At 37.7% G+C, this 57,671-nt stretch carries 52 protein-coding genes and 1 pseudogene (1 of these 53 cut by a window edge); 31 read left to right on the forward strand and 22 right to left on the reverse strand.

The annotated features are described in order from the left end of the window. Nucleotides 1-1,349, reverse strand: a pseudogene (locus B3I52_RS00725) (hypothetical protein); the annotation flags it as partial. Between the two features lie 218 nt (nucleotides 1,350-1,567). On the opposite strand from B3I52_RS00725, the gene B3I52_RS00730 reads away from it, so the two are divergent. The 7 genes from B3I52_RS00730 (at nucleotide 1,568) to B3I52_RS00760 (ending at nucleotide 7,705) form a co-directional block, all read left to right on the forward strand. Continuing rightward, nucleotides 1,568-2,413 carry a transketolase gene (locus B3I52_RS00730; RefSeq protein WP_293297391.1) on the forward strand — a complete coding sequence of 282 codons (846 nt, stop codon included), beginning with the start codon at nucleotides 1,568-1,570 and terminating at the stop codon, nucleotides 2,411-2,413. Nucleotides 2,414-2,520: 107 nt separating this feature from the next. After that, a complete protein-coding gene (locus B3I52_RS00735; protein WP_293297392.1) occupies nucleotides 2,521-3,480 on the forward strand; it encodes a transketolase family protein in 960 nt (319 codons plus the stop codon). Nucleotides 3,481-3,485: 5 nt separating this feature from the next. Then, the gene (locus B3I52_RS00740; protein ID WP_293297395.1) at nucleotides 3,486-4,043 is read left to right on the forward strand and encodes an RNA polymerase sigma factor; all 558 of its coding nucleotides are present in this window, start codon (nucleotides 3,486-3,488) and stop codon (nucleotides 4,041-4,043) included. A gap of 34 nt (nucleotides 4,044-4,077) precedes the next feature. Continuing rightward, complete coding sequence (locus B3I52_RS00745) at nucleotides 4,078-4,692, forward strand: hypothetical protein (protein ID WP_293297397.1); 615 nt, start codon at nucleotides 4,078-4,080, stop codon at nucleotides 4,690-4,692. A gap of 4 nt (nucleotides 4,693-4,696) precedes the next feature. Beyond that, nucleotides 4,697-5,158 (forward strand): periplasmic heavy metal sensor, encoded by a 462-nt coding sequence (locus B3I52_RS00750; protein WP_293297399.1) that lies wholly within the window; start codon nucleotides 4,697-4,699, stop codon nucleotides 5,156-5,158. Between the two features lie 952 nt (nucleotides 5,159-6,110). Next, on the forward strand, nucleotides 6,111-7,310 hold the full coding sequence (locus B3I52_RS00755) for an aspartate aminotransferase family protein (RefSeq protein ID WP_293297548.1): 1,200 nt from the start codon (nucleotides 6,111-6,113) through the stop codon (nucleotides 7,308-7,310). Between the two features lie 113 nt (nucleotides 7,311-7,423). Beyond that, nucleotides 7,424-7,705: a GNAT family N-acetyltransferase gene (locus B3I52_RS00760; RefSeq protein WP_293297402.1), complete on the forward strand. Its 282-nt coding sequence runs from the start codon at nucleotides 7,424-7,426 to the stop codon at nucleotides 7,703-7,705. On the opposite strand, the gene B3I52_RS00765 is transcribed toward B3I52_RS00760, so the two are convergent. Then, entirely contained in the window at nucleotides 7,702-8,622 is a 921-nt protein-coding gene (locus tag B3I52_RS00765; protein ID WP_414691864.1) for a DUF58 domain-containing protein, read from the reverse strand. The two genes, B3I52_RS00760 and B3I52_RS00765, sit on opposite strands and share 4 nt — an antisense overlap. 57 nt (nucleotides 8,623-8,679) lie before the next feature. Between B3I52_RS00765 and B3I52_RS00770 the strand changes: the two genes are divergently transcribed. The 9 genes from B3I52_RS00770 (at nucleotide 8,680) to B3I52_RS00810 (ending at nucleotide 17,451) form a co-directional block, all read left to right on the forward strand. Further along, the gene (locus B3I52_RS00770) at nucleotides 8,680-9,615 is read left to right on the forward strand and encodes a DUF3078 domain-containing protein (protein ID WP_293297407.1); all 936 of its coding nucleotides are present in this window, start codon (nucleotides 8,680-8,682) and stop codon (nucleotides 9,613-9,615) included. Nucleotides 9,616-9,941: 326 nt separating this feature from the next. Further along, a complete protein-coding gene (locus tag B3I52_RS00775; protein WP_293297410.1) occupies nucleotides 9,942-10,544 on the forward strand; it encodes a TetR/AcrR family transcriptional regulator in 603 nt (200 codons plus the stop codon). 51 nt (nucleotides 10,545-10,595) lie between these two features. Beyond that, nucleotides 10,596-11,855 carry a TolC family protein gene (locus B3I52_RS00780; RefSeq protein WP_293297413.1) on the forward strand — a complete coding sequence of 420 codons (1,260 nt, stop codon included), beginning with the start codon at nucleotides 10,596-10,598 and terminating at the stop codon, nucleotides 11,853-11,855. Nucleotides 11,856-11,932: 77 nt separating this feature from the next. Next, entirely contained in the window at nucleotides 11,933-12,871 is a 939-nt protein-coding gene (locus B3I52_RS00785) for an HlyD family secretion protein (protein ID WP_293297416.1), read from the forward strand. Between the two features lie 102 nt (nucleotides 12,872-12,973). Continuing rightward, on the forward strand, nucleotides 12,974-13,330 hold the full coding sequence (locus B3I52_RS00790; protein ID WP_293297418.1) for a four helix bundle protein: 357 nt from the start codon (nucleotides 12,974-12,976) through the stop codon (nucleotides 13,328-13,330). A 30-nt stretch (nucleotides 13,331-13,360) separates the two neighbouring features. Next, nucleotides 13,361-14,311, forward strand: a complete 951-nt coding sequence (locus tag B3I52_RS00795; RefSeq protein ID WP_293297421.1) for an ABC transporter ATP-binding protein — start codon at nucleotides 13,361-13,363, stop codon at nucleotides 14,309-14,311. A 24-nt stretch (nucleotides 14,312-14,335) separates the two neighbouring features. Continuing rightward, nucleotides 14,336-15,142, forward strand: a complete 807-nt coding sequence (locus tag B3I52_RS00800) for an ABC transporter ATP-binding protein (RefSeq protein WP_293297424.1) — start codon at nucleotides 14,336-14,338, stop codon at nucleotides 15,140-15,142. Between the two features lie 2 nt (nucleotides 15,143-15,144). Continuing rightward, on the forward strand, nucleotides 15,145-16,251 hold the full coding sequence (locus tag B3I52_RS00805; protein WP_293297427.1) for an ABC transporter permease: 1,107 nt from the start codon (nucleotides 15,145-15,147) through the stop codon (nucleotides 16,249-16,251). A 78-nt stretch (nucleotides 16,252-16,329) separates the two neighbouring features. Then, nucleotides 16,330-17,451 (forward strand): ABC transporter permease, encoded by a 1,122-nt coding sequence (locus B3I52_RS00810; protein ID WP_293297430.1) that lies wholly within the window; start codon nucleotides 16,330-16,332, stop codon nucleotides 17,449-17,451. Nucleotides 17,452-17,635: 184 nt separating this feature from the next. On the opposite strand, the gene trxA is transcribed toward B3I52_RS00810, so the two are convergent. Continuing rightward, the gene (trxA, locus tag B3I52_RS00815) at nucleotides 17,636-17,953 is read right to left on the reverse strand and encodes a thioredoxin (RefSeq protein ID WP_267759542.1); all 318 of its coding nucleotides are present in this window, start codon (nucleotides 17,951-17,953) and stop codon (nucleotides 17,636-17,638) included. A 132-nt stretch (nucleotides 17,954-18,085) separates the two neighbouring features. Beyond that, a complete protein-coding gene (dnaE, locus tag B3I52_RS00820; protein ID WP_293297433.1) occupies nucleotides 18,086-22,516 on the reverse strand; it encodes a DNA polymerase III subunit alpha in 4,431 nt (1,476 codons plus the stop codon). A 184-nt stretch (nucleotides 22,517-22,700) separates the two neighbouring features. Here dnaE and B3I52_RS00825 point away from each other — a divergent pair, with 184 nt between their 5' ends. Further along, nucleotides 22,701-24,464, forward strand: a complete 1,764-nt coding sequence (locus B3I52_RS00825; protein WP_293297436.1) for a sensor histidine kinase — start codon at nucleotides 22,701-22,703, stop codon at nucleotides 24,462-24,464. Nucleotides 24,465-24,572: 108 nt separating this feature from the next. Here B3I52_RS00825 and B3I52_RS00830 read toward each other — a convergent pair whose 3' ends face one another. Then, nucleotides 24,573-24,872, reverse strand: a complete 300-nt coding sequence (locus B3I52_RS00830) for a hypothetical protein (RefSeq protein ID WP_293297440.1) — start codon at nucleotides 24,870-24,872, stop codon at nucleotides 24,573-24,575. A gap of 125 nt (nucleotides 24,873-24,997) precedes the next feature. Here B3I52_RS00830 and B3I52_RS00835 point away from each other — a divergent pair, with 125 nt between their 5' ends. Beyond that, nucleotides 24,998-26,134 carry a tetratricopeptide repeat protein gene (locus tag B3I52_RS00835; RefSeq protein ID WP_293297442.1) on the forward strand — a complete coding sequence of 379 codons (1,137 nt, stop codon included), beginning with the start codon at nucleotides 24,998-25,000 and terminating at the stop codon, nucleotides 26,132-26,134. A gap of 38 nt (nucleotides 26,135-26,172) precedes the next feature. Here the strand turns inward: B3I52_RS00835 and B3I52_RS00840 are convergent, their stop codons facing one another. From B3I52_RS00840 to accC, 3 genes are all read right to left on the reverse strand, one after another. After that, nucleotides 26,173-26,634: a DUF4268 domain-containing protein gene (locus B3I52_RS00840; protein ID WP_293297445.1), complete on the reverse strand. Its 462-nt coding sequence runs from the start codon at nucleotides 26,632-26,634 to the stop codon at nucleotides 26,173-26,175. Nucleotides 26,635-26,850: 216 nt separating this feature from the next. Next, entirely contained in the window at nucleotides 26,851-27,438 is a 588-nt protein-coding gene (locus B3I52_RS00845; protein ID WP_293297447.1) for a riboflavin synthase, read from the reverse strand. Between the two features lie 74 nt (nucleotides 27,439-27,512). Then, entirely contained in the window at nucleotides 27,513-29,000 is a 1,488-nt protein-coding gene (gene accC, locus B3I52_RS00850) for an acetyl-CoA carboxylase biotin carboxylase subunit (RefSeq protein WP_293297449.1), read from the reverse strand. Nucleotides 29,001-29,205: 205 nt separating this feature from the next. Between accC and B3I52_RS00855 the strand changes: the two genes are divergently transcribed. Then, the gene (locus tag B3I52_RS00855) at nucleotides 29,206-29,742 is read left to right on the forward strand and encodes a C40 family peptidase (protein ID WP_293297451.1); all 537 of its coding nucleotides are present in this window, start codon (nucleotides 29,206-29,208) and stop codon (nucleotides 29,740-29,742) included. Between the two features lie 202 nt (nucleotides 29,743-29,944). On the opposite strand, the gene B3I52_RS00860 is transcribed toward B3I52_RS00855, so the two are convergent. From B3I52_RS00860 to B3I52_RS00885, 6 genes are all read right to left on the reverse strand, one after another. After that, nucleotides 29,945-30,832 (reverse strand): flavin reductase family protein, encoded by an 888-nt coding sequence (locus B3I52_RS00860; RefSeq protein ID WP_293297454.1) that lies wholly within the window; start codon nucleotides 30,830-30,832, stop codon nucleotides 29,945-29,947. Nucleotides 30,833-30,881: 49 nt separating this feature from the next. Beyond that, the gene (locus B3I52_RS00865; RefSeq protein ID WP_293297457.1) at nucleotides 30,882-31,280 is read right to left on the reverse strand and encodes a four helix bundle protein; all 399 of its coding nucleotides are present in this window, start codon (nucleotides 31,278-31,280) and stop codon (nucleotides 30,882-30,884) included. A 51-nt stretch (nucleotides 31,281-31,331) separates the two neighbouring features. Continuing rightward, complete coding sequence (locus B3I52_RS00870) at nucleotides 31,332-32,330, reverse strand: fumarylacetoacetate hydrolase family protein (RefSeq protein ID WP_293297458.1); 999 nt, start codon at nucleotides 32,328-32,330, stop codon at nucleotides 31,332-31,334. Nucleotides 32,331-32,537: 207 nt separating this feature from the next. Beyond that, nucleotides 32,538-35,066, reverse strand: a complete 2,529-nt coding sequence (locus B3I52_RS00875) for an ATP-dependent Clp protease ATP-binding subunit (protein WP_293297460.1) — start codon at nucleotides 35,064-35,066, stop codon at nucleotides 32,538-32,540. A gap of 663 nt (nucleotides 35,067-35,729) precedes the next feature. Beyond that, nucleotides 35,730-36,353, reverse strand: a complete 624-nt coding sequence (locus B3I52_RS00880) for a Uma2 family endonuclease (protein WP_293297463.1) — start codon at nucleotides 36,351-36,353, stop codon at nucleotides 35,730-35,732. 29 nt (nucleotides 36,354-36,382) lie between these two features. After that, nucleotides 36,383-38,338 carry a heavy metal translocating P-type ATPase gene (locus B3I52_RS00885; protein WP_293297465.1) on the reverse strand — a complete coding sequence of 652 codons (1,956 nt, stop codon included), beginning with the start codon at nucleotides 38,336-38,338 and terminating at the stop codon, nucleotides 36,383-36,385. Between the two features lie 281 nt (nucleotides 38,339-38,619). Here B3I52_RS00885 and B3I52_RS00890 point away from each other — a divergent pair, with 281 nt between their 5' ends. Next, entirely contained in the window at nucleotides 38,620-40,656 is a 2,037-nt protein-coding gene (locus B3I52_RS00890; RefSeq protein ID WP_293297468.1) for a M13 family metallopeptidase, read from the forward strand. A gap of 107 nt (nucleotides 40,657-40,763) precedes the next feature. Here B3I52_RS00890 and B3I52_RS00895 read toward each other — a convergent pair whose 3' ends face one another. Further along, a complete protein-coding gene (locus B3I52_RS00895; RefSeq protein ID WP_293297471.1) occupies nucleotides 40,764-41,099 on the reverse strand; it encodes an MmcQ/YjbR family DNA-binding protein in 336 nt (111 codons plus the stop codon). Nucleotides 41,100-41,238: 139 nt separating this feature from the next. Between B3I52_RS00895 and mnmD the strand changes: the two genes are divergently transcribed. The 4 genes from mnmD to mazG all read left to right on the forward strand — a co-directional run bounded on the left by mnmD (nucleotide 41,239) and on the right by mazG (nucleotide 44,356). Further along, a complete protein-coding gene (mnmD, locus tag B3I52_RS00900; RefSeq protein WP_293297473.1) occupies nucleotides 41,239-42,069 on the forward strand; it encodes a tRNA (5-methylaminomethyl-2-thiouridine)(34)-methyltransferase MnmD in 831 nt (276 codons plus the stop codon). A 61-nt stretch (nucleotides 42,070-42,130) separates the two neighbouring features. Then, entirely contained in the window at nucleotides 42,131-43,243 is a 1,113-nt protein-coding gene (locus B3I52_RS00905) for an AI-2E family transporter (RefSeq protein ID WP_293297476.1), read from the forward strand. Then, complete coding sequence (locus B3I52_RS00910; protein WP_293297479.1) at nucleotides 43,236-43,547, forward strand: hypothetical protein; 312 nt, start codon at nucleotides 43,236-43,238, stop codon at nucleotides 43,545-43,547. The genes B3I52_RS00905 and B3I52_RS00910 overlap by 8 nt, the downstream gene beginning before the upstream one ends. 2 nt (nucleotides 43,548-43,549) lie before the next feature. Further along, nucleotides 43,550-44,356, forward strand: coding sequence for a nucleoside triphosphate pyrophosphohydrolase (gene mazG / locus B3I52_RS00915; protein WP_293297482.1), 807 nt, complete (start codon nucleotides 43,550-43,552; stop codon nucleotides 44,354-44,356). Nucleotides 44,357-44,439: 83 nt separating this feature from the next. Here the strand turns inward: mazG and B3I52_RS00920 are convergent, their stop codons facing one another. The 4 genes from B3I52_RS00920 to B3I52_RS00935 form a co-directional block, all read right to left on the reverse strand. After that, nucleotides 44,440-45,195, reverse strand: a complete 756-nt coding sequence (locus B3I52_RS00920; protein ID WP_293297485.1) for a head GIN domain-containing protein — start codon at nucleotides 45,193-45,195, stop codon at nucleotides 44,440-44,442. A 72-nt stretch (nucleotides 45,196-45,267) separates the two neighbouring features. Next, the gene (locus B3I52_RS00925; protein ID WP_293297486.1) at nucleotides 45,268-46,923 is read right to left on the reverse strand and encodes a M1 family metallopeptidase; all 1,656 of its coding nucleotides are present in this window, start codon (nucleotides 46,921-46,923) and stop codon (nucleotides 45,268-45,270) included. Nucleotides 46,924-46,988: 65 nt separating this feature from the next. Continuing rightward, nucleotides 46,989-48,863: a CocE/NonD family hydrolase gene (locus tag B3I52_RS00930; RefSeq protein WP_293297489.1), complete on the reverse strand. Its 1,875-nt coding sequence runs from the start codon at nucleotides 48,861-48,863 to the stop codon at nucleotides 46,989-46,991. 194 nt (nucleotides 48,864-49,057) lie between these two features. Next, nucleotides 49,058-49,228, reverse strand: coding sequence for a hypothetical protein (locus tag B3I52_RS00935; protein WP_293297492.1), 171 nt, complete (start codon nucleotides 49,226-49,228; stop codon nucleotides 49,058-49,060). A gap of 382 nt (nucleotides 49,229-49,610) precedes the next feature. On the opposite strand from B3I52_RS00935, the gene B3I52_RS00940 reads away from it, so the two are divergent. Next, nucleotides 49,611-50,069, forward strand: a complete 459-nt coding sequence (locus B3I52_RS00940) for a hypothetical protein (protein ID WP_293297495.1) — start codon at nucleotides 49,611-49,613, stop codon at nucleotides 50,067-50,069. A gap of 87 nt (nucleotides 50,070-50,156) precedes the next feature. After that, nucleotides 50,157-50,618 carry a hypothetical protein gene (locus tag B3I52_RS00945; protein ID WP_293297498.1) on the forward strand — a complete coding sequence of 154 codons (462 nt, stop codon included), beginning with the start codon at nucleotides 50,157-50,159 and terminating at the stop codon, nucleotides 50,616-50,618. A gap of 196 nt (nucleotides 50,619-50,814) precedes the next feature. Here B3I52_RS00945 and B3I52_RS00950 read toward each other — a convergent pair whose 3' ends face one another. Beyond that, nucleotides 50,815-51,246 (reverse strand): type II toxin-antitoxin system VapC family toxin, encoded by a 432-nt coding sequence (locus B3I52_RS00950; protein WP_293297501.1) that lies wholly within the window; start codon nucleotides 51,244-51,246, stop codon nucleotides 50,815-50,817. After that, nucleotides 51,236-51,490 (reverse strand): DUF6364 family protein, encoded by a 255-nt coding sequence (locus B3I52_RS00955; protein WP_293297504.1) that lies wholly within the window; start codon nucleotides 51,488-51,490, stop codon nucleotides 51,236-51,238. Before B3I52_RS00955 ends, B3I52_RS00950 begins: the two co-directional genes overlap by 11 nt. A gap of 428 nt (nucleotides 51,491-51,918) precedes the next feature. Between B3I52_RS00955 and lpdA the strand changes: the two genes are divergently transcribed. Beyond that, the gene (gene lpdA, locus B3I52_RS00960; RefSeq protein ID WP_293297507.1) at nucleotides 51,919-53,325 is read left to right on the forward strand and encodes a dihydrolipoyl dehydrogenase; all 1,407 of its coding nucleotides are present in this window, start codon (nucleotides 51,919-51,921) and stop codon (nucleotides 53,323-53,325) included. A gap of 173 nt (nucleotides 53,326-53,498) precedes the next feature. After that, nucleotides 53,499-53,855: an iron chaperone gene (locus B3I52_RS00965; RefSeq protein WP_293297510.1), complete on the forward strand. Its 357-nt coding sequence runs from the start codon at nucleotides 53,499-53,501 to the stop codon at nucleotides 53,853-53,855. An 846-nt stretch (nucleotides 53,856-54,701) separates the two neighbouring features. Here the strand turns inward: B3I52_RS00965 and B3I52_RS00970 are convergent. After that, nucleotides 54,702-55,103 carry an RNA-binding S4 domain-containing protein gene (locus B3I52_RS00970; protein WP_293297551.1) on the reverse strand — a complete coding sequence of 134 codons (402 nt, stop codon included), beginning with the start codon at nucleotides 55,101-55,103 and terminating at the stop codon, nucleotides 54,702-54,704. 95 nt (nucleotides 55,104-55,198) lie between these two features. Here B3I52_RS00970 and B3I52_RS00975 point away from each other — a divergent pair, with 95 nt between their 5' ends. From B3I52_RS00975 to B3I52_RS00985, 3 genes are all read left to right on the forward strand, one after another. Further along, nucleotides 55,199-56,017, forward strand: a complete 819-nt coding sequence (locus tag B3I52_RS00975) for a 2,3,4,5-tetrahydropyridine-2,6-dicarboxylate N-succinyltransferase (protein ID WP_293297513.1) — start codon at nucleotides 55,199-55,201, stop codon at nucleotides 56,015-56,017. 70 nt (nucleotides 56,018-56,087) lie between these two features. Then, complete coding sequence (locus B3I52_RS00980; protein ID WP_293297515.1) at nucleotides 56,088-56,651, forward strand: L-threonylcarbamoyladenylate synthase; 564 nt, start codon at nucleotides 56,088-56,090, stop codon at nucleotides 56,649-56,651. Nucleotides 56,652-56,780: 129 nt separating this feature from the next. Further along, nucleotides 56,781-57,671, forward strand: partial view of a CCA tRNA nucleotidyltransferase gene (locus B3I52_RS00985; RefSeq protein WP_293297517.1) — the 5' portion only. 546 nt of this gene lie beyond the right edge of the window; only the first 891 of its 1,437 coding nucleotides appear in the window; the start codon lies at nucleotides 56,781-56,783; its stop codon lies beyond the right edge, outside the window.

The following is a 57,671-nucleotide window of genomic DNA, read 5'->3' on the forward strand; positions in this document are numbered from 1 at the left end:
CTTCCTTGTGATCCTGTTGCGCCTGTATCGCCCTTGTCGCCTTTATCGCCCTTATCGCCTTTAGCCCCGGTTAAACCAATAGGGCCAACACCTCCTTGTAATCCTGTTGCTCCTGTATCACCCTTGTCGCCTTTATCTCCCTTATCGCCTTTGGCTCCGGTTAAACCCGTTGCGCCTACCGGGCCTTGCGCCCCAGTAGCTCCAGTTAAACCTGTTGGTCCTAACGGACCAATTGATCCCTGTGGCCCCATAGGTCCAACTGCCCCCACATCTCCTTTATCGCCTTTGCTGCCAGTCAATCCAATTGGACCTTGTGCTCCTGTATCTCCTTTAATGCCTTGGGGGCCTGCTATACCCGTTGTTAAGTTAGCAATCGAAATCCAAGTGCCATCGGCCTGCCTTTTATAAACATCTCCATTAGTATTGTTTAAATAAAGGTCGCCTTCTTTTACACCGCTTGGTTCATTAGCTACACTAGGAGGACTAAGCGTGCCATTATACCATTGCGCACCTGCCGGCCCAATAGGCCCAACTATACCCGTAGTTAAATTAGCCACCTCCTGCCATGTATTGCCAATTCTAATAAACACCTTCCCATTAGCATTATTAAGGTAATAGTCACCATCTTTTGCACCTGTAGGCTCAGATGCCAACACAGGAGGATTAAGATTGCCATTAGACCAAACCGATCCATTTATACCAGCCAAACCTTTATCACCTTTATCGCCCTGATCACCTTTATCACCTTTATCTCCCTTGAGTCCATCAGTACCCTTATCACCTTTAGGCCCTTGCGGCCCTGTAGCTCCATTAATTCCATTTACTCCATTTGCACCAGCATCACCCTTGTCACCTTTATCCCCTTTATCGCCATTTACACCTTGGTCACCTTTAGCTCCAGCATCTCCTTTAGCTCCGGCATCACCCTTATCTCCTTTATCGCCCTTGTCGCCTTTATCTCCTTTATCGCCATTTACACCTTGATCACCTTTAGCCCCAGCATCCCCTTTAACACCGGCATCACCCTTATCACCTTTATCTCCCTTGTCGCCTTTAAGCCCTGTACCTACCGACAGTTCTTCCCATTTATCTGTACTCCATACGTTGAATTTATTGGTTGAAGTATTATAGATTAACAACCCATTAATAGCGACATTAATAGCCCCGCTAGCCTGGAGCGTTTCTCGTTGAACCGCTGTAAGTCGAGGAATTAACAAGCCCTTTTTCGTGGAGTAGATATCCAAAACCGATTTCGAATTAGGTGTGCTCGTGCCAATACCTACCGCACCAGTTTGGGCAGCAGCAGCAAAAGAAAAAAACAAGAATGTTAATAAGGTAAAAATTCTCATGAGCAAGGCGTTTAGTTTGTTGATTTTTGGGTAATTATCTACTCAAAATAAAAGTATATTTTCGAATATACCAAACTTATCAACATTTATTTTATGTAAAAAAAGTGAAATGTGGAAAACTACAAAGACAACATTGACCATTCTTTTACAAATAAAACCGTTATTATACTGCTCAAACGGATATTTAGACTAACTTTGTTAGATAACAATTTTTTTTGATGAAACATACAATCAGCGAACTAGAAGATATTGCTTCTCAAGTAAGAAGAGATATTTTAAGAATGGTACACGCAGTGCAATCTGGACACCCCGGTGCTTCTTTGGGCTGCGCAGATTTTTTTACAGCGTTATACTTCGAAGTATTAAACCATAATACTTCATTTAACATGGACGGTAAGGATGAAGATCTTTTCTTTTTATCAAACGGCCATATTTCTCCAGTTTGGTATAGCGTATTAGCCAGATCTGGTTATTTTAACGTTAGCGAACTGGCCACTTTTAGAAAATTAGATTCGAGATTACAAGGACACCCCACCACACATGAAGGCTTGCCGGGCGTACGCGTTGCCTCTGGTTCTTTAGGCCAGGGCCTTTCTGTAGCCATTGGCGCAGCACTTGCAAAGAAAATTAACGGCGATAAGTCTTTAGTATATGCACTTTTGGGCGATGGGGAATTACAAGAAGGTCAAAATTGGGAGGCATTTATGTTTGCTCCTCACAATAAAGTAGATAACATTATTGCAAGTATAGACTACAACGGCCAACAAATTGATGGACCTACCGAACAAGTACTTTCGTTAGAAAACCTGCACGCCAAATTTGAGGCCTTTGGATGGCATGTAATTACTTCTAATGGCAATAACATGGAAGAAATTGTAAAAACATTGCAATACGCAAAGTCTTTAACCGGAAAGGGAAAACCTATTTTAAATTTAATGAGTACACAAATGGGTTACGGTGTAGATTTTATGGTGGGCACGCATAAATGGCATGGTTCTGCTCCAAATGATGCCCAATTGGAAAGCGCATTAGGGCAAATTAAAGAAACTATAGGAGATTACTAGCCCTTTTGCTCCCTTAAGAGGAAGTTGAGGAAATTTAAAACAAAAGGGTTTGAGCACGAAAACCTGCAAAGCAAGCTTAAACACCCATAATTTAAAATAAGTACATCGTGAAAAAATATACATATACAGAAAAAAAAGATACTCGTTCCGGATTTGGAGCTGGCCTGCATGAAGCAGGAAAAAGAAACGAAAATGTTGTTGCACTATGTGCCGATTTAGTAGGCTCTTTAAAAATGGATGCTTTTATTAAAGATTTTCCAGATCGTTTTGTGCAAGTAGGAATTGCAGAAGCTAATATGATGGGCATTGCGGCCGGATTAACTATTGGCGGAAAAATACCTTTTACCGGAACATTTGCTAATTTCTCTACCGGCAGAGTTTACGATCAAATTCGCCAATCAATTGCCTACTCGGGTAAAAACGTAAAAATTTGCGCATCACATGCGGGTTTAACCTTAGGTGAAGACGGAGCCACACACCAAATTTTAGAAGATATAGGCTTAATGAAAATGTTGCCGGGAATGGTAGTAATTAATCCTTGCGATTACAACCAAACCAAAGCAGCAACCTTGGCCATTATGGACTATGAAGGCCCAGTGTATTTACGTTTTGGCCGTCCGGTAATTCCAGTATTTACGCCAGAAGACCAAAAATTTGAAATTGGCAAAGCCTGGATGGTAAACGAAGGTACAGACGTAACCATAGTTGCAACCGGCCACATGGTTTGGAGAGCTATCCAAGCTGGCGAAGAACTAGAAAAGCTAGGCATTAATGCCGAAATTATAAACATCCATACCATTAAACCTTTAGACGAGGAAGCCATCTTAAAGTCGGTAAAGAAAACAGGATGTATTGTAACTTGCGAAGAGCATAATAAATTTGGCGGTTTAGGAGAAAGTGTTGCACGCTTTTTAACAACTACTTATTTGGTACCGCAAGAGTTTGTAGCTGTTGATGATAGTTTTGGCGAAAGCGCAACTCCAGATCAGTTAATGACAAAATATAAGCTAGATCCATCCGACATTGTAGCTGCTGCACAAAAAGCAATGTCGAGAAAAGCAAAGTAAAATTCATGAAGCAAGTTGAAGACGCAGAGATTATTTCTAAATTTAACGAGGAAAAAACTCGAAATATAGGCTTCAACTTGCTTTTACAAAAGTATCAGCAAAAAATTTATTGGCATATACGCCGTTTGGTTATAGACCACGATGATGCCGATGACCTTGTGCAAGAAACCTTTGTTAAGGTTTGGAAAAACCTCCATAATTTCCGTAACGATTCGCAACTTTACACCTGGATTTATAGAATTGCTACCAACGAATCCATCACCTTCCTTAACAAGAAGAAAAACCGGAACAATATTTCATTAGATGAAGTAAACTCCGAGTTAGCAGAAACCCTAGCTTCATCAGCCCACTTTGATGGCGATAAAATTCAGCGCAAACTACAAGAAGCTATACTTACCCTGCCCGAAAAGCAACGTATCATCTTTAACATGAAGTATTTTGATGACATGAAATATGAAGAAATTTCAGCGGTTTTAGGAACCACCGTAGGTGCGCTAAAAGCCTCGTTTCATATTGCCGTAAAAAAAATAGAAGCAATATTAATAAATGAAGATTTGCATTAAACCTTTTGCTTTAAAAAACATCAATAAATAACAAATGAGTAAAATGGCCGAAAATATGGAATGGGAAAACGAAGCGCCACATTTAGCTAAACTGAAAAAATCTAATTCTTTTACAGTTCCTACAAATTATTTTGAGGAGCTTGGAGAAAGAATTAATCAGTCTGTATTTATAAGTTCGCTGCAAAAAAACGAGCATTTAGGCTTCCATACTCCTGCAAATTATTTTGAAACACTTGAAGAAAAAATTACTAGCAGAGTTGCATTAGAACAGCTACACAATAAAAAAACACAAGGGTTTACTGTACCTGCTGGTTATTTTAACAACTTGCAGCAACGCATAGCAACAAAAACAATAGGAACCCAAAAAACAATTAAACTTTGGCAACAACCCCTATTAAAATATGCAATTGCTGCTTCTTTTGTTGTTATGGCTACAACAGCTTGGTTTACCAGCCAACGCCACAACGAAAAACAGCTTCGCAAAACAGAACTGGCCAAAGAACAACTATTGTATGATATTGACGAAAGCGTCATTCTGGAGTACATACAGGAAAATCAGAATGTTAAAACAGTGAACATGACCGATGGAGAAATGGAACACTATATTTTAGAAAATTTTTCTACCAATGAACTACCTAATAATTTATAAGTGTATGAAAAACCTTATTTTTACCCTATTGCTAGCTGTTGTTCCCTTCCTAGCTATAGCGCAAGGCCCACATGGGGGAAATGGCGAAAAAATGGAAGCTAGAAAAGTAGCTTGGTTAACCACCAAATTAGATCTCTCTGCCGAAGACGCTAAAATTTTCTGGCCAATTTATAATGATTACGTAAGAGACCTATCTGCCCTAAGAAAAGAACGTTCTCAAAAAATGATCAGCTTTAGAAAATTGAAGGAGATTGAAGATTTGGACGATGAGGAAATTCAAACCTTAATTTTAAATGATTTTAACTTTAGACAACGCGACCTAAACATAGAACGCAGGTATTACAACAAGTTTAAATCTAATTTACCAATTAAAACCGTAGGCAAATTTTATAGGGCCCAAGAAGCTTTTAAAAAAGAAATCTTACAACAATACAGGGCTGCAAGACCCACGCCGCCTACAAATTAACTAGGTCTGTAAATCTAAAAAAAAGCAAAGCACCTAGCTTCTTTTATTTCTTTATTAAAATGTCTGTAATACATCGAATATTATTTCAATAAATGTTGTTCCTTGGTATTTTAACACCAAGGCTTTTGTAAGAGTCTTCGAATAACACAAACTTAAAGTTAACAGTTATTTAACTGGTTTACAACTACTTTACCTTTACTAAACCTGATATAAATTCAAGCTAACAAAAGGTAGAATACTTAACTGAGCTTAAACAGTTTTTACAACACTTCAATTATACCATCAAGCTTTCTTCACATTATACCTTGTAAAGGTTATGGTTGCATAAAAGCAACCGTAGCGCATTATTGATTTAGTTAGTTCTCCTCCCCCTTGCCCCCTCCAAAGGGGGACACATGGCGTATAACTACACGATTTGCATATCCCCCTCTTGGAGGGGGGGCAGAGGGAGGATTTAAATTTCATGTACAAACACCTGTATATCAATTATTTATTATCCTATTGATAATACACTACGCGTAAAAGTAATTAGTTACAACGGGTTTTAGACGGAGTTACAACGGACTTTAGTCGGACTTATGACAATTCTGTCCGACTAAAGTTCGACTAAAATCCGAAAATAATATCTCTTAAACTAGAATATAACATGACTATGATTGCCAGTATAAATATTTTATATTTCCTTAGCATTACTGAACTACTTTTAGAAGCTGTTTAAAAATGATATTAATATTTTACAGGTTGGGTTTGGTGGTGACAACAAATTATAGCTATGGGCTGTAGGCAGGTGTCATCACCCGCCTATGTATTTATTCTTATTGAAATTTAAACAGCTTCTTATTACCACCTTATTTGCCATCACTTTAGTTTAAGGAAAAAGCAGAAGATTCTTTTCTTTTAGATTTGACGCTATTTTCAAAAAAATACTAGTTAAATGCACTACTTTTACACTATGCTTACCCAACGACAACTCTTTTTAAAACATAACGCCCAAACATCAGACAGTCCATTATTACTCGAATTTGTGAGAGCAAAAGGTGTAAATATCTATGATACCGAAGGCAAAGAATATATGGATTTAATTGCTGGTATTGGTGTGAGTAATGTGGGACATTGCCATCCAAATGTAGTGGCAGCAGTACAAAAACAAACCGAAACCTATATGCACTTAATGGTTTACGGCGAATTTGTACAAAGTCCGCAGGTAAATTTTGCTACCGCTTTAGCTTCGGTTTTACCAACAAGCCTTAATAGCACTTATTTTGTAAACTCTGGTGCCGAGGCTGTAGAAGGTGCCATGAAATTAGCCAAACGATACACTGGCAGAAAAGGCTTTGTAGCTTGTAAAAATGCTTATCACGGCAGTACACAGGGCGCAGAAAGTTTAATGGACAGCGATTATTATTCAAAAGGTTATGGCCCGTTTTTACCTCACGTAAACTTTATTAACCATAACAACATTGATGATTTAGCAAAAATTACTACCGAAACCGCTGCAGTTTTTATTGAGCCTATACAGGGCGAAGCGGGCATAAGAGTTGCCCACCAGTCCTACATGGAAGCTTTAAGAGCTAAATGCAATGAGACAGGGACACTTTTGGTTTTTGACGAAATACAATCGGGTTTTGGCCGAACCGGAAAAATGTTTGCTTTTGAACATTATAACGTAGTACCCGATGTGCTATTACTAGCAAAAGGCATTGGTGGGGGTATGCCTATTGGTGCTTTCATTAGCTCGGTAGAAATCATGTCGGTATTGTCTTACAATCCAATTTTAGGGCATATGACTACCTTTGGCGGGCATCCGGTGTGTTGCGCTGCCGGTTTGGCCACATTAAACACTTTATTAGACGAAAAAATAGTAGCTCAGGTAGAAACAAAAGGGCAACTTTTCAAACAGCTCTTACAACATCCATCTATTACAGAAATTAGAGGAAAAGGCTTGATGCTTGCCATAGGTTTCGATAGTTTTGAAACTAACAAAGCAATTATTGATGCTTGCCTACAAGACGGTATTATTACCGATTGGTTTTTACATTGTAGCGATGCCATGCGCATTGCTCCCCCGCTTACCATTACAGCCGAAGAAATTAAAAAAGCTTGTGCGATTATCCTTAAAAATATTGAAGCGATAACTAAAACTGTTAATTAAACAGATGCTGAAATAAATTAGGCATGACGGAGCGGTGTTTAGCGTCACCTCCGATGCTCGGCGCAAGCGCTGAATTTATTTCAGGATCTACTTTAGGATAAAATTTAAAGAACATGAACATCATTCAAGAAAACGAAGAAAGAAAAGGCTTTTTTAAAGCAGTAGAAGACAACAAAGAAGCTGGCTTAATGACTTACACTTGGGCCGGACCAAGCAAATTTATTATAGACCATACCGAAGTAAACCCCGATTTTAAGGGCAAAGGCGTTGGCCTACAATTGGTGATGAAAGCAGTGGCCTATGCCAGAGCTCATCAATTAAAAATTATGCCGCTGTGCCCCTTTGCGAAATCGGTTTTTGATAAAACCCCTGATATTGCAGACGTACTGTTTTAAGACATTTTTTGTCTTTTGATCAAGTATGCTTCTAAAATTTGGTTAAAACCGACGTTAATGTCTGCATCAACCATGTCAATTTTATATTGCGCACATTTTAGGGCTAATTTTTTCCTATAATCGGTCATTTGTTCTAAATAAGCGGCTTTTACTTTAGTAGCATGAGTTTTTAATACTGCACCCGTTTCCATATCTACAAATTCGTAAGGCCTGTTTTCAAAATTAAAATCAAGCTCCTTGGCTTTATCTACCACATTAAAAACAACTACTTCGTGTTTATTAAATTTTAAATGTTGTAGCGCAGAGAATAGCTGATCTATCCTATCGGTACTATTTGCCGTTTGCAACATATCGCTAAAAATAACCACCAACGAGCGCTTGTGAATTAAATCGGCTATTTGGTGCAAGGCGGCAGACAAATCTGTTGGTACATTTAAGGAAGAAGCAGCCAACATTTCCTCTAGCTTGCTAAATAAAAACTTTTGGTGTACACTGGTAGATTTTGCGGGTGTGTTTAGTTTCAGCTCATCGGTAAACAAGCTTAGACCAAAAGCATCTCGTTGTCTCTTTAACAAATAAATTAATGCCGCTGTACTTTGTACCGAGAAAGTAAGCTTATTGTAGCTACCGTTAGGAAAATACATCGACGAAGAAACATCAATCACAAACTGGCAGCGCAAATTGGTTTCTTCTTCGTAACGTTTACTAAATAACTTATCCGTTTTGGCAAAAAGCTTCCAATCAATACTTTTTACACTATCGCCATTATTATAGAGCCTATGCTCGGCAAACTCTACCGAAAACCCATGAAACGGACTTTTGTGCAAGCCCGTTATAAAACCTTCTACCACCTGCTTTGCCAATAGTTCTAAACTGCTTTCAAATCTAATCTCGTCGGGTTTTTGTGGCATTTGCATACCCTAAAGCTAATGAAAAGATTTTTATTAGCTTTGCCATTTCTAAAAAAACATCATATGAAGAGAAGTCTATTATTAATGATCGCCGCTTTAATTAGTGGTACTGCTACTGCACAAACCGTAAAAGGCGGCAAAGTAAATACCGAAAGCGCCAAATTAGCCAACAAATTAGATACCGCTCAAAAACAAGAAGGCTGGACCGTTAGAGGAACCAACACTTTGCTACTTAACCAGGCTGCTTTTTCTAACTGGATAGCTGGGGGTATTAACGCTATTGCGCTAACAGCACGTGCCGATTACGAGTTTAACTTAAAAAAAGGTAAAAATCTTTGGGAAAACCGCATTTTAGGTGGTTATGGGCTACGATCTGAAGAAGGAAGCAGAGCTACTAAAGTAGAAGACATCATAGATTTCACTTCTAAATATGGTTATCAATTAGGTAAAAGCAATTGGTATAGTGCCGCAGCTTTAAACCTTAAAACCCAATTTGCCAAAGGCTACGATTATGGCAAGCCTGCACAAAGCTACATCTCCAACCTATTTTCTCCTGGTTATGTAACCTTAGGGCTGGGTATCGATTATATCCCGAACGATAACTTTAACTTAAGCATACACCCTTTAACCTCAAGGTTTACCATTATTGCCGATAAAGCAGTGTTTGATCCAGACCAAGATGGTATTTTAACAGATGCTTACGGTGCAAAACCAACCGAAAGCTTGGTTTATCAATTAGGAGCCTATATTGGTGGCCGCTATAAAGTAAAACTAATGGAAAACATTTTATTAGATAATCGCTTCGGTATTTTTACCAATTATTTAGAAAAACCACAAAATATGGTGCTTTCTTACTCGGCAATTTTAGACATGAAAGTAAACAAATTTATTTCTACCCAAATTACTGCCGATTTATTTTACGATGACAATCAAATTGGCAAACTACAGTTAAAAGAAACCTTAGGCGTTGGGCTTACCTACAAATTCGGGAGGTATTAATCCAAGCAAAACACTTAACAAATCCTTTTCATTTTTTTGGAAAGGATTTGTTGTTTAAAAGCAGTTAAATTACTAAAATTTGTATTAGTCAGACTTGTCCTAAAATTATTCGGGATATCCGCTCATACGCCTTAAGTGCAAGGCCTATATCTTGGCCTTTGCCACACTTCTTTTGTTAATACGTTCATATTATGGCGGTTAATCAGGATGTCCATCTCCCACCCTCTTTCTCAAACCCAACAAAATCTTTAATCAAATGATTAAAATTTTTGTATAAACTAAAAACATTCTATAAATTTATCTCCGAAAACATTTTTTAAACCAAAATGACAAAGCAGAAAGAAACGAAAGCATTAGACACTACAACAGAAGAAAAAATAAAAGAAGCAGCCCGCAATGTGTTTACGCAAAAAGGATATGCAGCTACAAGAACCAGAGACATTGCCGAAGAAGCAGGAATAAACTTGGCTTTATTAAATTACTATTTCCGAAGCAAAGAAAAATTGTTCCAGCAGATTATGGTAGAAAAATTGCAACAGTTATTTGGTGTAATTATTCCTATCGTGAATAACGATGCGCTTACTTTAGAGAAAAAAATGGAACTTCTTGCAGAAAATTACATCAACCTCCTGGTTAAAAACCCTGAATTACCCTTATTCATTCTCAGCGAAATCAGAACTAATCCCGATAGCCTTAAAAACAAAATCCATATACAGGAATTTTTAGAAAATTCATCCATTATCCGTCAGTTTAGTGAGAAAAGACCAGATGTTGAACCGATACATTTTATTGCTTCCCTACTGGGAATGACACTCTTTCCATTCATTGCCAAACCAATATTATTTCCCAACAACACCAACTTCGACGCCCTTATGGAAGAAAGAAAAAAATTGGTTGCTGTATGGGCAAAAGCCATGTTAGAAGCGTAATATTTTCTACCCAAAGGTTAATCAAACGATTAAAACAAAATGACAAATAAAATGATTAAGCACATACTTTTAACTATTAGTTGTTGGTTAATTGCTATTGGCTATGTAAGCGGCCAATCATTAACCCTTAACAACTGCTATACATTGGCAAAACAAAATTTTCCATTGATAAAGCAATACGAACTGATAGAGAAATCTAAAGAATATTCTATCGAAAATGCCAACAAAGGTTATTTACCACAGTTCAACATTGCAGGGCAGGCAACCTATCAATCGGCAGTAACGCACTTACCCATTTCGTTGCCAAATATTAATATCCCTACCATTAGCAAAGACCAATATAGGCTTTATAGCGAAGTATCGCAACCTATTACCGATCTGTTTGTGGTAAAAGACAATAAAAATTTGATTGAAACAAATGCACAGGTGGAAACGCAGAAAGTAGAAGTAGAACTCTATAAGCTGAGAGAGCGAATAAACCAACTCTATTTCGGTATATTATTAATTGATGAGCAAATACAACAAACAACTTTGCTCAAAAAAGATATTGAAAGCGGAATGGAGAAAACAAACGTTGCCATTAAAAACGGTACAGCAATAACAAGCAACCTAAATATCCTGAAAGCCGAATTATTAAAAGCCAATCAGCGAACTATTGAACTGAAAGCCATACGAAATGGCTATGCAGAAATGTTAGCGTACTTTATTGGCCAAACAATTGGTGGGAATACCATTTTAACGAAACCGACACCGCAAGTTGTTTCTAATACCATCAATCGCCCAGAATTGAAATTGTACGACTTGCAGAAAAAAACGTTTGACTTGCAAAACAAGTTGATTACTGCTAAAAATCTTCCACGTTTCAGCTTGTTTTTTCAAGGTGGCTTGGGCAGGCCTGCGTTAAATATGTTAAGTAACGATTTTAAGGGATACTACATTGGTGGTTTACGGTTGAATTGGAATTTGACAGGCTTTTACACCTATAATAATGAAAAGAAAAATCTTTCGATCAATCAAAATTCCTTAGACATTCAGCGAGAAACATTTTTATTCAATACCAATCTAAATTTACGCCAACAGAACGCTGAAATAATAAAAGTGCAAGAACTAATTGTAACCGACAGCGACATTATTTCACTTCGTAAAAGTGTGAAAAACACCACTAAAATTCAATTGGAAAACGGAACAGCTACCACCAACGATTATCTTATTGCTGTAAATGCCGAAGACCAAGCACGACAAAGTTTGATTTTACACGAGATACAGCTCTTAATGGCTCAGTACAACTATCAAACAACAACAGGAAATTGAAAATTGAGAGTGGAAAATTTAAACATACTAAAAATGAAAAATACAAAAATATTTAGCAACAGAAAATTCAAAAAGCAATGAATAAACAACAAACGAATAGAAAAGGGAATGCTCAATTCGCAGCTTTCAGTTCTTCATTCAAAATAATTGCTATCGCTATTATTTTGTCTGCTTGCAACAACAAAGTTTCATTCGATGCTTCGGGAACGTTTGAGGCAGAAGAAACCATTATATCATCAGAAGCCACAGGAACAATAAAACAGTTTGATGTGGAAGAAGGGCAAACATTAGCAGCAGGACAAGCAATTGGCTACATAGACAGCTTGCAGTTGTATTTGAAGAGAAAACAGCTTCTGGCACAAATGAAGGCCACTACAAGTAGAAAGCCAAATGTACCGGCACAGTTAGCGGCGCTGCAATCGCAACTTGCTACTGCACAAAAAGAAAAAATACGCATTACCAATTTAGTAAATGGAGATGCCGCACCACGCAAACAATTAGACGACGTTAATGCACAAATTGATGTAATAAAAAAACAAATTGAAGCACAAAAATCGTCATTAGATATTTCTACCGAGAGCATTGGTAAAGACGTGTTGCCTCTGCAAGTTCAGATTGAGCAACTGAACGACCAATTGGACAAATGCAAAATTATAAATCCCATAAACGGAACGGTACTTGCAAAATATGCCGAAACAAACGAAATGACAGTAACAGGGAAACCTCTTTATAAAATTGCCGATTTATCAAATATCATTTTGCGAGTTTACGTTACCGGCAACCAGCTGCCACAAATAAAACTGAACCAAAACGTAAAAGTACTTACCGATGACGGGAAAGGCGGTTACAAAGAAGCAACAGGAAAAATAATGTGGATCAACGACAAATCGGAGTTTACGCCTAAAACCATTCAAACAAAAAATGAAAGAGCCAATTTAGTTTATGCCATTAAAGTATATGTAAAAAATGACGGTACTTACAAAATCGGTATGTATGGCGAAATTTTGTTTAATTGACAATGGATAGTTGACAATGGACAATTAAAAAAGTATGGAACAAAATAATAAACAAACAAGTCATTCTCAACTGTCACTTGTCAACTGTCAATTAATATAAGTATGGAAAATATAGTTGCCGTTAAATCGTATGCCTTTGCAATTAGAATAGTGAAGTTGTACAAACTTCTATTACAGGAGAAAAAAGAATTTGTGCTTTCCAAACAAATGTTAAGAAGCGGAACAGCTATCGGAGCATTAATCCGTGAGGCAGAACACGCTCAATCAAAAGCAGATTTTCTGAATAAAATGAATGTTGCTTTGAAAGAAGCTAACGAAACGGAATATTGGTTGATACTGATGAAAGATACGGAATACTTGAATGAAGCAGAATTTCAATCAATCAAAAAAGATTGTTCAGAAATACTCAAACTTTTAATCAGTATTGTTAAAAGCACAAAGACTACGCTAAAAAAATAATTATCCATTGTCAACCGTCCATTGTCAATTATGAAAGACGTTGTATTAAATAACATTGTAAAAACCTACAACAAAGGCAAAGTAAAAGCAGTAAACGATGTTTCCTTTACCGTAAACAAAGGCGAATTGTTTGGTTTAATTGGCCCTGATGGAGCAGGGAAAACAAGCATTTTCCGCATACTCACTACTTTGCTTTTACCCGATAGCGGTACGGCTTCTGTAAAGGGTTTTGATGTAATTAAAGACTATAAAAACATTCGCAGCAGCGTAGGCTATATGCCCGGAAAATTTTCTTTGTACCAGGATTTAACGGTCGAAGAAAATCTAAACTTTTTCGCTTCTGTTTTTAACACCACAATACAAGATAACTACGATTTAATTAAAGACATTTATGTACAGATCGAACCGTTCAAAGACCGCAGAGCAGGAAAATTGTCGGGAGGGATGAAACAGAAATTGGCTTTGTGCTGTGCTTTAATTCATCGCCCTACGGTATTATTTTTAGACGAGCCAACCACCGGCGTGGACACCGTTTCAAGAAAAGAATTTTGGGAAATGCTGAAAAGCTTAAAACAACAAGGTATTACCATTTTGGTTTCTACACCTTATATGGACGAGGCCACACTTTGCGAACGCATTGCACTAATGCAAAACGGAGAAATTATGTCTATTGATACACCTAAAAATATCATCAACCAATTTCCTGAGAACCTCTTTGCAATAAAGGCAAACGATATGGGCAAACTGTTACAAGACTTACGGAAAAACCACGAAATAAAAACCTGCAATGCCTTTGGCGAATTTCATCATATTACAATAAATAGTGGAGAACCGATAATTGAGAATAGAAAATTTAAAATAAGCAACATAGAGAAGATGTTGATTGAAAGCGGGCATAAAGAACTGGTAATTAAAGAAATTACCCCAACTATTGAAGATTGTTTTATTCGTTTAATGGACCAATCAATTGACAATGGATAATTGAGAATGGACAATTAAAAAAGTATGGAACAAAATAATAACCAAGCAAACAAGTCATTGTCAACTGTCAATTGTCAATTGTCAATTGAAAAAGAAGTCGTCATAAAAACAGACAAACTCACCAAGCGTTTCGGCGATTTCATCGCTACCAACGAAATAACCTTTGAAGTGTATGCAGGTGAGATCTTCGGCTTTCTCGGTGCAAACGGCGCAGGAAAAACAACTGCAATGAAAATGCTTTGTGGGCTTTCAATACCTTCATCTGGAAACGCTACCATTGCAGGTTTCGACATTTACAAACAAACCGAAGAAATAAAAAAAAATATCGGCTATATGAGCCAGAAGTTTTCACTGTACGAAGATTTAACCGTATTGGAAAACATACAATTTTTTGGAGGTATTTATGGCTTAACGGATAAGCAACTTAAAGTAAAAAGCAACGAATTGATTGAAACATTGGGTATGCAAAACGAAGCTAAAAAATTAGTTTCTTCGTTGCCATTAGGCTGGAAACAAAAATTAGCTTTTTCTGTTGCCATACTGCACGAACCTAAAATTGTTTTTTTGGATGAGCCCACAGGTGGCGTTGACCCTATTGTTCGCAGGCAGTTCTGGGATTTAATTTATGCAGCAGCCGACAGGGGCATTACCATTTTTGTAACTACACATTACATGGACGAGGCCGAATACTGCCATCGGATTTCGATGATGGTGGACGGAGTAATAAAAGCATTGGACACACCAAGCAATTTAAAAAAACAATTTTCTGCTTCATCCATGGATGATGTGTTTTTTGAATTGGCCAGAGGAGCGAAAAGAAAATCAGACTAAAAATGAAACAGTTTTTATCATTTGTAAGAAAAGAATTTTATCACGTTTTTCGCGATAAGAAAACGCTGTTAATGCTATTTGGTTTGCCTATTGTGCAAATTGTTTTATTTGGTTTTGCACTTACCAACGAAATCAAAAATGCCAAAATCGTAATTTGCGATTACGCCAAAGACGAGGCTACGCAGCAAATCATCAACAAAATAGAAGCAAGTCAAAATTTTGATATTCAAGAAACACTGCTCAGCCATCAACAAATTGAAGAAGCATTTAAAGCAGGAAACATCAAATTAGCAATTATTTTCCCTGCTAATTTCAATAAGGATTTGTCACATCTCCATCAGGCACAAATACAAATTATTGCCGATGCTTCAGACCCCAACACCGCTAATACATTAACAAATTATGCCTCTGCAATTATTATGGATTATCAGCAGGGCTTGATGAAAAATAACGTCGTTCCGTTTCGCATTGTTCCCGAAATACGAATGTTGTACAATCCCGAACTGAAAGGCGCCACCAATTTTGTGCCGGGCGTTATGGCATTGGTGCTAATGTTGGTCTGTGTAATGATGACTTCCGTTTCTATTGTTCGTGAAAAAGAAAACGGCACCATGGAAGTGCTGTTGGTATCTCCCTTTAACCCCTTTTTAGTTATTATAGCAAAAGCAATTCCGTATTTATTGTTATCCATTATAAACCTTGCCGTTATTCTTATTCTGAGTGTAACACTTTTGGATATGCCAATTAACGGCAGTATTTTACTACTGTTTGCAGAAAGTATTTTACTAATTATTACAGCCCTTTCTTTAGGTTTACTTATTTCGAACGTCACACAATCGCAACAAGCAGCAATGCTTATTTCGATGATGGGAATGTTAGTGCCCACCTTGTTGTTTACAGGCTTTATGTTTCCGATAGAAAACATGCCTGTTCCCTTGCAAGTAATTAGCAATATCGTTCCCGCAAAATGGTATTATATCATGGTAAAATCAATCATGATAAAAGGTTTGGGCTTTGCAGCGATATGGAAAGAAACACTTATTCTGCTTGCAACAACTTGCTTATTGTTGTTTATCAGTTTAAAAACTTTTAAAAATAGACTTGGTTAGCGTAGAGAATGGAGAGTGGAGAGTGAAGAATGGAAAATTAATTATCAACTCTCAATTATCAATTATCAACTAAAAAAAATGAGAACGCTTAAATTTTTACTACAAAAAGAGTTCAAACAAATCTTTCGGAACAAAGCGTTGTTGCCGTTGATTTTTGTTGTGCCGATAGTGCAATTGCTCATACTTCCGTTGGCGGCAGATTACGAAGTGAAGAACATCAACATTTCAATCGTTGACCACGACCATAGCGCATTTTCACGCCATCTTATTTCTAAAATTACCGCTTCGGGATATTTCCGTTTGGCTGATTATAGTCCATCATTCAACACCGCTTTCAAACAAATCGAGCAAGATCAATCAGATTTAATTTTAGAAATTCCGCAAGGATTCGAAAAAAACTTGGTTCGTGAAAACGAGCAAAAATTATTTATTGCAGTTAATGCAATTAATGGTGTAAAAGCGGGTTTGGGTGGCGCATATCTAAATCAAATAATAACCGCATACAACGCCGACATTCGTCTGCAATGGTTTCAGCCCGATAAATTTAATACTGCACCTGTTATAACTGTAGCATCTTCAAATTGGTTCAATCCGTTCATGAACTATCGTTTTTTTATGGTGCCGGGCATACTAGTAATATTAGTTACAATGGTGGGCTCGTATATGTGTGCATTAAATATTGTAAAAGAAAAGGAAGTGGGAACAATAGAACAAATTAACGTTACACCGATAAAAAAATATCAGTTTATTTTGGGCAAACTCATTCCGTTTTGGGCAATCGGAATGTTTGTGTTTAGCGTGGGTTTGTTTGTTGTGGCAAGATTAGTTTATGGCATTGTTCCGGTTGGCAATTTGTTTTTATTGTATGGCTATTTATCCATTTATTTAGTTGCTTTATTGGGCTTAGGTTTACTCATTTCTACCTTTGCCGAAACACAGCAGCAAGCAATGTCGGTAGCCTTTTTCTTTATTATGATTTTTATGTTGATGAGCGGTTTGTTTACCTCGCTCGACGGAATGCCGCAATGGGCTTACTTCATAGCAAAGTGTATTCCTGTAACTTACTTTATTGAGGTGGTACGAATGATCATATTAAAAGGTAGCGGTTTTGCCGACATCAAATATCATTTTGTTATCATGATTGGATTTGCAGCTTTATTGAACGGCTTGGCAATTTGGAATTATAAAAAGACGAGTTAATAAAAACAGATAAGCACGAACAATAAAAACGTTTTTTAATTACGAAGATATTCCTTTTGTTGGCAGCAATTATCGCTAGTTTCTTCTATTGGTTGCTAACAGTTTAAAGCCACTTCATAAAAAAATCCCGATGCGCTAAAACACATCAGGATTAATATATGATTGAAATAAGTAAAACCTACTTTTACAATTGGCTATCTAACTTGCCTGCCAATACTGATTTTGGCACTGCACCAATTTGTTTATCTACTACTTCGCCACCTTTAAAGTACAACAAAGCCGGAATATTACGGATACCGAACTGCATCGAAATTTGAGGGTTGTTGTCAACGTTTACTTTACCCACTAAAGCTTTACCTTCGTATTCTTTAGCAATTTCTTCTACTACTGGACCAACCATACGACAAGGGCCACACCATTCTGCCCAAAAATCTACTAAAACAGGTTTATCCGATTTTAATACTAATTCTTCGAAATTAGCATCTGTTATTTCTAAAGCCATATCTAAATTTTTTATGTTACAAATATATTATCAATTGTCATACCATCAAAAGTATCTTGTCAATTTGACACACTTTTGTTCATTGGTTCATTAGCCATTTGTTTATTGGTTACTGCAATTTTATTCTTCTCCCTAATTAAGTTTATAATCTACAAAGTTTATTTCTTTTATCTTTTTTAAAAACTCATTATTCGGATTTATTTTCTTGTTTTTAGAAGGTAATTCCAATTTCAAGCCTTTTTCTATATCATACACTTCGAAATTGAGTTTACAGTTTTGCGCTTCTGTACTTTCTTTGTTTTCTTCTAAAATTTCTTGTATTTGCTGCATAAAATCATCGTTTACAATTTCTATTGGAAATTGAAGTGTTAATGATTTAGTTAATTTATCACGAAGCCCCGAAAGCAAATCCATTGAAGTGATTTTAAATTCCCAATCGCCTTCTTTACCAAAGCGCAGGCCCAGCTTACCACGTATTTGCAAGAAATAACCTTCGGTTAAAAACTGTTTAAATTTCAAGAAATCGTCTCCAAACAAGGCTATTTCACAGCTATCGTCATAATCTTCGAATGTAAAAATACCAAAGGGCTTACCCGTTTTGGTAATACGCTGCGAAGCCACAGCTACCAAACCTCCAACTACCAACTCTCTGTTTTTCAACATTTCAAAATCTGACAAAACTTCGTCATTGGTATCGCCAGTTCTAATTTTGTTAATGGTAGTGAGGTGTCTCACTTGATAAGGGCAATATCTTTCTAATTCAAAGCGATAATCATCTAATGGATGTCCTGAAAGGAAAATTCCGATGGCATCTTTTTCATATTTCAACCTATCGATTAAGCCCCATTCTGGTGCTGTTGCAAAAGCAGGTTCTAAAATTAAATCGGCCTTAGAACCTCCAAAAAGCGACGATTGCGAAGAGTTTTGGTTATTCTGGAAATCGTTGGCGTACTTAATCAGCTTTTCTATACCGTTTAATTTATCGTTGGCACCAATAAAAAAATACTGCGCCCTATGGTAGCCAAACGCATCGAAAGCGCCACCATATACAAAACTCTCGTAAGCTTTTTTATTTACAATACGGGTATTAGAACGTTTCGCAAACTCAAAAACAGACGGGTAAGGGCCATTTTGTACTCTTTCTTCAATAATACTTTCAACGGCTTTCTCTCCTACTCCTTTTACCGCCGATAAACCGAAACGAACTTCGCCCTTGGCATTTACCGAAAACTTCATATCAGATTCGTTTATATCTGGCCCCAGTACAGGCACGCCCATATTTCGGCATTCTTCCATAAAAAAGGCTACCTGCTTAATATCGCTCATGTTGTTAGAAAGTACCGCAGCCATATACTCTGCCGGATAGTGCGCCTTTAAATACGCGGTTTGATAAGCAATCCAAGCGTAACAAGTTGAGTGCGATTTGTTGAAGGCATAGGATGCGAATGCTTCCCAGTCTTTCCAAATTTTTTCTAAAGTTGCAGCAGCATGTCCTTTTTCTGATGCCTGTTTTACAAATTTAGGCTTCATTTTATCCAGTACATCTTTCTGCTTTTTACCCATTGCCTTACGCAAAATATCGGCCTCGCCTTTGGTAAAACCAGCCAACTTTTGCGATAAAAGCATTACCTGCTCTTGGTAAACGGTAATTCCGTAAGTTTCCTTTAAGTACTCTTCACAAGCATCTAAATCGTAGGTAATGGGTTCTGTTCCGTGCTTACGGCGAACAAAACTAGGGATATACTCCATCGGCCCTGGCCTATACAACGCATTCATGGCAATTAAATCGCCAAATACCGTAGGTTTTAGTTCCTTCATGTATTTCTGCATCCCCGGACTTTCGTATTGAAAAATACCAACGGTTTCGCCACGCTGGAAAAGCTCGTAGGTCTTTACATCATCTATCGGGAAATTATCTGGATCTAGATCTATGTTATGGCGCTTTTTAACCAGTTTTACGGTATCCTTAATTAAGGTGAGCGTTTTTAAGCCCAAAAAGTCCATCTTTAACAAACCAGCACTTTCTACCACCGAGTTATCAAACTGGGTAACGTACAAATCACTGTCTTTTGCCGTGGCTACGGGTACAAAATTGGTAATATCATCTGGTGTAATAATTACCCCACAGGCGTGGATACCCGTGTTACGCACCGAACCTTCCAATACAATTGCTTGTTGTAAGGTTTCGGCCGCTAAATCTTTTCCCGAAGCTAGATCCTTTAACAAGTTTACATTTTCGTACTCATCTGGACGTAAAGCTTCTTTTAAGGCTTTTTCTTCTAAATTGAAGATTTTCGCCAGCTTCATGTTAGGCACCAATTTGGCAACTTTATCTGCCTCGAAAAGTGGTAAATCTAATACCCTAGCCGTATCTCTAATAGAAGATTTTGCCGCCATGGTACCATAGGTGATAATTTGCGCCACCTGGCTAGAACCATATTTATTGATAACATAATCCATTACACGGCCACGCCCCTCGTCATCAAAGTCGATATCGATATCGGGCATAGAAACACGGTCTGGATTAAGGAAACGCTCAAAAAGGAGGTCGTATTTAATGGGGTCGATATTGGTAATACCCAAACAGTATGCTACCGCAGAACCCGCAGCAGAACCACGACCCGGGCCAACAGAAACGTCTCTTCGCCTAGCTTCGGCAATAAAATCTTGTACAATTAAGAAATAACCGGGGTAGCCTGTTTTTTCGATGGTTTGCAACTCAAAGTCTAAACGCTCGGTAATGTCTGGCGTGAGTTCGCCGTAGCGTTTCTCGGCCCCAACATAGGTTAAATGACGAAGAAATTTATTCTCTCCTCTTTTGCCTCCATCTGTTTCGTCTTCGGCTACTGCAAACTCTTCGGGAATATCAAATTTTGGCAAGAGCACTTCTCTGGCCAGTTTGTAAATCTCTATTTTATCAATAATTTCCTGAATATTGATAATCGCATCTGGCACATCGGCAAAGAGGGTTTTCATCTCCTCTGCAGATTTGAAATAATATTCGTGGTTAGGCATACCATACCTAAAGCCTCTACCACGACCAATTGGCGTAGCAAGCTTCTCGGCATCCTTCACGCACAATAAAATATCGTGGGCGTGAGCATCCTTCTTGTTTACATAATAAGTATTGTTGGTGGCCACCATTTTAACCTGATGTTCTGCTGCCATTTTAACCAACACTTCGTTTACACGGTCTTCATTTTCCTGACCGTGGCGCATCAGCTCTATGTAGAAATCATCGCCAAATTGTTCTTTCCACCAAAGTAAAGCCTCCTCTGCCTGCTTTTCGCCAATATTTAAGATTTTACTAGGAACTTCGCCATACATATTACCCGTTAAAACAATCAGGTTGTCTTTGTATTGCTCTACTACATTTCTATCTATCCTTGGCACGTAATAAAAGCCTTTGGTATAAGCTATTGACGACATTTTAGCCAGGTTGTGATAGCCTTGCTTGTTCTTCGCTAAGAAAACAACCTGATAACCATCGTCTTTTCTGGTTTTATCAGTATGATTATCGCACACAAAAAACTCTACACCTATAATTGGTTTAATAATTTGTGCCGTGGGTGTTTCGCCTTTTTCTACAGCTTCTTTGTTTTTGGCTTCGGCGCCTTTGTTATGGTTAAGTACGTTGTTCACAAAGTGAAAAGCCCCCATCATGTTGGCATGGTCGGTTATGGCTACCGCAGGCATACCATTCTCTACCGCAGCTTTTACCAACGCAGGTACACTAATGGTACTTTGTAATACCGAAAACTGCGTATGGTTATGCAAATGAACAAAAGTAGCATCGGTTAAGGCAGCTTTGTTGTCTGCTAAAGTTTGCTTAGAAACACCACTTGTATCTGCACCTTTTCTCTTTCTAATTTCATCCGAAGCGGCCTTTAAATTAATATGTTTTAAGCCAACAGGCTCAATTGGGAACGGGTTAGCTTCTTTGAAACGCAGAAAATAATCGGTATCAACCTGAAGTTCCTCTTTGGTGAAAACCTGCTTTTTAATCAGTTCCAAGAAACAACGCGTAGTTGCTTCCACATCGGCAGTGGCGTTGTGCGCTTCGCCAAATGGCGTTCCAAATAAGTATTGGTGCAGTTCTGTAAGGGTGGGCAGTTTAAACTTACCGCCCCTACCTCCCGGAATTTTCAATAAATCTGCCGTAACTTCTGTACAGGTATCCAATACTGGCATATTAGCCAACGAACTTTCTACACCAAAACGGTGAAGTTCACAGCCCATAATATTGATATCGAACTTGATGTTCTGCCCAACTACAAACTTGGCTTTACCCAACGCTTCGTTAAACTTCACCAATACCTCTGCTAAAGCAATACCTTGCTCTTCGGCCAAATCTGTAGAAATACCATGAATACGCTCTGCATCATAAGGTATATTAAAACCTTCGGGCTTTACTAAATAATCTTGATGCTCTACCAAATTACCCAACTCATCATGCAGTTGCCAAGCAATCTGGATACAACGTGGCCAGTTATCCGTATCGGTAATTGGCGCATTGAAATTACGTGGCAAACCTGTGGTTTCAGTATCAAAAATTAAGTACATAGCTGAGAAAATGAGAATATCAAAATTAGTGAAAAGTAGCCCCTCTTTAGTCACCAAATTATCAACATCTACGAAGTATTGTTAATGAAGCTTTTTGTTGGGCTACGCACTTTCTTTTATTGTAAGTTCTATAAATAAATTTGCTTACTTTTATTCCAAAATGCTCTAACACCAATTAACCGATATGAGTTTTACATTAAATAGCTACGCACTAGTTCTCCTTTTTTTTGGAACGTTAACAGCTATAATGGCAATTTATATCTTTAAAAGAGGCACAACAGTAGTGCGTTGGTTTGGCTTAATGATGGGATCTAACGCCATCTGGTCTATTGCTTACGGACTAGAACTTGCCAGTGGCACACTCCATCAGGCTTTGTTCTTTATCAACATTGAATACGTTGGCATTGCTACATTGCCTTTAAATTGGTTTCTGTTTTGTCTTAGCTTTTGCAATAAGGAATGTTGGTACAAAAAGCCGCACAACCTGGCTATTATACTTATTGTACCTATTACTACCATACTAATGGTTTGGACCAACCCTTTGCACCACCTGCACTACAAAGAGGTAAGCATGGTTAACTATACGTCGTTTCCTGTGTTAAAAATACATCCTGGAATTTGGTACCGCATCTTTACAATATATTTTTATTCGCTTTTAGCTTGTGGTTGCTACCTCATTTTTAATAAGTTTAAAAGCTCAGATCCTATTTACAAAAAACAGAATTACAGCATAATTATCGCAGCAGTTATTCCGTGGATAGGCAACCTGTGCTATCTTTTAGGACTTAGACCTTTAGGATTTATCGACATCACTCCTTTTACGTTTATACTAACAAGTTTTTTAATTTTTCTGGGCATTTACCGTTTTAGGCTGTTCGATATTGTTCCCATTGCCCGCGAAAAAGTATTGGATTTAATGAGCGATGGTTTTTTAGTGGTCGATGAAAAACATCGGGTTATCGACTATAATTCTGCGCTACATCAATTTACTGATTTACCTGCAAGGCAAAAGGTTATAGGCACAGCGATCCAAGACATCTTCCCCCACCAACCAGCGCTGATAAAGAAAATTGAAGCGGCTACCAACTGTAAGATAGAGCTACAAGCTACCGTTAGAGATAAAACCATTTATTTTGAAGTGGAGATATTGATACAGCAAGAGAACAAATTAAACAGTGCTTTTACAATTATTAAGCTTCAAGATTTAACTGTAGCTAAAAAAGATGCTTTAATGGCAAAAGAACAGGCATTAGAACTAGAGAAGGTAAGCCAGTTAAAAGATCGCATTTTCTCTATCATTGCCCACGATTTAAGGGGTCCCATGGTAAATCTTTCGGAAGTATTGAAAATGTTTTCTTACAACCAAATTAGCGACGAGGAGTTTAAAGCACTTTCTCCGGTATTGAGCAAAGACATTGTTTATACTACCGACCTGCTCGAAAACATCTTGCATTGGTCTAGGAGCCAATTAAAAGGCTTTGGCATTAAAAAAGAATTTTTCAATGTGAGAAACATTATCCTGAACGAAATTAATTACCACATATCTTCTGCATCGCTCAAAAAAGTAAAAATATTGCACGATGTTTTTCCTAATGAAATAGCCTACGCAGATTTGTTAATGTTTCAAATTGTTATTAGAAACTTATTAAACAATGCCATTAAATTCTGTAATGAAGGTTGCGAAATTTTAATTACCGCAGCTTATCAATCTAATGGGATGCTTAAAGTCTGCATTAAGGACACTGGTATTGGCATTTCGAAGACTATCTTGGAAAAGCTATTTAAAGAGGAAAATATTTCGTCTAGAGGAACCAAAAACGAAAAAGGCACAGGTTTAGGGCTAATGATCTGTAAAGATTTTATGAGCAGAAATGGTGGCAATATTGAAGTAAGTAGCGAACTGGGCGTAGGCACCACTTTTTGTGTTACAGTTCCTACACACGGTTAACAAAAAAGCTACTTTGTTATAGGTAACAAAGCGAAGAACATTACCACAGTAAATCGTCTTCCCCCTGCACAAACAAAATAGCTCCCCTCTCTTTATCAAGTTTGCATATTATTTACCAACAGCTCCATTAATGGCTTGTTGCTCTTTTAATTCATCAACATTGTTTTTGTTGTCAAATTTTTCTGTTTTGTTGGCAAAATAATCTAAGATACCTACAATGGCCTCTAAGTTATCTGCCACTCTTTGGTGCATATCGGGCAAATCTTGCTCCAATTTTTTATCGCCAAGTTCAATATTATCTACTTCAATTTTTCCTATTTTTTGGATAATAGCCTGTTGCGAATGCTGCAAATCTTCGAGCTCTCTCACTATCTTCTCCATTAATTCGAATTTTTTTAACGTTTCCATAAAACTGCTTTTGTTAATTGATAAACTTATCTTTACAACCATTTCTACAGAGGTTTTGTTTGCTTTCAATAATTTTTATTTAGAAAACATTTGGACTTCTTAAAAACAACTAATAATTTAGTTGAATGAAAAAACTATCGTTCCTTTTGCTTTTTACATTGATAAGTTCTATTTGTTTTGCACAAGATGCCTTAGACAAAGAGAAACTTTTAGAGCTTTACCAAACCCAACGGTATGCAGAGGCGGCCAATTACCTAAGCACCCTTTATCCGGCAGAAACAAATGATATTAAAGTGCTAACACAAATTGCTTATTGTAATATGATGGCCGGTAAACTGGCAGATGCAGAAAAGAATTACCATAAAATTAACGAACTTCAACCACAGCAAATTCCGGTGCTGTTTAGCTTGGCAAATATTAATTCGAGGAGAGGAAATACGAAAACCGCAACCGAATACCTGCAACAGATTATAAAGTTAGATAGCAATAACTTTAATGCTTTTAAACGTTTGGCAGATTATACCGATAGCACCGCCCTAAAACAGCAGTACCTACAACGGGCAAATAAGCTAAACGCTACCGAGGCCGATGTAGCTTTTGACCTAGCTAGGGTTTACCGCAATAGCAAACAAAACCAAGCAGCTTACGATGTACTTAAAATTGCCATTGCGGCCGATACAAGTAACCTTATTTTACAACAAGCCTTGCTACCAGTGGCCAACTTACTTAGCAAATATAACGAAGTGGCAGTAGCAGGCGAAAAGCTCATGAAAAATGGCACTGACGCCAACGTAGTACGCGATGTAGCTAAGGCTTATTTCTTTCTGAAAAATTACAAAAAAGCAATTTCGCTGTACCAAATGCTAGAACAAATGTCGATGCAAAACGAAGGGACACTTTACTATACTTCCTTATGTTACCGCGAATTAAAAAATTACGAAATGGCGGCAGCTTATGCCAAACGAACCATAGAAGAGGGAATTTCGCCCAACACATCGGCCTATTATAATATGTTAGGTGGCATTTACGATGAAAAGCAACAGCTTACCGCTGCAATTACTGCCTACAAAAAAGGGTTAAGCTATGATAGTAATAAAAACATCCAGTATCGTTTAGGGCTGTTGTACGATTTAAAATTAAAGCAAAGTAAAACTGCACTAAGCTACTACAACCAGTTTTTAAAGAATAAGGAGTTAAACGAAGAAGACAAACCCCAAATAGCTTATATAAAAACACGGATGGAAGAGTTTAAGAAAAAGTAGTTTTGTTAGCATCAGCTTGAATTTATTATAACCCAGCCTTACTTCAAATCTTCGAAAATAGGCTTCACGTCGGTCCAAAATTCATCTAGGGCTATAATGCGTGGTTTTAGAAACGTAATGATACTTGGCCACTGCTGTTGATTGTAAACACTTACATTGGGCAATGCACATGCTATTCTTGCTACCTGTTTATCGTAGTTGTTAGTAACTGACGACTGCCATTCCCATTGTTCGGCTAGCGTGCTTTCTAACAGTAGTCTAAATTCTCTAAATTGCTCGAAAAACAATTCTCTAATGCCTGCATCTGGATGCGCTATTTCGATGGCGATGCTGGCATGCTTCTTCTCGGCATCCATACGGAAGAAAATATTTTTAACGCCAGTTTTATAATTTATCCAATTTACGGGCAAACCTTCGGCTCCGACAATGGGTTTCATGTATTGTCCAAAGCTAACCCAAAACTGTTGCCGTAACCTTGCGGCTTCTTCTTTGCTAAACATGGTGAAGTAAAAAGTTAAAATTTTAGAAAGCAGTACCCAAAAAGCGGCTCATAGCAGCACTGTTTTTGTTTAATTAAACCCGATTGTAGTGAATGCCGATTTAAGCATCTGTTTTTATTTTTTAAAAGGTATGCTTGCTTGTTGCACAGGTTTTATCGGCAGCAACGAAAAGCGGGGCAACATTTGCCAAACGCTACCGACGTACTTTTCCATAAATTAATGTTTAGCCATTAAACGTGCTACGTATTTCCCAATAATATCGAACTCTAAATTAACGGTATCGCCAACTTTCACATCCTGCAAATTAGTGTGTTCATGCGTGTAGGGAATAATAAAAACAGAGAACTCATCGTGAGCCGAATTTACCACAGTTAGACTAATACCATTTACGCAGGCCGAGCCTTTTTCTACGGTTACGTTACCTGTTGAGGCATCGTACTTAAACCTATACTCCCAGCTTCCGGCTAGCTCGTTTACTAAAATACAGGTGGCCGTTTGGTCCACGTGCCCTTGCACAATGTGGCCATCTAAACGAGCATTCATTTGCATGCAACGCTCTAAATTTACTTTTGCTCCTAGGGTTAAATACCCTAGGTTGGTTTTCTGCAAAGTTTCGTTAATAGCGGTTACGGTATGGGTATTTTCACCAAGTTTAACTACGGTTAAACAAACGCCATTATGGGCTACACTTTGGTCTATTTTTAGTTCGTTACTAATATTTGATGCGATGGTAAAATGAATATTATCGCCTTCTTTATGTATATTTTGGACAGTGCCTAAAGTTTCTATTATTCCTGTAAACATGTGTTAAGTTAAAAGGCAAAAATAAAAAGTTAAAAATTTTGTTTGCGTACCGTTTTTGAGTTTTAACTTTTGCCCTAGTATTCTCGTCTATTTTGCGTCCAATTGCTTTTTTGTACAGTTGCAGCGGCTGATGGTGGCGCTATTTTTTTTTGATTTTGCAACAACATTACCGCCGCTATTGCCGCTATCATGGCTTCTTGTTCATTTTCACTTTTAAGGCTTTCTGGTGTAAAATATTTACCTACAAAATGGGTATCGAACTTGCCCGAAACAAAGGCCTGATGCTGCATTACAAATTTACCAAAGTTCAAAGTAGTTTGTATGCCCGTAATGTCATATTCTTCTATGGCCCTAATCATTCGGTCTATTGCCTCGGTTCGATCTTTGCCATAGGTAATGAGTTTGGCTATCATCGGGTCGTAATAAATCGGTATTTCCATGCCTTGCTCAAAGCCATCATCTACACGTACGCCGTAACCTTTTGGGGTTTGATAAGTTTGCAGCGTGCCTATATCTGGCAAAAAGTTATTCAACGGATCTTCTGCATAAACTCGTAATTCCATAGCATGACCGTTGATTTTCAAGTCTGCCTGTTTAAAGCTTAAAGTTTCGCCGCGGGCAATTTTGATTTGCTCTTTCACCAAATCTAGGCCGGTAATCATTTCGGTAACCGGGTGTTCTACCTGCAAACGTGTATTCATTTCTAGGAAGAAGAAATCTAGATTTTCGTCTAAAATAAATTCTACTGTACCAGCGCCCACATAGTTTACCGAACGAGCTACATCTACCGCACATTTGCCCATTTTCTCGCGAATTTCTGGGGTAAGTACGGATGACGGTGCTTCTTCTACCACTTTCTGGTGGCGGCGTTGGATAGAACACTCCCGCTCAAAAAGATGTACGATATTTCCGTGCGTATCTCCTAATATTTGTATTTCGATGTGGCGAGGAGAGGTAACATAACGTTCGATAAAAACAGCTCCATCGCCGAAAGCCGAAGTAGCTTCGCTTACCGCCAATTGCATCTGTTCTTCAAAATCTGCCACTTTTTCTACAATGCGCATTCCTTTACCACCACCACCTGCCGCAGCTTTAATTAAAATAGGAAAACCTACTTCTACTGCACGAGTTTTAGCTTCCTCTACGTTGGTAATGGCCTCTTCCGTTCCGGGAACCATAGGGATATTGTATTTCAATGCCGCAGCCTTGGCCGAGAGCTTATTGCCCATAATTTCCATGGCCTGTGGCGTTGGGCCTATTAAAATTAACCCCGCATTTTTTACTTCTTGCGCAAAAGCCGGGTTTTCTGACAAAAAGCCGTACCCGGGGTGGATAGCTTCGGCCCCTGTTAATTTACAAGCTTCGATAATTTTACTACCAACCAAATAAGATTGATTAGATGTTGCAGGGCCAATACAGATGGCTTCATCTGCATAGCGAACGTGTAGGGCGTTCCTATCTGCCTCAGAAAATACGGCTACAGTTTTTATGCCCATTTCTTTTGCAGAACGCATAATTCGAAGTGCTATTTCTCCCCTATTGGCTATCAGTATTTTATTCATCTACTTAGTTAATTAAGCTGAAACGTCACAAGATGATTATTTTTTTTCATTGTTGATTAGAAAAAAAGTAAAAAGATGAAAAGTAATTAGCTTCTAAACAATCGGTTTTAACTAGGCATAGTTTATACCAAAAAAGCTTATACAAGTTTCAAGTTTTCCACATTTCATACAACCTTTTGCTTTTTTAAGTATGTTTGAAACAAACATGAAGAAAGTACTTTTAATCATCTTGTTAATTGGTGGCTTTGCTTTTAACAGCATGGCACAAGATAATGTGTCTTTAACGATGCAATATCAAAAGATGATGGAAAAAGTAATTAACCACCTTCCAGAAGTGGCCAATTCTACATCAACCAAAATCATGAGCTTTGCTGAATCTTTATTGGGTACTAGGTATCGTTATGCTTCTAGTAACCCTAAAGTTGGTTTCGATTGCTCTGGTTTTGTAAGCTACGTTTATAAGCAGTTTGGTTTTAGTGGCGCTCGTTCGTCTGCAGATTTTGCCAACAAAGGCAAAGCAGTAAAACTTGCCGAGGCTAAAGTAGGCGATGTATTAGTATTTACCGGCTCTAACGCTAAGGTAAGAAGACCAGGACATGTGGGGATTATTTACTCTATCGATGAAGATGGCAAAATCAAGTTTATTCACTCTTCTTCTGGCAAAGCCAAGGGCGTAACCATTACTAACTTAGAAGGTTACTACAAAAACCGTTTCTTAAAAGCGGTTACCGTAATGGAGTAATATAGTGGTTAGGTATTACGGGGTTAGTTTCCTGTTGATTTACACTGATTTTCTTCGCAGATTTAAAGTCGATTAGGCTCTACTATAACACGCATTCTGTCTTGCTAACTTTCCAGACTTCTGGCATAATTTTTCGGACTTTACTGACTAAAAGCTTTCCGACTACTTTACAACTTACGGGCTTTACTGACTTTCGAGTTAACTAAAGCATCAACACTTTTAACGCCTCTCTAACCTTGCCATAGGCAATTAGCGCTTTCGCAAACTCGTGAAGTTCTCTTTCTCGATTGGTTTCGTCGCCAATGGTTGCATCTAAAATATCTTTCACATTGGCATTACCTTGTATACTGGCAATTTCTTCTTCAGTTGGCAGTTGTTCTTCATTACCCAGCAAACCCAAATCATTGCCCGTAAGCACTTTAGAGCGACGTACCGAAATTGGCAAAGCATCTACCCCTATTCCCAATGTGGTTAAAGGTTTCGGAACGGTAAACAAACTTTCTGGCGTTACCCTACTGTACCAATTTCCGCCCAAACGAGCTACCAAATCAATTTTATGCTGATCAATTTTTCCATCTGCATCTAAAATTTCTTCGTTAACATGGATAACTTTAATTTCTGCCAAAACTAAATTACCGGCACCGTGCTGGTCGCCCAAAGGGATAATTTTATTTACTACACACTCTAAAGCCACTGGCGCTTCGGCAACCCTTGGAGGCTTTACCAAATGCGATTTCTCCATTGTAAAGCCTGCTTTTTCAAATTCATTAACACCTTTGCCATACTCTGTGCTCGACAAGCTGGTTTGCTGTACCATTGCATAATTTACAATGTTGATGACACACTCGCCAACTTCCCTTACATTCTCTAAAGTATGTTTAGTGGTGTTATCTCGTACCCTACGTGCTGGAGAGAAAATGCAGATCGGCGGATTAGTACTGAACAGGTTAAAAAAGCTAAAAGGGCTGAGATTAACGTTTCCCTCGGCATCTATAGTAGAAGCTAGGCATATTGGACGCGGTGCAATGGCGTATTGCAAATAGTTTTGCAATTGCATTGGAGAAAGGTCTTCGCATTTTAGTGTTAGCATGGTTTTGGGTTGAAAGGTTGAAAAATTGAAAGGTTGAAAGGTTGGAAAGTTATTTGTTCTTGGCATTTAGTTTCTTTTGTGCTTCAAAGTTCTTCAAATAACTGATGAAGCTTTTAGCTTTTGCAGAAAAATCAATACTCTTTGAATACAAAATATCAAAATCCGCTTGATTTAATTTACCACATTCTTTCAGAATAATAAGCTTATTCCTTAACTCTCCAGATGAGCCTTTCGCATACACTAAAAATCTTACAAAATCTGGATTATTGTTATACTCAAAGCCTTCGGCTACATTGTCAGACAATGACATCGCAGCTCTTCTAATTTGGTCTTTTAACCCAAAATCAGATTTTATAGGCTCTAAATCGGAAATGCGATAAATTTCAACTGCTATTTCTTTAGCAAGTTGCCAAACTTCTAAGTCCTCAAACCTTTCTATCTTCGCCATTACAATTACAAGTTATGCCAGACAACTTTCCAACATTTCAACCTTCCAACACTAGCTTTTCTTAAGTGCTAGAATAGAAAAATCTGTATCTACTTTGGTGATATTGTTGTTCAATGCGCCTAAGCCGGTAATTTCCATTTCTACATGATCTCCGGGCTGTAACCATTGCACCTTATAGTTAGGATCGTTTAGCAAGCCTGTGCCGTTTAGCTCTAAGAAACAGCCCGTACCCACAGTTCCCGAACCTATCACATCGCCTGGCAATATATCTACGCCGTAAGCGCAACGTTCAATAATTTCGGCAAAGGTCCAATCCATATCGGCCATGTTACCGCTAGAAACCTCTATACCATTTACCTTGCAGGTCATTTTTAGGTTATAATTATTACCTACATGGTTGTCTTTTGCGGCTACCTTATATTGCTCTAACTCATCTGGCGTTACCAACCAAGGTCCAATTACGGTAGAAAAGTCTTTTCCTTTTGCAGGGCCAAGGTTTAATAACATTTCTTCCATTTGCAAAGTGCGGGCACTCATATCGTTCATAATGGTGTAACCGGCAATATATTCATCAGCTTGTGCGGCTTTAATGTTACGGCCTTTTTTACCAATTACCACAGCTATTTCCAATTCGAAATCTAATTTTTGAAAATGATCTGGCATACATTCAATTTCGCCCGGACCTTGAATAGCGTTATGGTTGGTAAAATAGAAAATTGGATATTGATCAAACTCGGCAATCATATCTACCTTGCGATTTCTACGAGCCGCAGCAACGTGCTGCCTAAAAGCATAGCCATCTCTACACGAAGTTGGATGCGGAACTGGTGCCAAAAGCTCATAAAAAACTTCTTCTTTGGGAGAAAGTTTTTTATCTAAAATATCCTGATTAACTTTTTTTGCTCTTTCCATTAAAGGCTCGCCACCTTCCAAGAAAGCGTTCATGTTATCAGGTATTAATTTATCACAAGAATTAAGGTTGTAGATATGACCATTAGCGTAAACCCCTAAATGCTCCTTATCTTCTGTTTTATAGGATACAAGCTTCATTTTTATAAATATTTTTAGTTAGCGATGTCAATATCCACCTCTCAATGGAGCAATAGCTATTGGAGATGGCTTATAGTTGGATGCGGTCAAAGCTATAAAAGTTTTGTCACAAAGCAGTTCACAATTAACAATTTCATTGCGGCTTTTTATGGTTTAACAAAACAACACAGCCCACAATTGTTTTAATTGTGGGCTGTGTTTTAAATATTAAGCTTCTTTCTTTTTCTTCTTGCTACTCCCCTTGGAGACAACTATTATCTCTTCTTTTTCTTTGTCGTAATTTATTTCGAGTGTATCGCCTTCGTGCACTTCTCCTTTCAAAATTTCCTCGGCTATTGGATCTTCCAAATATTTTTGAATGGCACGTTTTAACGGACGAGCACCAAAAGCGCTATCAAAACCTTTCTCGGCAATGAAATCTTTGGCCTCATCGGTCAATTTAATTTGATAGCCTAACGAAAGTACTCTTCCTAATAAACCTCTCAATTCGATATCGATAATTTTGAAGATTTCTTCCTTACCAAGAGAATTGAACACCACTACATCATCAATTCTGTTTAAAAACTCTGGCGCAAAAGCACGTTTTAAAGCATTTTCTATTACACCACGACTGTGCGCTTCGGTTTGACTTGTTTTAGCTGTTGTAGAGAAACCTACCCCTGCACCAAAATCTTTCAATTGGCGTGCACCAATGTTTGATGTCATGATGATGATGGTATTTCTAAAATCAACTTTTCTACCTAAACTATCGGTTAACTGACCTTCATCTAATACCTGCAACAAGATATTAAATACATCGGGGTGTGCTTTTTCAATCTCATCTAACAACACTACCGAGTATGGTTTACGACGAACTTTCTCCGTTAACTGGCCACCTTCTTCATAACCCACATAGCCCGGAGGCGCTCCTACCAAACGAGAAACCGCAAATTTCTCCATGTATTCGCTCATGTCAATTTGGATCAATGAATCTTCCGCATCGAACATGAAACGAGCTAACTCTTTAGCCAACTCTGTTTTACCAACACCTGTTGGGCCTAAGAAAATGAACGAACCAATTGGTTTCTTAGGATCTTTTAACCCGGCTCTGGTACGTTGTATCGCTTTGGTCAATTTCTTAATGGCATCATCCTGACCAATAATTTTGTCGGCAATGGTATCGTACATATTCAATAGTTTAGCACTATCGGTTTGTCCAACACGTTGCAACGGAATACCAGTCATCATTGATACTACTTCGGCTACGTTATCTTCAGAAACTTCATAACGCTTAGTTTTTGTCTCTGCTTCCCACTCTGCCTTAGCTTTATCTAAATCTTCCAATAAGTTCTTCTCCGTATCGCGTAATTTAGCTGCCTCTTCGTACTTTTGGCTTTTTACTACACGGTTTTTCTCTAACTTAATATCCTCGATTTTACTCTCGATAGCGATGATATTATCAGGAACGTGGATATTGGTTAGGTGAACTCTAGAACCTGCTTCATCTAAGGCATCAATAGCCTTGTCTGGCAGAAACCTATCGGTAATATATCTCGATGTTAAAGCTACGCAGGCATTAATTGCCTCTTCGGTATAAGTAACGCCATGATGTTCTTCGTACTTCTCTTTAATACGATTTAAAATTTCGATGGTTTCATCAGGTGTAGCAGGCTCAATCATCACTTTTTGGAAACGACGATCTAAAGCACCGTCTTTCTCAATGTACTGACGGTATTCGTCTAATGTGGTAGCACCAATACATTGTATTTCGCCTCTGGCCAAAGCTGGTTTAAACATGTTGGAGGCATCTAATGAGCCCGAAGCACCGCCTGCACCTACAATGGTATGAATCTCATCAATGAACAAAATCACATCGGTAGATTTTTCTAGCTCGTTCATTACTGCTTTCATGCGCTCTTCAAACTGTCCACGATATTTAGTTCCAGCTACTAACGAAGCCAAATCTAGTGTAACTACACGTTTGCCAAACAACACCCTCGATACCTTGCGCTGTACAATACGTAAAGCCAAACCTTCGGCAATGGCACTTTTACCTACACCAGGCTCGCCAATTAATATGGGATTGTTTTTCTTTCTACGCGATAAAATTTGCGACACACGCTCAATCTCTTTCTCGCGACCAACAATGGGATCTAACCTACCTTCTTCTGCAGCACGTGTTAAATCTCTACCAAAATTATCTAAAACAGGTGTTTTCGATTTAATATCCGAAACTTTTTTCGGAGCGGTAAAGCTTTCTTCCTCTTGGTAATCGTCATCGCCACCAGCTGTACCACCACCTTGTACCTCGTCTCTAAAACCGTTTTTATTAACCTCTACCTCTTGTTTAAAAATTTCGTAGTTAATACCGTACTGCAATAAAATTTGCGATGCAATGTTATCATCATCTCTTAAAATAGACAACAATAAGTGCTCAGTTCCAATTAAATCGCTTTTAAAAATCTTTGCCTCTAAATAGGTAATCTTCAAAACCTTTTCGGCTTGTTTGGTTAATGGGATATTACCTAAATTAACCGTAACACTCGAAGTACCCCTTACGGCCTCTTCAATAGAGCGGCGAAGTTTCAAGGTATCAACACTTAAAGATTTCAAAATCTTAATCGCCATACCATCTCCTTCGCGTATAAGGCCCAACAACAAGTGCTCAGCTCCTATATAATCGTGTCCTAACCTCAGGGCTTCCTCCCTGCTGAAAGAAATCACATCTTTAACCTGTGGTGAAAATTTAGCTTCCATAATTTGTATGTTATCGGGGACGACACTAAACTATAAATTTGTTTTATAAATACGGTGTTCCGATTTTTATATTTTATCAACAATTACGCCATATTGGTGAATTAAAGTGCATTTGCATTTCATTACACAACAGCCTAGCACTATAAATATGTTTTAAATGATGCTTTTGTTACCCTATTTGAATAAGATTTTTACAATCATATATACAGAAACAGCTCGATTGTCGGTTTTGTGTAAGCTTTTGAACCATGTAATTTACTGACAAAAGTTACAAATTCTAGTTGACAAGTAGAATTTTTGGCAGTTGATTTTTGATTTGAAAAGCAAAACCAGCGCTTCTATTTGAGGATAGTCCCGCTTTACGTTGCAATCTTTTTGAATTCTGACGGCGTCATTTCAAACGCATGTGAGAAATCTCCTGGCTAAGTGCTACTATCTAACAGATTTCTCTTCGTACCGCATCGAAATGACGCAACAAAAAGTATATCCATTTCAATCGGGTTTGGATAACAAAAGCCTGCGCAAACAACTTTGTCAACCTTACTATTCTACTGTCTATCACGATTGACAAAGTTTAAGGCGTTTAGGTTTAAGGCGTTTAAATTAACCGCAAAGTTTTGGAAGTTCTCGCAAAGCTGCCCAAAGAAAAAATATATCAATAAATTAATCTTCAAAAACATCATCCAATTTTAATACAAAACCTGGCAACACAGAAGAATTAACTTCTTCACTTAACGTAAATAATTTTGATGGTTGATATTTGCCTTCATCATCTAAGGTATAGATTAAAATGTATTGGTCGCTTTGGCTAACCACCCAATACTCTTTTACACCAAACTCTTCGTACACTTTATATTTGTGTAGCAGTTCCTTCTTATTATTTCCCGGTGATAGAATTTCGACCACCAAATCTGGCGCACCCAGACAACCTCTATCATCTAGTTTACTTTTATCGCAAATTACACAGATGTCTGGTTGTAAAACGGTGTAGATGTCTTTATCCTCTTTACTTTTCGAAGGAAAACGCACATCAAATGGAGCTACATATAAATCACAAGGTTTTCCATCTAAAAAATTAGCAATTGGCCTAAATAGGTTAGTCAAAACTTTTTGATGTACTCTCGATGGCGCTGGGCTCATCTTATAGATTTTCCCTTTAATCAGTTCTAATCTTTCATCAAAAAGCCAGTTGAGATAATTTGCATAGCTGTAAGTTAAACTCTCGTCAAGTTCGTTAAATGCGTAAACTTTCTCATTAGGAGGTGGATATGTTTTCGTTGTAGACATATACAAATATAAGAAAATCAGCGCAATAGCTAAAACTTCATCTTTTGAACACGAACCGCATTTAAAATGGCTAAGAATGCTACGCCTACGTCCGCAAAAACAGCTTCCCACATGGTAGCCAAACCACCAGCACCTAAAATGAGTACGATAGCTTTTACACCAAAAGCCAAGCCTATATTTTGGTAAACTATTTTCTTAGTGGCACGACCAATTTTAATGGCTGTGGCAATTTTGCTAGGCATATCGTTCTGTATTACTACATCGGCAGTTTCTATGGCAACATCACTACCTAAAGCGCCCATGGCCATACCTATATCGCTTAATGCCAAAACAGGAGCATCATTAATTCCATCGCCAACAAAAGCAACTACCCTATTTGGTTCTGCTTTTATTGCTTCCAACTTAGTTACTTTATCTTCGGGCAGTAAATCGCCATGCGCTTGATCAATTCCTAAATCAGTTGCTACTTTTTGCGTAATAGAAGTTTTATCGCCACTTAGCATTACAATTTTGTTTACCCCCATAGCATGTAAAGCGGTAATTGCCTGTTTTGCATCAGGCTTGGCCTCATCGGCAATGGTTACAAAACCAGCATATTTGCCACCAACAGCTAGCAAAACCGTAGTTTCTACCTTTTCATCTACTTCGTTAGGATAAGCAATTTTAAACTGTTTAAGCAATTTACCATTTCCAGCTAAAACTTCATTTCCATTAATTTCTGCCTTTAATCCATGACCTGCAACTTCTTTTACATTTTTAACCGGCAGTAGCTTAATGTCATTAGCATATGCTACAATTGCTTTGGCTATCGGGTGTGTAGATTGGCTTTCGATACTAGCCAAATAGCTAACCAACTCCTTTTCGGCAATTTCACTTTGTATTTCCTTAACCTTAAAAACTCCTTGCGTTAACGTTCCGGTCTTATCTAAAACTACGGTATTTACTTTTGTAATTAAATCCAAATAATTAGAACCTTTAAACAAAATACCATTCGCAGAGGCAGCTCCAATGCCACCAAAATATCCTAATGGGATAGAAATTACCAAAGCGCAAGGGCAAGAAATGACCAAGAAAATTAAAGCCCTATACAGCCAAACATTAAAATCGTAATTGGCTACAAAAAAGTAAGGCAATAAAATTAATGCAACGGCTAAAAAGAAAACAACGGGCGTATAAATTTTTGCGAACCTACGTATGAGCAATTCGGTTTTTGCTTTTTTGGCACTGGCATTTTGCACTAATTCTAAAATTTTAGAAAGTGCACTATCTTCGAACTTTTTTGTAACTTTTAAAGTGCTTACCCCATCTAAATTGAGCATTCCGGCAAGCACCTCTTCATTTTTCCTAATGGTTTTTGGTTTACTTTCTCCTGTTAAAGCAGCAGTGTTGAAACTTGCGCTATCATTTTCCAATTCGCCATCTAAAGGAGCTTTTTCTCCCGCTTTTAACTGAATAACCTCTCCAACAATAACCTCTTTAGAATTTACAGTAATATATTTACCCTCTCTAAATACGGTTGCTGTATTTGGCCTAACATCCAATAGTGCTTTAATGTTATTTTTTGCCTTGCTTACCGCAGCCCCCTGAAACAGCTCTCCAATACTGTAAAATAACATTACAGCTACCGCTTCTGGATATTCGCCCAAGGCAAAGGCTCCGATTGTTGCAAGCGCCATTAACAGAAACTCTGTGAAAATATCGCCTTTGGCAATGGTAGCATAAGCTTCTTTAATTACGGGCCAAGCTACGGGAATGTAAGCCAAAAGATACCAGCCCAATCTTAAATATCCCTCGAAGAAAGGAATTGATAATTGGTCGAATGCGATTGCAACAAGCAGCAGCACCAAGCTTGCTATTGCAGGTACATAGCTTTTAAAAGACCAAGCATCACCATGGTCGTGGTCATGCTCATGTCCGTCGGTATGTTTATCGTGTTGATGCTGATGTCCGCAGCAACTATCTGTTTCCTGTTGGTGTGGTGCCATATACTTGTTTAGAATTATTCAAAACTAAGGTTTTTATGTTCGATAACGTTTTAATAATGTCACATTATTTTTTCACCACACAATAAAAAGTGTTAAAAAATGTTAAATAGGATATAAAAACAAATCAGCATGAAAGCTTTCAGATTGTCTTCTTTCACCAATGAGTTTCTTCGCAGAATTGGACTAACCAAAATTTACGATTGGTTTAACAAGTAATATTTCTATTAAGAATAAAATAGATTTCACTTTTTATTTAACTTCATCTTTCTAATTTATTAAAGATGAATATCAATCAATTTAAAACCTTTTTTGCTGCACTTGGCGTTGTTTCGGTAAGTGTTGCAAATGCCCAACAAGCACCAAAAAAATTTATCGACCCTGCAAATATGGATCTTTCTGTAAAGCCGGGCGATGATTTTTATGCTTATGCAAGTGGTGTATGGGTAAAAAACAATCCGGTTCCGGCTAAAGAAACCCGCTGGGGTTCATTTAACGAACTTCGTGATTTTAACGTAAATGCAGTTAAAAACTTGGTAGAAACCGCCGCCGCTAACAAAGCTGCACCTGCGGGTTCGGTAACTAAGCGTGTGGGCGATTTCTATGCTGCTGCAATGGACAGTGTAGCTATCGAAAAACTAGGTTATACGCCAATTAAAGCAGACTTAGAAAAAATAAAACAATTGAATAGCCTACAATCTGTGTTAGACCATATTGCTTACATGCGTGTGAATGGTTTGGGCAGCGCAATGTATGGTTTTGGGGTTGGCCAAGACAGAAAAAATGTAAACAAGTACATGGTAAACATTTCTCAAGGCGGAACCACCCTTGGCGATAGAGATTACTACTTAAAAGACGATAGCCGCAGTGTAAAAATTAGGGAAGCGTACGATACTTATATGACTACACTTTTCAAATTAGTGGGCTATACAGATGCTCTGGCGCAACAAAAAGCTAAAACTGTTTTCACTATTGAGAAAGCTTTGGCAGAGGCACAAATGAGCCGTTTAGAAATGCGTGACCCCTACAAAACCTACAACAAATTAACCCTTGCAGATTTCAATAAAATTACGCCAAACATTAACTGGACAAGCACTTTAACACAATTAAAAGTTAACGGTCAGGATACAGTTTTAGTAAACTCTCCTGCTTTCTTTAAAGCTTTAAATGGCTTACTAACTTCAACCGATGTTGCCGATTGGAAAACTTATTTAGAATGGAATATCTTAAGAGGTGCTGCCGGAAATTTAAGTTCTCCATTTGTAAAAGCAAACTTTGCCTTTACACAAGCACAAACCGGACAAAAAGTTCAAACGCCACGTTGGCAACGCATGTCGTCGTTAACCGATGGGGTATTGGGCGATTTATTGGGACAACTATATGTAGCGAAGCATTTTAAACCTGCGGCTAAAGCTCGTATGGACGAATTAATTGCCAACTTACGCAAAGCTTTCGAAATTCGCATTAAAGGTTTAGAGTGGATGAGCGATGAAACCAAGCAAAAAGCTTTGGCAAAATTGCATGCGTTTAGACCAAAAGTGGGCTACACTACCAAATGGAAAAACTACGATGGCCTGGTGATTAACAGAACTACTTATTTCCAAAATTTACGTAATGCAAGCAAATGGGCGTATAACGAAAACATTAACCAATTAGGCAAGCCTGTTGACAGAGAACGTTTCGGAATGACGCCTCCAACGGTAAATGCTTACTACAGCCCTACCTTAAACGAAATCGTTTTCCCAGCTGGCATATTACAGTTCCCATTCTTCCACCCCGATGCCGATGATGCCATTAACTACGGTGGTATTGGTGCGGTAATTGGTCACGAAATGAGCCACGGTTTTGACGACACGGGCAGTCAGTATGATAAAGATGGTAACTTAAAAAATTGGTGGACTAACGAAGACAGGGCGAAATTTAATGCTAAAACAAAACTATTAGGCGAGCAATTTGATAAATACACCGTTTTAGATACCTTACACGTAAACGGTAAATTTACAATGGGAGAAAACATTGGCGACTTAGGAGGATTAAACGCGGCTTACACTGCTTTTAAAATGACCAAACAAGGTAAAAGCAACGAAAAAATTGATGGCTTTACACCAGACCAACGTTTCTTCTTGGCTTGGGCACAAGTTTGGAGAGGCAATGTTTTACCAGAAACCGCAGCCCAATTAATTAAAACCGACACCCACTCTCCTGGCCCGTACAGAACCATTGGAGCTCCGGTAAATATGGATGCTTGGTACAATGCATTTGATGTAAAACCCGGCGACAAGCTATACAAAAAACCAGAAGACAGGATTAAACTTTGGTAGGTTAATGTGATGATTTGACAATTAGCTAATTCGATGATTTTTGAATTAGCTAATTGTCTTTTCATTTTAACGGTATTGGCTAATCATCAAATCTGCTAATTATCACATTAGACATATTTCGCCTGTATCTTCTTTGGCAACTTACCCAGCACCAATTCCCGAGAACGGCTTATATGCTGTTTTAGTTCTGTTAGGTTAAACACCTCTAAATTATCTACAAAAACCCATTGCTTTTTCGCAAAATGCGGAGCCTGCTTAACACCGTCTTTGGCAGCCAGTTCGTCAAATTCTTCTGACGTACACTTCATACAAAAGCCATGTGTATCTAAATCTACCAGCACAAATATCTTCTCCTCAATCATAAAACAAAGGTGGTCCCATTTCATGCCCTCGGTGGTTCCCGGCAGGCTTAAACAATATTCTCTAAAACTTTCGATATCCATACGTTAAAGATAAGCAGCAGGCTCAAAATTCCAAGAACCAAAATTTATACTAAACAATTTTAGAAAAGCAAGTTTCTGTTACTATTACTGTTACTCCCGCCATCCGCTTTACGTTGTGCTCGCTCCTGTCGGGTTTAAAATGCAGGTAATATGCACAGGTTCACGTTTATTAAACCCAATTGAAGCGGCATCCTTTGAACGCAGTGAAAAGATACAGCGTAAAATGGGACTACATTACCCAAAAGAAACCAACTTACATTTTCCAATTAACAATACAACATTTTTTTACTTTTGCTACATGAATATCCTTACACCAACCGCCGATGGCTCTAATACACTTTTTAACGATGAAATTGGCGAACATTACCATTCTGCCCACGGTGCGTTGCAAGAAAGCAGACACGTTTTTATTGAGGCCGGGCTAAAACACGGCTTGGAGAAATTTGGAAAGACTGAAATTGATATTCTAGAAGTGGGCTTTGGTACGGGATTAAACTTTTTGTTGAGCTGCGCACAAACTGAAGAAGTTAATAAAAAACTGAACTACCATGCTGTTGAAGCTTTTCCGCTACCTCTTGCAAGCCTTACTGCTACAGGCTATCATCAATATGTATCGCCAAACATTTGGAACAGCTTTATTGAAAAATACGACACCGCTTTTGACAACTCGGCTGAGATATTGCCCAACTGTAAATTAGCAATTAGCCATACCACGTTACAAAATTTTTCTACACAAAAACGCTTTGATATACTTTATTACGATGCTTTTTCTGTAAGGCACCAACCCGAACTCTGGACCAACGAAATAATTGCACAGGCCTGTAGTTTCTTAAAAAATGGGGGTATTTTTGTAACGTATGCCATTACGGGCAATCTAAAAAGAGCCTTAAAAAGCTGTGGTTTCCAAATTGAAAAACTTCCTGGCGCACCAGGAAAAAGAGAAATGTTACGAGGTTTAAAAACCATTTAAGGCAAACAACTGTATAAATGTGTAGATTTTTTGCTAACTTATTCCTGTTATAAAACACCATATGCAAATACAACTACCTTTCATTGTTCGGCTTACATTTGCCCTTTTATCTATTTTAATGTTGGGCTATTTAGCCATTGTTGGCAAAAGCATACTTTCTCCTCTGCTATTCTCGTTATTACTAGCTCTTTTAATGCTGCCCTTAGCCAATTTTTTAGAAACCAAACTAAACTTAAAAAGAAGCTTTGCTACCCTGCTAACCGTACTTATTATGCTGGCCGTATTGTATGGCATTGGACATTTTTTTGCTATCCAATTAAGCGAGTTATGGAGCGACTGGCCTTTATTAGAAAAACAGGTTACCAACTCATTTCACGAGCTACAGCATTGGATTTCGAAGACTTTTAACATTAACATTAGCAAACAAGAAACCTACTTGGCAGATAGCGCCGAAAAAGCTTTAGCAACCAGCGCTACCGTAATTGGATCTACGCTAATTACCCTTTCGTCAAGTTTATTGTTCGTTGCTTTTACATTATTATTCACCTTCTTTTTGCTCAATTATAGAAGGTTGCTTTATAAATTTATTAGTACTGTTTTTATTGAAGAACATCGAATAAAAGTTACGCAAACCATCAACGAAATACAGTACATCATAAAAAAATACATCACCGGCTTATTTATACAAATGATTATTGTGAGCGTACTAATGGTACTCACCTTGTCTATTTTAGGTGTAAAATATGCTATACTTTTAGGTCTGGTTGCGGGTATTTTTAACATCATACCCTACTTAGGAATTTCGATAGCCCTAATTATTAGCATATTAATTACGTTTGCAACAGCGGGAGCCACTAAAGCACTTTTTGTACTATTTGCTTATGTTGGGGTGCACGCCATAGACGGCAACATTTTAATGCCTTTAATTATTGGCTCAAAAGTTAAAATAAATGCCTTAATTGCCTTTATTGGCATTGTTGTGGGCGAAATGCTTTGGGGCATTTCGGGTATGTTCTTGTGTATGCCTTATTTGGCAATGCTCAAAATTATATTCCAAAAAGTTGATGGTTTAGATTCGTGGGCAATTTTATTGGGCGAAGAGGAAAAACCTGTTCGTAAAAGGAAAAGTGCATCATTCTTTAAAAAGAAAAAAGTTATTAAATCTGATGAGTGATTCAAACAACAACTGGTCTAAATCTCCTCATATTCTTAATACATCTGCAAATTTACTAGGCTTTTGCTTTGTGGTACTTACTTCGAGCAAAATCACTAAAATGGATGAAGCCTCTTACATTGACGAAGGCACTACACTAGCCATCATTATTTTCATGAGCAGTTGCCTATTTTCTTTTCTCGCGATAAGAAGCCATGCCCACAGCCGTTCTTTAAAATTAGAAAAACTAGCAGATGTTTTATTTCTTTGCGGATTAATCATTTTATTTCTAATTACAATTCTAATTGCTTTTAACATTATATAATTATGCCCGCTAATATTATCCCCGTAAGTTCTCCAACTCCCGAAGGTGCTTTTTTGCGTTTATTAAATGTACTAGACACCCTGCGTACACAGTGCCCGTGGGATAAAAAACAAACCATGGAAACCTTAAGGCATTTAACTATTGAAGAAACCTACGAACTTTCTGACGCTATTTTAGATGGCGATATGCAGGAAATTAAAAAGGAACTTGGCGACGTGATGATGCACTTGGTTTTTTACGCCAGAATTGGCAGCGAACAAAACCAGTTTAACATTACCGATGTACTGAATGGGGTTTGCGACAAACTAATTAACAGGCACCCGCATATTTATGGCGATGTAAAAGCCGATACCGAAGAACAGGTAAAACAAAACTGGGAAAAATTAAAACTGAAAGAAGGCAACAAGTCTGTTTTGGCGGGCGTACCTACTTCTTTACCCGCTTTAGTAAAAGCAGGTAGAATACAAGAAAAAGCCAGGGGCGTAGGTTTTGATTGGGAAGAAAAACAACAAGTTTGGGAAAAGGTAGAAGAAGAACTCCAAGAATTTAAAAACGAATTTAACATTGATGAGGGTAAAGCAATTGATATTGAAAAAGCAGAAGGCGAATTTGGAGACTTATTATTCTCTTTAGTCAACTATGCCCGTTTTATCAATATCAACCCTGAAAATGCGCTAGAAAAAACCAACAAAAAGTTTATCAAACGTTTCCAATACCTCGAACAAAAAGCAAAACAAAGCGGCAAAGCATTGCAAGACATGACACTAGCCGAAATGGATATTTATTGGAACGAAGCGAAAAAACTGTAAGCAATTAACAAAATACAGCAGAAAAATCTTTGTGCTCTTAGTCTCTTTTCGATTAACATGAAAGCTCCGAGAACCCTTATATATTAATCTAACTTTTTCACTTTACCAGAACCAAAAACCCTTTGATTAACATCGGCATTGCCCGTATAATAAATAGTACCCGAACCGCTAATTAAAACGTTAATTTCTCCTTCTGTGTGTATATACGCGCTACCAGAGCCACTAATTTTTGCCGAAAGCGAACCTACTTTTAAAGCTCCTTTTTTTGACAACACCCCAGAACCACTAATAGTTACATTGGCTTCGTCTGTTTCTCCAGAAATATTTAGTTTTCCAGAACCACTCACTACGCCCGTATATTCGCCTACAGCCATATGAGCATTAATGGCGCCCGAACCGCTTAATGTTGTAACTAATGAATTTTGATTGATGGTACCTTTCACCGTAATTGAACCGTCGCCACTCATGGTTAAACTTTTAATGGCTTTAGCATTTACATGGGCAATAATCTTCTTGTTTTTATACTTGTGCGCCCAGCTAGTCCAGCTCATTTTTGGGCGAATGATTAATGCACCACCTTTTACCTCGGTAACCAATGTAGAGATAGCCTCCTCATCGCCTTCAAATTTAACACCCTCGGTAGCGCCCAATGTAACTATTACTTGCAAAGGCCCTCCAGCGGCAACAGCGTTGAAATTTTTAATTTCAGTATTCTTAACCTTAGCTTTTACTTTAGTTTTTGCAATACCAATGTTAACTGGCAACTCTGATTGAACAGGCTGTGTACTAACGACTGCTATGGCTAACATTAAGCCAATAGAAATATATTTTTTATTCATTGCATGTAATTTATATATCTAAAAGACGTAAGTAGTTTTAGAAACGTTGCATCATTTAAAAACTTATTTAACCTATTCTGCTTTTTTAACATTTACATAAAAGTTTCTGTCTATTTTAAAGTTTTCCGAATTTACAGAGCCATCTATTTTTATCGATTTCCAATCGTTTGTAGGTTTAATTAATGAATATTCACCAGCTTTTAAACTCACTTTCACAGGCATATCGAAACCTTTAACATCGGTTAACCACCTGTACTTTAGCGTGCTATTTTCTATCTTATACTCTAACGTAGGTATTTTAGCATGACGTAAATATTGATCAAAAACCTTATTAAGCTTTAAACCGCTTTGTTTAGCAATATAATTTTCTACTTGGGCAGAGGTTACCGTTTGGTGGTAAAATGTTTTGTTCAATCCTCTTAAAATTCCCCTGAATTTTTCATCGTTATTAATTAACTGGCGTATGGTATGAATAATATTTGCTCCTTTATTGTACATGTCACCATCGCCCTCGGTATTGGTGTTGTACACACCAATAAGCGTATTTTTATTGCCAATATTTCTTCGTTGACCAATCACATAATTTTCGCTGGCGGTTTTGCCTTGCGTACTTTCGGTAAATAAAGCTTCTGAGTATGTGGTAAAACCTTCGTGTACCCACATATCGGCAACATCTTTGGTGGTAATGTTGTTCCCAAACCACTCGTGCCCTGTTTCGTGAATGGTAATAAAATCCCATTTTAAACCATGCCCAGTACCAGATTGATCCCTACCTAAATAACCTTTCATAAACCTATTACCGTAGGCTACCGCACTTTGATGCTCCATACCCAAATGCGGTGCCTGTACTAATTTATAACCATCTTTATACCAAGGGTACGGGCCAAACCAGTACTCAAACGATTTCAACATAGGTTTTACGTCGGCATCCCAATGTGGACGAGCTTTTGCACTATCTTCTTTCAGCGAATAAAAATCTAATGTTAGCTTACCTTTTTCGCCATCATAAGTATCGGTCCAATGCGCATATTTGCCAATATAAAAAGCTACATTGTAGTTATTTATCGGATTATCGACAAACCAATTGTGTTTAGTGTAGCCATTTTTTAAATCGGTTTTACCTCTAAAACGGCCATTGGCAATACAATCTAAGTCGCTTGGGGCGCTAACGCTAATGAGCATACTGTCCACCTCGTCGCTTTGATGGTCTTTAGTTGGCCACCACACACTAGCACCTAAACCTTGGCAGGCTACGGATACAAATGGATTGCCAGATTTGTCTTTTTTAAAGATTAACCCACCATCCCAAGGGGCATTTTTTGCAATGGTAGGGTTGCCACTGTAAAAAACCGTAAAACTATCTTTGCTACCTTTCTTTATTTTGGGGAATTTCACAAAAACGGCTGCAAACTCTCTCGTAAATGGCAATTCCTTACTTTTGTAAACTACTTTTTCTACTTTCAAGTTTTCAAATAAATCGAACTGTAGATTTTCAAAATCTTTGGTTGCGGTAAATACAAATTCATTACTACCACTTACCGACTTATTGTCGATGTCTATTTTCACATCCAGATGATAGTAATTGATATCATAACAGGTTCTGAAATCTGTTAGTGCCCCTCTTAGCGATTTTGCCCTATCGGTTTTTTCATTGCTGCCTAACATATTTTGGGCAAACGTTGCTAGCGAAAAACTAGCAAAAAGTAAAGAAAGGAATATCTTTTTCATTTTTATATCGACTACAATTTTATAAAGGTTGTTTTAGGATGGGTTAGCACCTCGTTATGCTAAACTTACTTTAATATGGGTAAAGATAAAAAAGAAGGATTTACATTATCGTAATAAATTCGATGGATAGCCTTTTGAAAATCGCTAGGTTGTGCCTCGTAAATATTCATAAATTTTTGAGGATTTCTATCGGCTAAAGGAAACCATGAATGTTGTACTTGTATCATTATACGATGGCCCTTTTTAAAAGTATGTCCAACATCTGGCAACGCATATTTCACCGCAGTAGCTTCGTTTGGCACAAAAGCTTCAGGCTTTTCAAAACTGTTCCTGTATTTGCCCCTTAAAATTTCGCCACGAACCAACATTTGGTAACCAGCCATCATTTTGTTCCTATCAATCGGAGAAATTTCTTTGGTATCTTCTGGATAAACATCTATCAATTTCACTACATAATCTGCATCGGTACCCGAAGTGCTCACGAACAAATTGGCCAATACAGGGCCCGTAATCGTAATATCTTCTGTTAAAACATCAGTTTGATAAGTTTTTACATCTGGTCGTCTAGCAGCAAAGCGCTGGTCGTCTATCATGTATTCTCTGGTACGGTTAGCTTGCACACCATCTTGGTAAGGAACCGGCGCATTTGGATCGCTCACATATTCATCAAAGCTATTGTTGGCAGCTGGTTTTATGAACGACAGTTTCCCGTTAGGATAGAAATACAAAGATTTTAATTCTACATTTTGCGGTGGCCAAGTATTGAACTTTTTCCATTGATTGCTACCGGTTAGGAAAATATTGGCTTCAGCAGCATCAAATTTACCTTCGCCTTTTAGGTAATATTTAAAGAAAGGCAGTTCTAAGTTATCTTGGTAATAAGTGCTGGTTGCAGTACCGAAGTTAATATCGCCAAAGCTATCGCCTTTGCCACGTACCCAACCGCCATGAAACCACGGGCCAGCTACTAAAATATTGTTTGCTTTCGGGTTTTGCTTTTCGATAGCTTTATAAGTCTCGAAAGCGCCATAGGCATCTTCTGCATCAAAAAAACCACCCACTACCATTACAGCAGGCTTCACATCTTTTAAATGTTTTACAATTTGACGGGCTTGCCAAAAGGTATCTAGGTTAGGATGCTTAAATAGGTTGTTCCAAAACTTGATGCTATCGCCAAAATATTTCTCTTTAAGATTTTTTACCGAACCAGCTTCTAAATAGAAACGGTAGTTATCCTTAACTGGAAATTCAAAAGGTCTGGGACCTTGGTCTGGCGTAATTGGTTTGGGACGCGGTACGCCGAACGAGCTCATAAACTTAAAAGCATCCATTAAAAATAGCGCACCACCATGATGGAAATCGTCGCCAATAAACCAGTCGGCAATTGGTGCTTGCGGCGAAACCGCCTTTAGGGCCGAATGCGACTTAATTAAGCTCGTAGTAGAATAAAACCCAGGGTAAGAAATACCGTACAAGCCTGCTTTACCATTATTATTTTTGATGTTTTTCACTAACCAGTCGATGGTATCGTAAGTATCTGTACTCTCGTCGATGTCTTTTTTGCCTTTGCCTAAGTTAGTAGGTCTAATGTCTTCAAAATTTCCTTCGCTCATCCAACGGCCACGCACATCTTGGTAAACAAAGATAAAGCCTTCACGCATTACTGCTGGGTAGTTACCTAAACTGGTTTTGTAGTCATTTTCGCCATAAGGCCGTACCGTGTATGGCGTTCTGTTAATTAAAAAAGGATATTTTTTACTAACAGATATATCTTTTGGGATATAAATGGAAGTAAAAAGCTTGGTACCATCACGCATCGGGATTAGACGTTCGATTTTAGTGTAATGGCTGCGTACATAAGCCGAATCTGTTTCTTGTGCAAAAGTGATTTCTGCGAAGAAGCAAGAAACTAAAAAAAGGGTTAGTAAAATTCGTTTCATTTGTGGTTGAGTTTATGCTGAAAGCAAAAGCTTAAGGCTGAAAGCCCTTAATTGAGAAGCAACGTAAATAAATCGTCATTTCGACAGCCTGCTTCGCCCATTCGGAGAGGTAAGAGAAGAAATCTGTAAGCTAAACTCATCTAGGTTGTAGATTTCTCCCCGAAGAAAAATCAGATCGAAATGACGACAAAATGTTAGTGATCGCTATCGGCAGTATCTATTTGCTTACGAAAAGCAATGCCCATAATTAAAAAAATCACGGCTATAATGGTCCATATCAAACAATCACTTTTAAATGCCAATAACCCCAGCAGCAATGCTGACAGGCCAACAGCAAAAAACGGAAGATTTCTTAAATTTATCATACTCAAACTTAGAAAAAGTTGGTTAGATAAGCAATAATAATTGTATGAAAAGAAACTTTGTCTAACTCTTCTCTACCATTGAAAAATATTTAGAAACTAGAGAAAATACAAGCATGTAGTTTTTATAGAGGAAAATTAAATGAAAGTTTTGTTTTAGCAGAGAGTGTATTCGGCTGGTGATAACACCAACCGAAGGAGGAAATAAATGGAAATTTTGGTTCAAGCTTTATGTTTACCATTGAACATGGGTTTTGATAGAACTGATTAAAGTTTTATATTAGATTGATGAATACATAATTATATGAAATATATCCCCACAATATTTTTCGTTATTTTATCTTCTGTGTCGTTTGCTCAATGGCCATCGGGAGCAAAGAATATTATGACAAATAATTTATTAAGAGGGTTTGATGAAGTTTTTGTTATCGACAGTTTAGGTAAAGAAAAATTGGCTAATTGTATTATTAGGGGTATTGAGGCATACTACCCCAATTTTGATGAATTCAAAAAAGTATCGCAACAAGAATTGATATTAACAGAAAATAAGATTAAACAATCTTGTATCAATCAGTATAAAAGTGAAATAGATGTGTTTTATACAAAATGGACAGTTTTGGAAAAATTGATATCTACACAACCTGATATATTATTAAATGCGGTAGGTATTTATGCACCAGAATTTAAAAAATTCCCAATGAATGTTAAAACATATTTTTTAAAGCGTTCCTTGGAGCTGATTAAGGCAGACTTTCCAATAGGTATACCAGCAAACATTAGTTCTGAATATCAGAAAAAAATTGGACAAAAGATTACGAAGGAAATCAATACAAAATTTAAATAAAAAGGTGTGGTAAGGTGGTATTATATAATTACGATTTTTTTATTGGTTAATACTATAGATAGTTACTCCCAATGGACTGAAAAGCAAATGAAAGCCTTTGTTGATATGACAATTGTTGAGTTAAATAAAAGTCGAGCTGTAATTCCTAATGATTTAAAACAAGACATCGCTAATTGCCTACTTGAAAAAAATATGCTCAAATATCGAAGAGTGGTAGATATGAATAAATATAGTCAAGTAGCAATTGAAGAGACATCCAAAATTTTCTTAACTGATTGTTTTGAAAAATTTTCAAAAAGAATGAATTCATCTATGTATTTGAAATGGGATTTGTTAACGTTTGAAATATTTAAAAACATGGTTTCTGAAATCAGAGAATTTGATAAAATTAGAAAGGATAAGTTTCAGGAATTTTGTTTAAGAACCTACTATGAATTGAAAAAGAAGTATCCCTATGGCATGCCATTGAAAAATGCTGATAATGAATTTGCAGAAGTTTTGTTAAATTCAATTTTAGAAATAGGAATTGTAAGAGAATATACCATTTAAAACTTTATTAAAATATTATTGGCAATCGTATCAAAAGAGTAATACCTAGTTTCATTGATTTACTCTACGCTTTTAATAGTGGTTGATAAGTCTTGAATAAACAATCGCAAACATCAGTTAATACTTGCTATTTCTTCATTTAACTAAACGAGATTGCAGCGGAAATACTTTTTGTGTGCTGATGGGATAATTCTTCTTAGCTTTCTTCTCTATCTTTCATTTTTAGAAAGTTTAAAGGTGTCATCACAGCAATAGAAGAGTTTTTATAATCCTTTACGTTTCTGGTGATAATTGCATCTAAATTTTTTATGGTTAGCGCAGATGAATACTGAATGGAGTCTTTATAATCAGAGAAATCATTTTTTAATGCCTGAATGATTTCTGCTTTTGTTGTTCCAACTATTTCAGTCATTTCAGTTAATGCTTCAATAACATCGAGGGTTTTCTTGTTGCCTAAAAATCTCCTTATGATGTAATATATATTGTTAATGCTTACTGCCGAGAGGTAGAGTTTTACATTTCCTTGCTCATTGAGTTCAAAAAGCTCGCTCGCTGGGTTTGCATAAGGTTCTCTGTCCGTGAAAAAATCAATAACAACATCAGAATCTACAAAAAGATTATACGCCATATTTTTTTGAAAGTTCTTCTGTTAAAATCTGTTTATAATCGAAATTATCTCCTGTTTTTATAATGCCTCTAAGTTTTTTAACCTTAGGTGAAAGTTGTTTTTGTTTAACTTTTTTACGGTTCACAGTTATAAGCTTGAAGTAGTTTTCTACCATCTCTGAAAGACTTTGCCCTTTTTCTTTCGCATATTCTTTGGCAATTTCTATCACTTCCTTTTCTATTGTTAGTGTCAGCTTTGTACTCATCTTGCTAAAGTTTAAACAAAAATACGTGTATTATTTTAATTTATCAACACGTGTGATTTTTTAAGCTATAGAAGGGTTGTTGGTCTAGTGCACAGTTTTTCGTTAGCTAAACGGGATTGCAGCGGATCCCGATGTTTCATCGGGAGAAGCGTAAAGCCCGACTATCGGGAGCGATGAAATGCAACCGTTGCTTTTCAAACCCCTCTCTGCCTTCGGCATCTATCGATAGTTGTTTATTTGATTTTTGTATCAATGAGCTCGCTACGCTTTGGTTCTCCCCTAAATGGGAGAGAAGTGTGCTTGGGAAAATTAATACGTTTTTGAAGGGGCTAAAACAGTGACCAAGTTTTTACAACATTAAAACACTTAACTTTTGGTGTTTAAGCGGTAAAACGTACATTTGCCAGAACAAAAATTCTTAAAAGATCATGCAATACGATGTAGTTGTTATTGGCTCGGGTCCGGGCGGTTATGTAGGTGCCATCCGTTGTGCACAATTAGGTTTAAAAACAGCGGTAATAGAAAAATATAAAACTTATGGCGGTACCTGCTTAAATGTAGGCTGTATCCCGTCTAAGGCATTGTTAGATTCTTCGGAGCACTTTCACAACGCGGCTCATACGTTTACTACTCACGGTATCAATATCAAAGATTTGAAGGTTGATATGAAGCAAATGATTGCCCGTAAGGACGATGTAGTGGCGCAAAATACTGCTGGTATTACGTATCTCTTTAAGAAAAACAAGATTGATGCTTACGAAGGTGTAGGTTCTTTCGAGGATAAAAACACCATTTTGGTTACTAAAGCCGATGGCAGTACTGAGAAATTGACTGCTAAAAACGTAATTATTGCAACAGGTTCTAAACCTACTGCTTTACCGTTTTTACCCATCGACAAAAAACGCATCATTACATCTACCGAAGCTTTAACTTTGAAAGAAGTACCTAAAACTATGGTAGTAATTGGTGGTGGTGTAATTGGTTTAGAGCTAGGTTCTGTATATGCTCGTTTGGGCACAAAAGTTACCGTAGTGGAGTTTGCTCCAGCTATTATCGGCACCATGGATGCTGGTTTGGGTAAAGAATTGCAACGTGTGTTAAAGAAATCTTTAGGCATGGAGTTCTTAACCAACCACAAAGTAACTGGCGCATCGGTTAAAGGCAAAGTGGTTACGGTAACTGCCAATAACGCTAAAGGCGAAGCGGTTGCTGTGGAGGCTGATTACTGTATCGTTGCTGTTGGCAGAACTGCTTATACTGCTGGTTTAGGTTTAGATAAAATTGGCATTGCTACAGAAGAAAGAGGCAACAAAATTCCTGTTAACGACCATTTAGAAACTTCGGTTGCTGGTGTATATGCCATTGGCGATGTGGTTAAAGGTGCGATGTTGGCTCATAAAGCGGAAGATGAAGGTATTTACGTTGCTGAACGTATTGCTGGTCAAAAACCGCATATCAATTATAACTTAATTCCGGGTGTGGTTTACACTTGGCCAGAGGTGGCTTCTGTAGGTCAGACTGAGGAGCAATTGAAAGCTGCTGGCGTGAAATACAAAGCTGGTTCTTTCCCTTTCAAAGCCAGCGGACGTGCGAAAGCAAGTATGGATACCGACGGTTTTGTGAAAGTATTGGCCGATGAGAAAACTGATGAAATTTTAGGCGTTCATATGATTGGCCCACGTGCTGCTGATATGATTGCAGAAGCTGTGGTAGCAATGGAATTCCGTGCTTCGGCAGAAGATATTGCTAGAATTTGCCATGCACACCCAACTTATACCGAAGCTTTAAAAGAGGCTGCTATGGCTGCTACCGAAAATAGAGCGATACATATTTAACCCCAACCCCTAAAGGGGAATTATACAATGCATAATATTAAAATCCTGCGGTTTTTGCCGCGGGATTTTTTGTTTGGTCTTTTTAATTCTTAAGCAGTAAATTTGTGATAACTTTTTTAAAAACAGCTGAGATGAGGCCAAAAACAACATCACAACCTCAATAAAACCATGCGATGAAAAAGCACAACAACATAGACGAATACATTGCAGGTTTTCCTGTAGAAACACAGCAAATCCTAAATAGGTTGCGAGAAGATTTACAGCAAATGGTTCCCAATGCAAAGCAGAAAATCAGTTATGCCATACCAACTTTTACCCTAAACGGCAACTTGATTCATTTTGCTGGCTATAAAAACCATATCGGTCTATACCCAGGCAGTAAAGCCATCGAAGTTTTTGCAGACGACTTAAAAGGCTATCAAACATCAAAAGGAACCATACAATTCCCTATCGAAAAACCTTTACCAATGGATTTGATTAAAAAGATAGTAGATTTTTGCGTAGTACAAAATTTAGCAAAAAAGAAATAAGCTTTGCTGTAAAGCTAGGATATTAAAAAGCATTTAACGAGAATTTTAGATCTTAATTTGTTATTAACCTAAGTTCCTTTAGGTTATTATTTAACTGATTTGCGTGTTGTAGTCTAACTGACTCCGAAATAAATTTGCTTCTCAGCTACTTCGTGGTCAGCGTGGCGAGATATTAGCGATTCGTCGTGCTGAATTTATTTTACCCGTAGCTTTCCGCTACCGATAAATCGGCACAGGCTTCGCTACAGGTCAGCATCAGTTTTAACGGCTGTTTTAGTTCTTTTAATAAACTCCGATTATTAATAACGGGACTTTCAAACTATTTTCAGCACAATATATTGACAGTTATAGCGTATGTGTAAAAATCCACGTTAAACAACCTTCGCTTAACTTTCAAATTCCAAAGCTAAATTGAAATTATCACTTCTTGTGTCACCATTTTTTAGTAATTTAGGTGTGCTTTCCATTTAAGGATAATTCACCTATACAGAAAGCCTCCGCTATTTTAAAAGTCCGCCTCAAGTCCACCTTAACTCCACCTCAAGTCCACGTTAAGTCCACCATGACTGGTGTGCTCCATGTCTGTTCCATGTGTATTACTGTTATGCACCTGTATATAGCTAACCACTGTACTTATCCCAATTTTGGAGATACACTTATCTTCATTATTTAAAAGAAAAAACCATCGGTCACCAATCAGTCGGCACAAGTTAAATTTTGGTTTTTTACGTTGAAACCTGTGCTAAGTCAATTTAACAGTTTATATTAAAGTTTGAACTATTGTATAGCTCTAGAAAAGATCCAACAATCACGTTACTTAAGCTCGACAAACTGTTAGCTATTTCATTAATCCTCTTCCTGCCAAAAACTGTCCAGTAAATCATCTGTTTCGCGGCGGTCTTTCTTTGTTGGGCGGCCGGCTCCTCGATCTCTTTTTAAAGTTGGGGCCTGAAACACCGATTTAAACGCATGGGTTTCTTCTACCGGGGTTAAATCTTTATACTTGGTTACTGCAATTTTAGCATCAGTTCTGTTGTAAGAAAAATCTATCACTTCTATCACTTTCCTTTCAATTCCCTTACTAATCTGATAAATATCGCCAACTTTCACCACAGCCGAAGGTTTAATATTCTGCCCTTTTAACTTTACCCTACCAGCCTTACAAGCATCTGTAGCTAAACTTCTCGTCTTAAAAACGCGGATAGCCCAAAGATATTTATCAATGCGTAGTTTTTCTGTTTCTGCCATAAATGCAAAATTAATGAACATTTTGCTTGATTTTAACTTCTAACTTTTAACTTTTCACATATAAAAGCCTTATTTTGCATAAATTTTAAAATATAATGATTGCCGAACTAAAAAAACAAGTAGAAGAAGCCTGGATAGATAGGGGCTTATTACAATACAAAGAGTATTCTGAAGCCATTGAAACTGTAATACAACTATTAAACAAAGGCGAAATTAGAGTTGCAGAGCCTATTTTAAACGGCTGGGCAATTAACGAGTGGATTAAAAAGGCAGTAATCCTTTATTTCCCAATCAAACAAATGAAGGAAATTAAATCTGGCCCTTTTGTTTACCACGACAAAATGGAGCTAAAAACTGATTATAAAGAGGCCGGTGTACGTGTAGTGCCTATGGCTAGTGCCCGTTATGGTTCTTATCTGGCTTCTGGCGTAATTATGATGCCTTCTTACGTAAACATTGGTGCTTATGTAGATGAAGGTACCATGGTTGACACATGGGCCACCGTAGGTTCATGTGCGCAAATTGGCAAACGTGTACACTTAAGTGGCGGCGTGGGCATTGGTGGTGTTTTAGAGCCCGTACAAGCTGCTCCAGTTATCATCGAAGACGATTGTTTCTTAGGTTCGAGAGCCATTGTGGTAGAAGGTGTACGCGTAGAAAAAGAAGCAGTGTTAGGTGCCAACGTGGTATTAACTGCCTCAACCAAAATTATCGACATTACTGGCGAAACTCCGGTAGAATACAAAGGCGTTGTTCCTTCGCGTTCGGTAGTTATTCCAGGTTCTTACACTAAAAAATTCCCAGCAGGCGAATACCAAGTACCATGTGCTTTAATTATTGGCAAGCGTAAAGAATCTACCGATAAAAAGACTTCTCTTAACGACGCATTAAGAGAGAACAATGTAGCTGTTTAGTTTTTTCGTTGAAAGGTTGGAATGTTAGAACGTTACAACATTCCAGCTTTTCAGCATTACAACTACCCACATGAGAGAAGAAATTAATAAAGCTTTAGAGGTATTAAAAAATGGCGGTGTAATCCTCTATCCTACCGATACCGTTTGGGGTTTAGGCTGCGATGCCACCAATGCCGAAGCAGTTGCCAAAATAAACGAAATTAAAGGTCGTGCAGCCGATAAAAGTTTAATCGTACTATTAGATACCGACAACAAACTGCAAAGCTATGTAAACGACATACCCGAAGTGGCTTACGATTTAATTGAATACGCCGAAAAACCTTTGACCGTTGTTTTTTCTAATGCCAAAAACTTAGCTGCAAACGTAATTAATGCCGATGGTAGTGTAGGCATTAGAATACCAAAACACGATTTCTGCCAACAATTAATCCAGCGTTTCCGTAAACCTATTGTATCTACTTCGGCCAATGTTAGTGGCCAGCCTACACCAAAATTCTTCGATGAAATTAGTGATGACATTAAAGATGCAGTAGCTTACATCGTAGATTTAGAACAAGAAAACAGCACGCCAAAGCAACCATCAACTATTGTTAAATTAGGTGCTGGCGGGCAATTTGAGTTTATAAGGAAGTAACCCCCTAGCCCCCTGAAGGGGGAATTAATAGCAAGCTTAATATTTAACGCCATATAAAAGAAGTCCCCTTTAGAGCTTGTTACGAGATTATTCGGGAGGATTTAGGGGTTTTTCTTAACTTTGCAACCTATGCAAACCAACCCACAGCCTCACGATGCAAAATCCCTTTTGGGAAACATTGAGGCTTCTATCTTTAAAGTCTTAGCCGAAATTGCCGAGCACACCAAAACCGAAACTTATGTTATTGGCGGCTTTGTACGCGACATTTATTTAAACAGGCCCTCTAAAGACATTGATGTAGTGGTATTGGGCAATGGCATTGCATTTGCCGAAAAAGTTGGCCAAAAACTAAAAACAAATGTAGCGGTGTTTAAAAATTTCGGCACTGCCATGTTAAAGCATTCAGACCTAGAAGTAGAATTTGTGGGTGCTCGTAAAGAAAGCTATCGGGCAAATTCTCGTAAACCAATTGTAGAAAATGGCACTTTAGAAGACGACCAACTGCGCCGTGATTTTACCATTAATGCTCTAGCAATATCCTTAAATAAAGAAAACTACGGCGAAGTTGTTGATCCTTTTAATGGTTTAGAAGATTTAGCCAACAAGCTTATCCGGACACCATTAGATCCCGTAGTTACCTTTTCTGACGACCCCTTGCGAATGATGCGGGCTATCCGTTTTGCCACACAACTAAATTTCGAAATAGACCAAGTGGCTATCAATGCCATCAAATCGCAGAAAGAACGCATCAAAATTGTATCTAAGGAAAGAATTACTGACGAATTAAATAAAATTATTCTCGCCAAAAAACCCTCTATAGGCTTTAATTATTTATTCGATACCGGCTTATTGGAGTTAATTTTTCCTCAAATGGCTAAATTATATGGGGTTGATGTGGTTAAAGGCAGGGCGCATAAAGATAACTTTTACCATACATTACAGGTTTTAGATAACATTTGTGAAACTACCGACGATTTATGGCTACGTTGGGCGGCTATTTTACACGATATTGCCAAACCC

The sequence above is a fragment of the Pedobacter sp. UBA4863 genome, assembly GCF_002399615.1.
Lineage (GTDB): Bacteria > Bacteroidota > Bacteroidia > Sphingobacteriales > Sphingobacteriaceae > Pedobacter.

Excerpts from the sequence above, each read along its gene's own strand:
- B3I52_RS00765 (WP_414691864.1), bottom strand. The coding sequence starts at position 8,622 with ATGCAAATGCCACAAAAACCCGACGAGATTAGATTTGAAAGCAGTTTA.
- B3I52_RS00785 (WP_293297416.1), top strand. The coding sequence starts at position 11,933 with ATGAATAAACAACAAACGAATAGAAAAGGGAATGCTCAATTCGCAGCT.
- B3I52_RS00845 (WP_293297447.1), bottom strand. The coding sequence starts at position 27,438 with ATGTTTACAGGAATAATAGAAACTTTAGGCACTGTCCAAAATATACAT.
- B3I52_RS00860 (WP_293297454.1), bottom strand. The coding sequence starts at position 30,832 with ATGCTAACACTAAAATGCGAAGACCTTTCTCCAATGCAATTGCAAAAC.
- B3I52_RS00770 (WP_293297407.1), top strand. The coding sequence starts at position 8,680 with ATGAAGAGAAGTCTATTATTAATGATCGCCGCTTTAATTAGTGGTACT.
- B3I52_RS00825 (WP_293297436.1), top strand. The coding sequence starts at position 22,701 with ATGAGTTTTACATTAAATAGCTACGCACTAGTTCTCCTTTTTTTTGGA.
- B3I52_RS00760 (WP_293297402.1), top strand. The coding sequence starts at position 7,424 with ATGAACATCATTCAAGAAAACGAAGAAAGAAAAGGCTTTTTTAAAGCA.
- B3I52_RS00880 (WP_293297463.1), bottom strand. The coding sequence starts at position 36,353 with ATGTCTACAACGAAAACATATCCACCTCCTAATGAGAAAGTTTACGCA.
- B3I52_RS00775 (WP_293297410.1), top strand. The coding sequence starts at position 9,942 with ATGACAAAGCAGAAAGAAACGAAAGCATTAGACACTACAACAGAAGAA.
- B3I52_RS00750 (WP_293297399.1), top strand. The coding sequence starts at position 4,697 with ATGAAAAACCTTATTTTTACCCTATTGCTAGCTGTTGTTCCCTTCCTA.
- mazG (WP_293297482.1), top strand. The coding sequence starts at position 43,550 with ATGCCCGCTAATATTATCCCCGTAAGTTCTCCAACTCCCGAAGGTGCT.
- mnmD (WP_293297473.1), top strand. The coding sequence starts at position 41,239 with ATGCAGGTAATATGCACAGGTTCACGTTTATTAAACCCAATTGAAGCG.
- B3I52_RS00795 (WP_293297421.1), top strand. The coding sequence starts at position 13,361 with ATGAAAGACGTTGTATTAAATAACATTGTAAAAACCTACAACAAAGGC.
- B3I52_RS00835 (WP_293297442.1), top strand. The coding sequence starts at position 24,998 with ATGAAAAAACTATCGTTCCTTTTGCTTTTTACATTGATAAGTTCTATT.
- B3I52_RS00980 (WP_293297515.1), top strand. The coding sequence starts at position 56,088 with ATGAGAGAAGAAATTAATAAAGCTTTAGAGGTATTAAAAAATGGCGGT.
- B3I52_RS00870 (WP_293297458.1), bottom strand. The coding sequence starts at position 32,330 with ATGAAGCTTGTATCCTATAAAACAGAAGATAAGGAGCATTTAGGGGTT.
- B3I52_RS00905 (WP_293297476.1), top strand. The coding sequence starts at position 42,131 with ATGCAAATACAACTACCTTTCATTGTTCGGCTTACATTTGCCCTTTTA.
- B3I52_RS00810 (WP_293297430.1), top strand. The coding sequence starts at position 16,330 with ATGAGAACGCTTAAATTTTTACTACAAAAAGAGTTCAAACAAATCTTT.
- B3I52_RS00945 (WP_293297498.1), top strand. The coding sequence starts at position 50,157 with ATGAAAGCCTTTGTTGATATGACAATTGTTGAGTTAAATAAAAGTCGA.
- B3I52_RS00890 (WP_293297468.1), top strand. The coding sequence starts at position 38,620 with ATGAATATCAATCAATTTAAAACCTTTTTTGCTGCACTTGGCGTTGTT.
- B3I52_RS00975 (WP_293297513.1), top strand. The coding sequence starts at position 55,199 with ATGATTGCCGAACTAAAAAAACAAGTAGAAGAAGCCTGGATAGATAGG.
- B3I52_RS00895 (WP_293297471.1), bottom strand. The coding sequence starts at position 41,099 with ATGGATATCGAAAGTTTTAGAGAATATTGTTTAAGCCTGCCGGGAACC.
- B3I52_RS00925 (WP_293297486.1), bottom strand. The coding sequence starts at position 46,923 with ATGAAAAAGATATTCCTTTCTTTACTTTTTGCTAGTTTTTCGCTAGCA.
- B3I52_RS00955 (WP_293297504.1), bottom strand. The coding sequence starts at position 51,490 with ATGAGTACAAAGCTGACACTAACAATAGAAAAGGAAGTGATAGAAATT.
- B3I52_RS00805 (WP_293297427.1), top strand. The coding sequence starts at position 15,145 with ATGAAACAGTTTTTATCATTTGTAAGAAAAGAATTTTATCACGTTTTT.
- dnaE (WP_293297433.1), bottom strand. The coding sequence starts at position 22,516 with ATGTACTTAATTTTTGATACTGAAACCACAGGTTTGCCACGTAATTTC.
- B3I52_RS00755 (WP_293297548.1), top strand. The coding sequence starts at position 6,111 with ATGCTTACCCAACGACAACTCTTTTTAAAACATAACGCCCAAACATCA.
- B3I52_RS00910 (WP_293297479.1), top strand. The coding sequence starts at position 43,236 with ATGAGTGATTCAAACAACAACTGGTCTAAATCTCCTCATATTCTTAAT.
- B3I52_RS00930 (WP_293297489.1), bottom strand. The coding sequence starts at position 48,863 with ATGAAACGAATTTTACTAACCCTTTTTTTAGTTTCTTGCTTCTTCGCA.
- B3I52_RS00840 (WP_293297445.1), bottom strand. The coding sequence starts at position 26,634 with ATGTTTAGCAAAGAAGAAGCCGCAAGGTTACGGCAACAGTTTTGGGTT.
- B3I52_RS00935 (WP_293297492.1), bottom strand. The coding sequence starts at position 49,228 with ATGATAAATTTAAGAAATCTTCCGTTTTTTGCTGTTGGCCTGTCAGCA.
- B3I52_RS00940 (WP_293297495.1), top strand. The coding sequence starts at position 49,611 with ATGACAAATAATTTATTAAGAGGGTTTGATGAAGTTTTTGTTATCGAC.
- lpdA (WP_293297507.1), top strand. The coding sequence starts at position 51,919 with ATGCAATACGATGTAGTTGTTATTGGCTCGGGTCCGGGCGGTTATGTA.
- B3I52_RS00970 (WP_293297551.1), bottom strand. The coding sequence starts at position 55,103 with ATGGCAGAAACAGAAAAACTACGCATTGATAAATATCTTTGGGCTATC.
- B3I52_RS00865 (WP_293297457.1), bottom strand. The coding sequence starts at position 31,280 with ATGGCGAAGATAGAAAGGTTTGAGGACTTAGAAGTTTGGCAACTTGCT.
- B3I52_RS00745 (WP_293297397.1), top strand. The coding sequence starts at position 4,078 with ATGAGTAAAATGGCCGAAAATATGGAATGGGAAAACGAAGCGCCACAT.
- accC (WP_293297449.1), bottom strand. The coding sequence starts at position 29,000 with ATGAATAAAATACTGATAGCCAATAGGGGAGAAATAGCACTTCGAATT.
- B3I52_RS00800 (WP_293297424.1), top strand. The coding sequence starts at position 14,336 with ATGGAACAAAATAATAACCAAGCAAACAAGTCATTGTCAACTGTCAAT.
- B3I52_RS00740 (WP_293297395.1), top strand. The coding sequence starts at position 3,486 with ATGAAGCAAGTTGAAGACGCAGAGATTATTTCTAAATTTAACGAGGAA.
- B3I52_RS00830 (WP_293297440.1), bottom strand. The coding sequence starts at position 24,872 with ATGGAAACGTTAAAAAAATTCGAATTAATGGAGAAGATAGTGAGAGAG.
- B3I52_RS00875 (WP_293297460.1), bottom strand. The coding sequence starts at position 35,066 with ATGGAAGCTAAATTTTCACCACAGGTTAAAGATGTGATTTCTTTCAGC.
- B3I52_RS00950 (WP_293297501.1), bottom strand. The coding sequence starts at position 51,246 with ATGGCGTATAATCTTTTTGTAGATTCTGATGTTGTTATTGATTTTTTC.
- trxA (WP_267759542.1), bottom strand. The coding sequence starts at position 17,953 with ATGGCTTTAGAAATAACAGATGCTAATTTCGAAGAATTAGTATTAAAA.
- B3I52_RS00885 (WP_293297465.1), bottom strand. The coding sequence starts at position 38,338 with ATGGCACCACACCAACAGGAAACAGATAGTTGCTGCGGACATCAGCAT.
- B3I52_RS00730 (WP_293297391.1), top strand. The coding sequence starts at position 1,568 with ATGAAACATACAATCAGCGAACTAGAAGATATTGCTTCTCAAGTAAGA.
- B3I52_RS00920 (WP_293297485.1), bottom strand. The coding sequence starts at position 45,195 with ATGAATAAAAAATATATTTCTATTGGCTTAATGTTAGCCATAGCAGTC.
- B3I52_RS00780 (WP_293297413.1), top strand. The coding sequence starts at position 10,596 with ATGATTAAGCACATACTTTTAACTATTAGTTGTTGGTTAATTGCTATT.
- B3I52_RS00855 (WP_293297451.1), top strand. The coding sequence starts at position 29,206 with ATGAAGAAAGTACTTTTAATCATCTTGTTAATTGGTGGCTTTGCTTTT.
- B3I52_RS00965 (WP_293297510.1), top strand. The coding sequence starts at position 53,499 with ATGAAAAAGCACAACAACATAGACGAATACATTGCAGGTTTTCCTGTA.
- B3I52_RS00790 (WP_293297418.1), top strand. The coding sequence starts at position 12,974 with ATGGAAAATATAGTTGCCGTTAAATCGTATGCCTTTGCAATTAGAATA.